The sequence below is a fragment of the Acinetobacter sp. H1(2024) genome (genome assembly GCF_046557555.1).
Classification (GTDB): Bacteria; Pseudomonadota; Gammaproteobacteria; order Pseudomonadales; family Moraxellaceae; genus Acinetobacter; species Acinetobacter seifertii.
In genome coordinates this window covers 288,357-343,172 of the sequence record NZ_JBKGFO010000002.1, presented here as the reverse complement: position 1 = coordinate 343,172, position 54,816 = coordinate 288,357, and the positions used below count along the sequence as shown (strand labels likewise).

Sequence of the window (54,816 nt, the reverse complement as noted above, 5' to 3'; positions counted from 1 at the left end):
TGGATTCCAGTATGGAAGTTCTTATCAAAACAGAAGATGCAATTGTTGCTTACAAGGGTGCAGCAAATCTCGCAAGGTCCTTAGGAGTCTCAAGATCCGCAATCAGCCAATGGGGCGAATATGTCCCTGAGGTTTCGGCCAGAGGGTTGGTGATACTTCAACCAACTATTCCTCACATTATTAAAAAACCATCGATAACTTAAAAACTTAGGAGAAAAAATGACCAAACAAAAGCTAAGCGCAAAAAAGACGGTATGCATGCCGACACATTTGTCTGAGCCTGTAGCGGAGCATGTGGCAAGGGAGGCATTTGAGCGGGGCTGGTCTAATAGCCAGTATTTAAGATGGTTAGCCATTTTGGATATGAAGCGTTGTGAGGATGATAAAAATCTTATGTCACAAGTATTGGGAATACCTAGAGAACGCTTTGATTTATATGAACAATGTAAACAATCCGTTCGGAACGAAGGCAATAAAAAAGCCTGATGTGCAAGATCAGGCTTCTTAATTCATCAATTTAGGAACCAATGAATATGCAAACTAATTTATCAAAACAAACATATAAAGGCAATCTGCAAGAACAGAGACAGCAAAGTGAAATCCAATCTTTTTATGAGCCTGCATTGCGAGTACTTGGGCACCTATTTGAGGTGAAAAAGCAAAATTTACGCAACAAAGGTTATGACGAAAATAATGCGGCAGTAACCAAAGTTGAATTTTCAGAGGTTATGGCTCGTCAATTTCGCATAACGCAGTGGTTAGCACAGCAGATTGTAACCAGCTTAACCAAGGCGTGCTTAATCGATTCTTTTGGAGGCTATGTTAAGCCAAAGGATGGTGAAAAGTGAGATATGCAGGAAGAAGAAAACAGGATATTTCCGTTTCCACCACACCATTAGAGGTGGTAATTCCATTGGAGCAACCAGTAAAGATCTATTCGGCTAAAGAGTTAGCAGCCATGCCACTTTCAGTTATGAATGTAGCAATTGAGGCTCAGGAAAGATTTTATCAACTTGAAGAATTAACTCATATGGGGGGGCAAGCTATAGCAGTTCGCCGCCTTATGGAGGTTGGGCACAAGCTAATTCAGGTGAAAGAAAAGTCTCGTATTCGCTACAAAATCAACAACGAATTTATTCCTCCAAGAATTATTCGTCAGTTGGAAATGCGCGGATTAGTGAAGCTTGGAAGGGGTAAGTAATGATTATTATCACCCCTTCAAAGCCCCTTCGAACCCCCTTCAAAGGAGATAAATAACCATGCGTGACTATGGGAAAGTCTCACCACATTTCTGGACGGGAACTACGGGAAAAAAACTTCGTCAAACACCTGAAGGCTTAATTGTCGCTATGTATTTAATGACAAGCCCTCACGCGAACATGCTTGGCTTGTATTACATACCCCTTCTATATATTGCTCATGAAACTGGCTTGGGCTTTGAAGGGGCTTCTAAGGGGCTTCAAAGAGCCTGTGAAGCGGGGTTTTGTAGCTATGACGAAGCCACGGAGACAGTCTGGGTGCACGAGATGGCACGTTTTCAAGTAGCTGAGTCATTAAAGCCAGCCGATAACCGCTGTAAGAACGTGCAAAAAGAGTATGACTCATTGCCGTCAAGCCCTTATTTATCAAGCTTTTTCGATAAATATGCACAAGCATTTTGTATGACTCAAAAGCGTGGCGAAAACGCCAAAATAGATAGCCCCTTACAAGCCCCTTCAAAGCCCCTTCGAAGCCAGGAACAGGAACAGGAGCAGGAACAGGAGCAAGAACAAGAAAATACTCACACACAAAACGCGGCTGAAAATTTTTCAGCGAAAGAAGAATCTTGGAAACCAAATCGTGAACTTTTGCTGAATGTGCTTAGGACTTCACAAGTGGGTGCACAAGCAGAGCAGGTTTTAGAAATGCCAAATTATGAATTTCATCTTGGCAACTTCAATGCTCACTGGGAAAACAAAATTGATCTCACGGAAAACCAACGAACTCGAAAGTTTGCAACTTGGTTAATTCAGGAATTCACAAAGTCGATAAGACCTAAAAAACAAAACTCACCAATGAAAACTGCACCAGCAAGAGACGTAAACAGTGCTTGGGGTGATTCAAAACAGTATGCACCAGCCACAGATGATATCGATGTAGGGGAGATGCTATGAATGCATTGAGCAAACAATTCAAAACTGAGCTGGTACAAACTAATCAGTTTTGCCCTAAACACAATGAGTTAATGGTTTTACTAATTGGTCGTCCAGTTTGCCAAACATGTGCAAATGAAGCGTATGTGAAATCACAAATTGTACACGCACACCAAGTCAACCTTATGGTACGCGAGAAACATTTTGCCGGAGCAAAACTTCCTGAGCGCCACAAGGAAAGCGGATTTAAAAATTATGTGGTGAGTATTGATCCGCAGAAAGAAGCTAAAGCTGCTTGCCATAAATTTGTTCAAGATTTTAATTCAGGGAAGAAGCGCAATCTGATTATGGTTGGGCGTACAGGAACAGGCAAAACCCATCTTGCATGTGCTATTGCTCGTAACGTTTTAGACAAGCGTAGTTATGTTCGTTACGTCACCTCAGAAGACATGGCAAATGAAATTGCGACTGCATGGACAAAGCCAGATGACAATGAAGCAAATGCAATTTTTCGCTTCACGGACTGTGATTTATTGATATTGGATGAATATGGTTTGCACGACCAACACGAGAGTCGATTGCAGCTCGTTCATAAAGTTTTATATGCACGTTATGACGAAAAAAAGCCGACAGTTTTAATTTCAAACATGACGCTTGAATCTACAGAAAAGGCGCAAGGTTTGAAGGAAAACTTAGGGGACCGTTTATGGTCTCGGTTTCAACATGATGGTTTGACAGTAGTTGAGTGTGACTGGGATGACTTGCGTTTTGGTGGGGCAGGATCATGACTAAATTCGAGATTTTAAGCTGTGGCTTACTCATTTCGTGTGTAACAGCAGTACTTTGCGGTGCGGTGGTTTTGTGGTGGTTGGCGCGTAAAGAGCTAGATGAAAAAGGATATCGCCATGAGTAAATGCCAACACTGTGCAGTTGAAGAGTTAATAAATTCTTACTGCGGTTTTGCAGAAGTTAAGACTCTTTGTGAAAAATTACGAGGCCGATATAACCGTAGTGGCTTATCTAATACTGATTACAACGAGTTACTTCAATTAGAGAAGGCACTTGACCAAGCGAAGAAGTTTAATGCGGAGGGCGCAAAAAATGGACAGTAGATGGATTGAAGCGCAACGCCGTGAAATGGAAAAGCTTATTTCACCAGAGCTAATCAAGTCGAGAGATTTAGCACGTCAAAGTTACTTCGATCAGATGGAAAAAGAAATGGCTGACCACGTATCACGCTCAATTGAACCACTCAGCGGTAAAAAGCAAAGCACTCTGGTTGAACTAAGTGAGTCAATTGAAAAACTGGCTCAGAAGTATAAACAAGATGCTCATTCATCCAGCCTTTTAGGTGATCAGGATAAAGCGCGAGTTTATAACTGCTTTGCTAATCAATTGGACCATTTGCTGAAAGGTGGTGCTTGATGTCATCAGTCAGCATTGCTGAATACCGTAAGTTATTTCCTATTAAGAAAAATAAAAAGCGGCGTTCAGCAAAGCAAATTGCCAGACAACCAAGTGTGGGTGAAATGGTTCTGGCAACACATTTAAAAGCATGCAAGATCAGTTTTGAACAGGAATATAAATTCCATCCTGAACGTAAATGGAGAGCAGATTTTTTAATAACGGGTACAAAGATTTTGATTGAGGTAGAAGGCGGGATCTGGAGCGGAGGCCGTCACACAAGAGGCAAGGGCTATTTAGGGGATATGGAGAAATACAACTCCGCAGCAATGATGGGTTTTACAGTTTTACGGTTCAGCACAGCGCAAGTTAAGTCCGGTATGGCATTAAAGCAAATTGAATTATTAATTAAGGGTAAATAGGAAGGCGATTATGTTGGTTGAAAAGTTTGATTTTATTGAGTTACTTCGCCTTGCTATTGCTCAAGGCAAAGCTGAAGGAAAGAAAATTTCGAAAGATGTTGTTTTAGGTGAATTAGCACTTTTATCACCAGCTGCAAAGCTTTGGGCCACTGTCTTGATTGAAAAGGTTGATTTTGAGCGAATCGCAATAATTACCCCAGCACAAAAACAGACTGAAACTTTTTACAGTAAGTATGACTTTAATTTTCAAACCGAACGCCGTATTGAAGATATTCCGGGTAAGGTTGAGTTTGTTCGTGGTGAGATTAAATCAGGTAATTTTTTCCGAGCGCGAAATAAATTAGCGGTAGAGATTCATAAAGAAATGGTAAAGAAAAAATTTACCCCTACTAATGCCCAAGGTGATCTTACTAATCTGGCAAAAGGTATGGCTGAGATTATTTTGCGTGGCCATGTTTTTGTTAAGGCTATGTGTGGAGTCTGCCAAGGGTTGGGTAAAATTGAGACATTTGGTTTAAATGGCTTTCCAAATGGGGCCATGTTTTGTGGGAAGTGTAATGGAACTGGAAAACGACCATATACGTTGAAAGAGAAAATGAATATTGCTGGCATTGATGCAACCAAAACAGCTTATATAAAGAGTTATCAGAAATTTGAGCTGTTTGGAGAATCAATCGTTGCTGAATGGGAAAATGAAATTAGAACGCGTATTTCTCGATCATTCCGTTTTGAACTTCCTGATAGTCAAGAAACTTACGCTTGACAGTTGGGTATACACTTGAGTATAAAGATTTCTAAAATGGGCGAAATGTAAAGTAATCGCCAGAATGAATTTAAGAGCTCGCCAATCGGTGGGCTTTTTTATTTTGTGCTATAGTCCAGTCTAATTAAAATCTGGTACTTAAAATGAATATCTGTGTTGGTGGTGAACTTGACGGGCAAAAGATTGAAAAAGAAGGGCGATTGTTAAAAGCTTCAGATATCGACCCATCTTTTAAAACTGAGTACTACAAGCAAGTTTTTAACCGCGACAATACGGTGTTCCATTTCTGGTTGCCAATTGGATCTGACTTACATGATATGTCTGAGAAAGTTCTAAATATCCTTAGAGCACCTAAAAACTAGTTTTATCGTTTGCCGGACGTATTACGGCGCAAATGGCCCCGCTAAATATCGATTATTGGCGGGGCTTTTTCTTTTTTGGAGCATTTATGACTGAATTTCAAAAAATCACTTTTGAGATTGGACAGCTCCAAAGAGAGCTAAATCACACAGGCAGTTGCACCACGCAAGGCTTAACCCAAGAAGAGATCGCTCAATTAGATGAGCGATTTTTTTTGGCCATAGCAAAGCAAAACAAATTAATTGCACGGCTTAGCAATAAACCTGAGGGGTTCTTATAAATATAGGTGGTGCGATGGATCCTAAAAAGTATTTTATTCTCACCAGGAAAAAAGAAAGAAAACCCAAGCCAAAGAGCACACCATTACCAAAAGCCAAGCAAAACTATTTAGAAGCTGAAGCAACTCTAAAAGAAGAATTAACGGATTTGGCCATTGGCTTTGAAAGTAAGTTTCAACCCATCCATACAAAACATTGGCGCTTTGATTTCCATATTGTGAAATTACGCTTGTTGATTGAGATTGAGGGTGGTCCTTGGTCTGGTGGACGTGGCGGCAAGTTGGCTAATAAAGCTTGGAGCCTTGATAGATACGATCAAGCTGAAGAGATGGGATATAAGATTGAGCGCTTCCATCCCGATGCTGTTTTATCTGGCTATGTAATTAACTTGATCAAAAATAAATTAAAGGTAATCGAAAATGGAACAAATAAGACCATTTCCACCGACTGATTTTATTGATCAGGCAGAAGATGAAGAAGCTACACGCTTAACACCGGCACCAGATTTAATGGATTGGGTGATTAAAAATTATTTAACTATAGGCGGTGAACTATATAACCCCGACCATGACCATATCGCTGAATTGATTCATGAGAACGAGGGTTTTATCGCATTTGCATGGGCATCGCAGGCTTGCACTGTAAAAAAACAAATGGTTTCTGGCCAGTGTGAAAAAGTCATGTTCAATGTTGGTGGCTGGCGCAAGGCTCGCCAGGAACAACAAATGCGTGATTGGTTTGGTTATGTGCCGGTTTATCTCATCACTATTGATGCTAGTTTTTGCGAACAAGCAACGGACCGAGATTTTTGCGCTTTAATCGAACATGAGCTTTATCACATTGGGGTGGAGCGCGATGAGGACGGCGAAGCTCTTTACAGTGAAATGACTGGATTACCAAAACACTATTTGGCTGGCCATGATGTTGAAGAGTTTGTGGGCGTAGTAAAACGCTGGGGAGCAGACGAGAACGTGAAGCGACTTATTGAAGTGGCGAAGCAAGCGCCGTTTGTATCTGATGTAAATATTTCCAAGTGCTGTGGAACTTGTCTAATTAGTTGAGCCGATTGGCTCATTTTTTTTGGCCTGTTTCCTTGATGGGCCTTGATGGATTTTGAATTATGGCAAAGCTTAAAAAAGCCGAGCAACTCTTTATAGTTCGGTCTCTTGCGCAATTCATGACACCCACAGAAGTTGTTAAGGCTATCAAGGAAACTTTCAAAGTTGATGTGTCACCGCAGCAAGTAGAAGCCTATGACCCGACCAAGGTTGCAGGGCGTGACTTAAGAAAAGAATACAAGGAAGTTTTTGAGGTTGCGCGAGAGGAATATCTCAAACAGCCAATACACAACATTAGTGGGGCTAATGACATTGTTCAGTTGAAAATTCTAAGTGATTTGCTTTGGGCCAAAAAAAACAACGTGACCATGACAATTAAGATCGTGGACCAGATGCAAAAGATTGTGAAAGGTTTTTACGAGAAACGCCTAGAAATTACCGGCGCTGGTGGCGGGGCGATTAAAACAGAAAATACTCAATTGCCTACGACTCCAGTATTTACACCAGATGAGCTTGAAAAACTCAGTCCGGCTGAGCTTTCGCGCTTAGTGATTAATGGAAAGCTATGACATACGCATTAGATGAAATAGCGCCGTTAATTAAAGAATGGACGGTGAATACTCGCTTGCCTGAAGTAATTGCTGAAATGTCACGGCGTTACTACTACAAGGCAGTAATTGAGCAAAACGAACTTAGCATTCAAGCGGAAATATACAAATGTAGCAAGGATCCAGTTCATTGGTTTAACCATTGGATCTGGACATACGATCCGCGTGGTATGGCATTTGGTCTGCCTGCCAATATCCCATTTGTATTGCGTCCTAAACAGGTTGAGCTTGTGGCGTGGCTAGTGGAACGTGAAAGCACTCAAACACACGGCCTAATTGAAAAATCCCGTGATGAGGGGATGAGTTACGTTGTGTTGGGTTTTTTCTTACATCGTTGGTTATTTGTTGAAGGTTTTGCGGGTGGTGTCGGGAGCCGTAAAGAGGAACTTGTAGATAAGAAGGGCGACCCTAAAACCCTATTTCATAAATTCCGCGATATGTTCAGCAAAATGCCTGACTGGTTAAAACCTAAGGGCTTTGTTGAGAAAGTTCATGATAACTACATGCGCATCATTAACCCGGATAACGGCGCAACCATTACTGGTGAAGCTGGCGACAATATCGGCCGTGGTGGTCGTACCACGATGTACTTTTTGGATGAATGGGCATTCGTTGAACGACAAGAAGCTGTAGATGCTGCTATCTCTCAAAACACGAACGTTCATATCAAAGGATCCACACCTAACGGCATTGGTGATCGATTTCACCAGGATAGATTTAGCGGCCGTTATTCAGTTTTTACAATGCCTTGGCGGGATAACCCGGATAAGAACTGGACTGTTACATATAACGGCAAAGTCATTTACCCATGGTATGAAAAGCAGTTGGCCACACTAGACGATGTTGTACTAGCTCAAGAAGTAGATATTAACTACGCCGCTTCAGTTGAGGGTGTCTTGATTCCTTCAGCTTGGGTTCAGGCTTCGCTTGATGCACATAAGAAACTTCATATTGAGCCTACAGGTGACCGTATCGGCGGCTTAGATGTGGCCGATGGTGGCAAGGATAAAAACTCACTTGCTGCACGCCACGGCGTAGTTATGAATTACTTGGCCACTTGGTCTGGTAAAGGTGATGACATATTCGGTACCACTCAGAAGGCTATGGATTATTGTGCGGAAAAATCTATAGACACGCTTTTCTATGATGCTGACGGACTTGGTGCGGGTGTTAAAGGTGATGCTCGTGTTATCAATGAAAAACGCCGTGAACTTGGTTTATTTGAAGTTAATGTCGAGTCGTTCCGTGGATCTGGTTCCGTTCATGACCCAGATGGTGAAATGGTAGAAGATCGTCACAACAAAGACTTTTTTGCCAATCTTAAAGCTCAATCTTGGTGGTCGCTTCGTTTGCGCTTCCAAGAGACCTTTAGAGCACTCGAAGGCCGTGACTATGATCCGGACATGATCATTTCACTATCTACTGAAGAAATCGATGCTAAGGAATTGGCATTACTTACAACTGAGTTATCTCAACCGACTTATACAAAAAATGGTGTCGGAAAAATCTTAGTTAATAAACAGCCTGATGGCACAGCATCACCTAACCGTGGTGATGCCGTCATGATCTGTTTTAACCCGAAAATTGCTGAACTCAATGTCTGGGGCAAGCTGTAAAAGAGAAAGGTTATGGGCTTAATTAAATTTACTAAAGACTCATTCCAGAATTTCGCCGCTCGCGTTGGCTTAGGTTCTGGAAATCAGCATGACCAGTCTGGTTATGGCTTTAACTTCTTAAGTCGGAATCGCGTAAAGCTTGAAGCTATGTACCGCTCAAGTTGGGTGGTTGGCCAAGCGGTTGATGTGGTTGCGGATGATATGACCCGCGAGGGTATCAATATTCGTGGTATGGAAGACCCTGAAGATGTAGAAGCAATTAATCAGGAGCTAGACCGCTTACAAGCTTGGGACAAAATCAATGAAACAATTCGTTGGTCCCGACTTTACGGCGGGGCTATCGCAGTAATGTTGATTGATGGCCAAAATGTTTCTACACCTCTTAATGTAAATACTATTGGTAAAGATCAATTCAAAGGTTTGCTTGTTTTAGATCGCTGGATGGTTCAACCGACTTTACAAGATTTAGTCACTGAGTATGGTCCAGATTATGGGATGCCTAAATACTATGATGTCAGAACAGACTCAGCGGGGCTTTGTAATCAAAGAGTCCATTACTCACGTGTCTTTAGAATGGATGGCATTAAGCTCCCATACTGGCAGGCAATTGCAGAAAACCTATGGGGCCAATCTGTTATTGAGCGCTTAGAGGATCGGCTAACAATTTTTGATAGTGCAACCTTAGGTGCTGGACAGCTCATCTATAAAGCGCATTTACGCACTTACAAGGTTAAGGGATTACGTAATCTTATCGCCGCAGGCGGTCGGATGTACGATGCTTTAGTTGAGCAAATCAATCAGATCCGTCTATGGCAATCTAACGAAGGCCTAACATTGATGGATGCTGACGATACCTATGAGGCCCATCAATATAGTTTTTCTGGTCTTGATAATATTCTGATGCAGTTTGGCCAACAAATTGCTGGAGCCTTAGGTATTCCATTAGTTCGATTATTTGGGCAATCACCGGCTGGTTTTAATGCTACTGGTGAGTCTGATTTATCCAACTATTACGACAATATCAACCAGCAACAAGAAGGTCGTATGCGTACGCCGTTGCATAAGTTGATTGAAATTGTTTCTCGATCAAAGTTGGGTAAACCACTGCCAAGCTCATTTAAATTTGATTTCGCTTCATTGTGGCAAATTGACGATGAGAAAAAGGCTGAGATTGCTGCAAAGGTTGCCGAGGCAGTTACTAAGGTCGAAGAGGCTGGAATTCTTTCACGTCAAACGGCGTTAAAAGAATTACGCCAATCAAGCGAATCTACCGGTATTTTCTCTCATATTTCTGATGAGGAAATTAATCAGGCTGAAGATGATCCACCGCCGCCAAGAGAAGGTTATGACGATGAAGAGCCAAATAAGTCGGATCTCTCCGAACCTGGCGAGAAAGACCGAGATTCGATACAGTCAGCAGCTTAGAAAGATTGCGGGATATGTTGATACGATCGTAAAGGGCTTTGATGTCAACGATCCAAGAACATACCCGCTAATGATTGCATCATTAAATGAGTATGCAAATACACTTCAGTTTTGGGCACAAAACGCGGCAGGTCGAATCATTACAGATGTAGCACTACGTGACGAGAAAACTTGGCTTATTTACGCTAAGGATCTTTCGCGCGGTGTGCGTGAACAAATCCGTAATACCGATACTGGAGCCGTATATCAGCAGCTTTTAAATGACCAGGTGAGGTTAATCACATCATTGCCATTAGGAGCAGCTCAGCGCATACAGGACTTATCCACTCGATCACTTATTGAGGGTGCTCGATCAAGTGAAATAGCTGGCTTAATTATGGCAACTGGACATGTCACAAAGTCCAGAGCAAATACAATTGCGCGTACTGAGGTTAGCCGAGCATCATGCGTATTTACTCAAGCTAGAGCCGAGAATCTTGGATCCGAGGGTTATATCTGGCGTACCAGCGAAGACGGCGATGTTAGGCAGAGTCACAAGGAAATGAATGGAAAATTTGTTGCTTGGGAAAATCCACCAACCTTAGATGGAATGGAAGGTCATGCGGGGTGCTTACCTAACTGCCGATGTTATCCTGAGCCAGTGATTCCTGAGGATTAATACATGATTAATTGGATTGAGATAAATAAAGACCAGCTTCCAATGAGTGATGATGCTGTTTTGGTTAAGACAAGCAAGAACAATATCTATTCTGCATATTTAGATTTAGAACATGTGCCAGAGGATGAGACGGTTTGGAAGCGTACGTGGCTTAGCAATTTAAACTCAGCAGAAATTGAAGATTACTTAGATGTTGATGAAGTTTTAACACACTGGTCTGTTATGCCGATTTAACTAATTAAAGATTACTTAACCACCTTCGGGTGGTTTTTTATTGCCGAGAAAAAACTATGAACATCCAAGACATTCGACTAGAGCTAGTTAAGCAAGCAATGGATATAGGTGTGCATCCTGAAGAAATTCCGGGGTTGGTAGATCCATTAGCTGAGTTTGTAGAAAGTGGTTTAAAAAGACAAAAACCGTGTGATTTCAAGGATTATGAGCAGATATATATCAATGAATTGCTAAAAAAACTTCATCAACATTTTGGAGAGAAAAATATAACCGCCGTTGAAATTGCAAGGAATGGCTCTTTAAGGATTTATGTTTCATGCCAACATATCACAATTGGCATTCAACATTTTTTTGCAGACTCAGAAAATTACCCGGATTTCTTTCGAGGGCGTGAGTTAGTTTTCTTTCATGCGCCACCTAAAAAACCATAGGTGAACCATGTTTAAAAAGAAAACTAAATCAAAGGCCACGGTAGATAGATCTAATTTCTACACTACTGGCCAAATTGGGCGGACACGGGAAATCACTCCTGAAGGTTATTTACTTTGTCGAGAGGTGCCATTAGCTCGGATTGGTAAATTGCTTTATAGCGATGGTGAGGTGCCAGTTACCGCTGATAACTCTGGCCTAATAATTATTGAACGTGGTGAGGATGTTTTATTCGATCCACGTACGATCGCTAGTTTCGAAGGAAAATCTGTCACTGATGATCATCCTGAGGATTGGGTAACACCAGAGAATTGGAAGCAACTTACAAATGGAACTGCACACGATGTTCGCCGTGGAGAGGCTGAAAATTCTGATTGTTTGGTGGCGGATCTGCTCATTACAGACAAAGACATGATTGATGCTGTGATGAAAGGAAAGGTTGAGATCTCTTTAGGATATGACGCTGATTACACAGAAATCAGCGTAGGAAAAGGGCTTCAAACAAATATTTTTGGTAATCACATTGCTCTGGTTGATAAGGGGCGTTGTGGGTCGCGTTGTAAAATTGGAGATAGCTTTATGGCTAAAAAGAAAATTAGTTTTGCTGATCGTATCCGCAATCTAGTTAAAACTAAGGATGCAGATGAGGCTGAGAAATTAGCCAAAGCGGTGGAAGATGAAGCGCCAGATATCAAAACCGAAGATGAAGGTGATGATGATGGTGATGAAGGTGGCCAGACAACTGACGCCGCTATCAATCTTCAAATTCTAAAAACCCTCAAAACTATGGATGCTCGATTGGTGGCTTTGGAGAAGAAGAAAAAAACCAAAGATTCGGATGATTCTGAAAAGAAAACTGAAGATGAAGATGGTGATGAAGACGGCGAAGGTAAGAAAACCGAAGACGATATTTTGGAAGCTGAACAAGCTCAAAAGTTATCTGAACAAGGTATTCAAAACCATACTGGTGACTCCCTTCAGGAAGTTTTATCACGTGCAGAAGTGTTAGTACCTGGCTTTAAATTGCCAACTTTCGACAGTGCTAATAATGGACAAGCCGTCTTAAACACTAAGCGTAATGTACTTAAACAGGCCTATGCTACAGAAGATGGACAAAAAGTTTTAGCGCCATTTGTTGGTGCAAATCCAAACTTTGACACTATGCCAATTCATACGGTCGATGCTGCATTTATTGGGGCATCCGAGCTAATCAAGCAAAAAAACAACTCCGCGGGCATTCGTTCAGGCATTTCAACTCGTGATTTTGGTCGAGCACCAATTACACCGGCTGAAATTAACAAACGAAACCGTGAACATTGGGCAAACAAAGGAAATTAATAAATGGGTAATGCATATCTATATCGTATGCCTTCAGGCATTCCAGGTGATATTTCACGTAAAGCACACTCCACAGTTGAAGCGCACATTCTTAAGGGCAGTTTTGGGGCCTTCGGTATTTTTGGAAAGCGCACATCTGATGGTGTTGTTCCGTTGGAACCAACTGATACAGCAGCCGATATTTACGGGTTGATTGTTCGTTCATATCCAACTCAATCGGCAGTTAATGGAATGGGTGCAGCAACTCCTCAGGCCGGCATCATTAATGATGTTATGCGCCGTGGTTATATGACTGTTAAATGCACCGCTGGTACCGCAAAAACAGCCGGTAAAGTTTATGTGCGTGTGGCCTCTGGATCTGAGCTTAAGCCTATTGGTGGTATTGAAGCAGTAGCTGATGGTGTAAACACTATCGAACTAAAAAATGCCATGTTTATGCATGATGCTGATGCACAAAACAACGTGGAAATTTCCTACAACATTTAAATTTAATTTGACGTAAATCATGGCGCTATATGCGTCTTTTTTTACGCCTGGAGATTATAAGAATATGCGTAAACTTCTCTTAGCTATGACCATGACTCAAGCAGTAGCAATGGGGCGACCAATTCGAGCACGTACCCGTGACACTGGCACAATGCATACTTTCGATACACGTACGATCGATAGTACTGGTGCATTTCTCTTGGGTGAATTGGAACGTTTAGACCAAACGTTGCATGAACCATTAGCAAATATTACCTGGGGCCGTGACATTGACTTGCGCTCTGATGTGTCAATTGCTGATGAAATGTCATCATTCACAAACTCACAGTTTGCTGCTGCTGGTGGTCCTTCACCTACAGGTAAGTCTTGGATCGGTAAAAATACTGATGCCATCGCCGGTATTGCTTTAGATATTGGTAAGACTGCTCAGCCTCTTAGCTTATGGGGTATGGAAGTTAGCTACACCATCCCAGAGTTAGAGTCTGCACGTGCCGTAGGTCGTTCTGTAGATGATCAAAAATTCAAAGGTATGAACCTGAAATATCAAATGGATATTGATGAACAGGTATATATCGGTGATGACACTCTTGGCGTTGAAGGTCTATTAAACTCTTCAAAAGTTGGTGCAACCAACGTAAATAAAAACTGGAAAACTGCTACACCTCAAGAAATTCTAGATGACGTAAACCTTATCTTGAATAACGCATGGGTAGCTTCTGGTTTTGCTGTTTGCCCTGACAAGCTTTTATTGCCACCTGTTCAATTTAGCTTCTTAACCTCACGTGTTGTAAGTGATGCGGGGAACATCTCTATTCTTGAGTTCTTAAAGCTCAATAGCTTGAGTAATTCAGTGAATGGACGCCCGTTAAACATCCAGCCATCAAAGTGGTGTGTTAAGCGTGGTGTTGGTGGTACAGACCGTATGTTGACGTATACACAATCAGAAGATCGTGTACGTTTCCCTCTGGTACCGTTGCAACGTACTCCAATTGAATTCCGCGGCATCCGTCAAATTACAACCTACTTCGGTCGTTTAGGTGTTGTTGAATGGGTTTATCCAGAAACAGCTTATTACGCTGATGGCCTATAAGGGGGCAGCATGTCAAAGTTAGTAAAAATTCTTTTAGGTAAGCAACTAACAGTAAACCTTGGTCGAGATGAACAAGGTGAAGCTAAAACAGTAGTTTTGCAAGAAGGTCTTCAGGAAGTGGAAGAAGAGATCGCCAAACACTGGTTTGTAGCTGCTCATGCTCAAGAGATCCCAGAAAGTTCAGCTTATTCAAGTGAACTAGAAAACTTGATCCAGCAAAAGGATGAAGAGATTGCAGCGATGCAAATTCAAATTGATGAAGCTGGAAAGCAAATCCTTAAGCATGACGAGGAAATGAAAGCTAAGAACAAAGAGCTTAGTGATCTTAAAATCCAATCTGCTAAGGATCTTCAAGCTCAAGCGGCCGAATCAAAAGATGCCCTTGATCAAGCTCAAAAGGTGATTAAAGAGCGTGATGCTGAAATCACTAAGTTAAAAGCTGACTTGGCCAAAGTAACACCGGCAAAAGAGCCAGCAAAAGATAAAGACGCGCCAAAGGAAACCTAACGAATGATCAGTGAATCCTCTTTTCGGGAAGAAATGCCGGCTTTTGCTGATACAACGCAATATCCGTCATTTCAGTTTAATTTCTATTTAAACCTTGGGAAAAAATTGCTTCGTGAGGAACGTTGGGAGGATATGCTTGATTATGGATTAACACTGTTCATAGCTCATTATCTTACGCTTTACAGACGCACCATGAATGCTGCAAGCATTGGTGGTGATGCTGGAAAGATCGTAGGTAATGAGACTTCTAAAGCAGTGGATAGCGTTTCTAAATCCATGGATGTTTCAGGCGTACTTATTGCTGAAGCTGGACACTGGAACCAAACAACTTTCGGTGTTCAGTTTTATCAGTTAATGATGATGGCAGGGGCGGGAGGCATCCAGCTATGAGCAGCGGTGTTAAATCTAGTGGCATAGGCCTAGCTGACATTTTCCAAACGATAGCTGAGTTATCGCAAATGGATGTATTAGTAGGCATCCCCCATGGTGAGGCTAGAACCGATGGCGATGGCCTAACCAATGCGCAAATTGGCTACCTTCAGGAAACTGGTTCACCATCTCAAAACATTCCTGAGCGACCTTTTCTCGTGCCTGGTGTTGAAGAAGTTCAAGAGCCGGTCGGCGATAAACTTGTTCAAGCAGTTGATGCTGGCATGACTGGTAACCGTCAAAAAATGATGAAGTTACTCGAATCCGCTGGAATGATTGCTATGAATTCGGTTCGGGCATATTTCGTCAATGGTGAGTTTGCACCATTATCTTTGGCCACAATCCGAGCACGTGCACGCCGTGGGCGTAAAGGTGCTAAGAAGTATCTTAAGCAGCTTGAATCGGGACCAGCCGAATCTGGTCTAGTTCGGCCGTTAATCGATACAGGTGAGCTTAGAAAGTCGGTTACTTATGTAATCATGAAAAAGGATCAGGAGATTAAACGTGCCTCAACTTGATGTCTCAGATGTTCTCTTAGATCCTGACTTTATGTACACAGGCATTATTTGCAAGCGTACAGAAGTCATCGTGGGGAATAACGGCCGATCGCAAGAGACGACTACCACAACACCTTTTAACGGTGTCGTAACTACAAATAACGGCCTCAACATGGACCGCCGACCAGATGGCACCTTAATCAAAGGTGCTATCAATATTCACACACAGTTCGCTTTAACTTCAGGCGATGCAAAAAACAAAGCCGATGAGATTACTTGGAAGGGTAAAACCTACATTGTGTCTCAAGTGCTGGACAATTTGCATTATGGCCAAGGTTTCATAAAAGCAATTTGCGAACTCAAGCCGCTGGGGTAATTCATGGGTGACTCTGCTTCAGGGGGATATATTACCCCTAGTGGCGGATCTGCTTATGACCAAGACCTTGAAGACATTTTCCAAGCTTTCATTGTTGGGGTTACTTCTTTACCCGGTGATATGGTTCGGCCTCGCTTTCAAAGAGATCCGCCACCATTTCCCGAAATTGGTGAGGATTGGTGCGCCTTCGCCGTAAAGAATATTAAACCTGATGATGGGCCTTACTTCGATCAGAAAGACGAAACAATGGATTCAATTCGACATGAAGAATTGACGCTATTTTTATCGTTCTATGGCGACCATGGCCAATCGATCGCAAATACCCTCAAAGATGGTCTAAGCATTCCGCAAAACATCGCGCAACTCAAAGCGCAAAAAATCAAATTTATCAAGGTGGGTGAGATCATCACCGCGCCTGACTTTCTCAATAATCAGTATGTACATCGATATGACCTAACCGCTGTCTTTAAGCGGAAAACATCACGCACGTTTGCTGTTAAGTCGTTTGTAGATGCTGGAACAATTAAACATTCTCAGGAGTAATCCATGACATTGCCCATTTCTAATGTCGTAAATGTCAGCATTAGCCTTGCTGCATTGGCGGCGGGACCGCGCTCATTTGGTTCTCTTTTAATTCTCGGAACAACCAGCGGTGTTATTGATGTTATTGAGCGCATGCGCCCATATTCAAGCATTACTGAAGTTGGTGAGGATTACGGCGTAGATGATCCAGAGTATAAAGCTGCATTAGTTTATTTCAGTCAATCACCTAAGCCACGTACGTTGTATATCGGTTACTGGCATAAAGAAGGCGCAGATGCGGAAACAATTCAGCAAGTCGTTCAAACATGCCTTAAATCGCTTAAATGGTACGGTCTTGCAATTGCTGCAAACTTAACAGAACAAGAAGTTTTGGACGTTTCAGCCTTGATCGAAGCGGCTGATCCTTCACGCTTATTCGGTTATACATCGCAAGATGAAAATTGCTTAAGCGCAACGAGCACTACCGATATTCCATATAAGCTTAAAGCTAAGAAATATCGCCGTACGTTCACCGTATTCTCAAGTGACAACCCTTATGCTGCGGTGTCGGTATTTGGCCGCGCCTTCACTGTGAATTTCTTGGGTACTAACACCACGATTACTTTGAAGTTTAAACAGCTTCCGGGTATTGCTGCAGAAGATCTCGATACAGGTGAAGCTAAAGCATTAGCGGCTAAAAATTGCAATGTATTCGCTGGATACAACAATGACACAGCCATTTTTCAAGAAGGCGTCATGGCAGATGGTACCTTCTTTGATGAGATCCACGGTCTGGATTGGTACCAAAACCATTTAGAGACAGCACTTTTTAATCTCTACTACACCAATACAACCAAGATCCCGCAAACAGGTGCAGGCGTTAATCGTCAATGTGCAGTACTTGAAAGAGCATGTCAGCAAGGTGTTACCAATGGCTTGCTTGGCCCTGGTCGATGGAATGGTGACAGTTTTGGCGTGCTTTCAACAGGTGACTACTTAAGCAAGGCCTTTTATGTCTTTGCCAATAGTCTTGATGATCAGCCTCAATCAGAGCGTGAGGCTCGAAAGTCGCCAGTCTTCCAAATCGCAAGCAAATTAGCAGGTGCAACACACTTTGCTGATGTTCTTGTAGCTGTAAATCGTTAAGGAGTAATACGTGAGTACATATTCTTTTATGGACATCCATTGCACTTTAACGAGTGATGATGCGGTGATCGACCTGGGTTATGGTGCGGCTATTGCAGATGAAGGCATTACCATTTCCATGGCTGGTGATAAAAACTCAATGCTTGTCGGGGCAGATGGCAAAGGCATGCATTCTTTACATGCTGACAACTCTGGACAGGTGACAATTAGCCTTCTTAAAACTTCCCCAACAAATGCCAAGTTAATGAACCTTTATAACTTGCAGAAATCAAACACTAAAAAATGGGGTAAAAACACCATCACTTTGAACAATGAAGGGTCTGGTGACAACGCTACTGCTGAATTATGTGCATTTAAAAAGATTCCAGATCTTAAAAATGCAAAAGATGGCGGCACGGTAGAGTGGGTCTTTGATTCAATCCAGATTGAAGAGCAACTAGGTACATACGAATAAGGTTTTTGATAATGGAAATTAATGGAATTGAATACACAATCGGCCGCTTAAATGCGGTCGATCAGTTTCACGTATCCCGAAAAATTGCACCCATCGTACCTAAGCTAATGCCGATCATTGCTGAGGTTGCGAAAGGTGATTTAACAAAAGCTATTGCAGCCATTGAGGCAAATGAAGAAAAGATCAAAAAGGCTGAGGAATCGAGTGAAGTTGAGAAGATTACTCAAGAACCTGAAGCTATTCCAGATCTTGACGACCTTACTCCTCTGGCAGATGCATTCTCTCCTTTAATGGAAGTGTTTGCTTCAATGCCTGAAGAAGATGTCAATTTCATAATTTATAAGTGTTTAAGCGTCGTTAAACGTGGTGGTGCCGTGGTTTGCCGCAATAACTCAATTATGTTCGATAACCTTGGTATGACGGAGCTATTGCCTTTAGTCATTGCAACGATTCGGATTAATCTCGGAAATTTTATTCTAGGGTTGCTTACTCAGGCATCGAGCATGCAGAAGCAACCTCAATAAACTTTAAAAGCTTGCCAGATGAGTCTGATTGGCTCATGCGGCCAGTCATTAAAGGCATGTGCAAATACGAATCTTTAATTAATGGGAAGCTAGATCTAGCTGATATAGCACTCATGAATGACGCACTCGACGTAGTAGCAGATAATGAATATCTGCTTAACCAGGAGCGCGAAAGAAAAAATAAATAATGGTGGTCCCATGGCTAAAAATGGTGTTATTCGAGACTTTTTGGTTTCACTTGGATTTGATACAGATAATTCAGGTCTAGCGAATATGAAAAGTGCCATGGATGGCATTGAGTGGAAAGCTAAGGCGTTAAACGGTGCTTTGATGGCTTTGGCTACTGGTGCAGTAGTTGCGGTGCGTCAAACGGCGAGTGAGCTTGATAAGTTATATTTTTCGTCTCAGCGTATTGGTGCCAGTGTCACTAACATAAATGCCTATGGGAATGCCATTGCTCAGCTTGGCGGTAGTGCAGATGGAGCTATAGGGTCTTTAGAGTCCCTTGCAGAGAAGATCCGAAATTCACCAGGCTATGAAGGCCAACTTAAGAGCCTTGGTGTAAGTACTCGTGATGCAAACGGCGCTATGCGTGACCGTGTAGAAGTAATGAAGGATCTAAGCGGCGTACTAGCTAAAATGCCAGCTTACCAAGCTAATGCTTATGCAAACTCTCTTGGTATCGATCAAAAAACTATGTTGGCCATGCGGGATGGTAAATTCATCTCGAACATGGAGAAATACCAGAAGATCCAAAAAGAACTCGGTATGAATGATGACCTGGCTAAGTCAGGTAATGAGTTCATGACTGAATACCGTGATCTAACAATGATGACGAAAACAGGTTTTCAAGTCATTGTTATGCAAGCTGGTAAAGCGCTTATTCCGATCTTGAGATTGCTTAATCAGTTAATTCAAGCGGGCATTCATGCTTTTTCACAGTTGAACCCGCAAATTAAAGAAGGTCTAGCAATCGGCCTACGCTTTGCAATGTTGGCCTTAATGTTTAGCGCTATGGCCAAGTCTTTAGGTCTGGTGCTCAAATTTATTCCAGCACTGAAAACCTTTATTGGATTGCTGAAGTTATTCAGACTAGCTTTTCTCGCTTCACCGATAGGTATCATTCTGGCCTTAGGTGCGGCACTAGCCTTGCTCTATGATGACTATAAAACTTGGCGTGAAGGCGGTAAATCCTTATTTGACTGGTCTAAGTGGACTAATGGCATTGATACGATTATCAACAAGATCAAAGATTTTCTAGATATTCTCAACAAGGTTAAAGATAAAACGGTTGAGTTTGTTCAGAAGATTATTAAGGATCCAGCCGGAGCACTTAAGGAAGTCGCAACGGAAGTACAGCAAGGCGTACAAAATGCTAAGCAGGCTGTACAGAATTATGTGAATCCTTCTGATCCAAATAAAACTACACCAACGCAAGAAAAAGTAGCTAGCACTACACAGGCTGTTAAGAGTGCAATTGAGCAGAGTGTTGCAGTTGCTGCGGGAGTCGCAAGGGCTACAGTTGAGGCGGTGAAAGGGACTGTGTCTGAATCATTTGGTAGTTCGGTTAGTGGTATGAATGGTTCCATATTACACCTATCAAAACAAGATATTGAGGATCTTGTAAAGGTTACTTCTACTGAAGTTGTTGGATCTTTGAAGGGTGAAGCTTTTACCAAACAAACTCAGGGCGTTGTAGATACAATCCTTAATCGTGTAGCTTCAGGTAAGTGGGGGAATTCAGTTCGGGATGTAGCAAATGCTCGACGCCAATTTAGCAAAATAACGGGTCCGAAATCTTATAAAACAAAAGACGGTAAGACTATTAAACTTAATCCTTATGGGAGTGTGCAAAATATGCCAAATAAGGATGTTAACCCAAGAGTGAGAGCCGAAGTTCTAGCATATCTGGAGGAAAGATCCAAAGGGAAATCTTCAATTGTTGGTGAGCACTTAAATTATGCAAATCCATATTCTTCAGACAAAAAAAATAGAAAGGCTTGGGTAGATGCTTTTTATGCGAAGGCACAAAAAGAAAATATGGTATTTGGATCCGGTAAGGCGGTACATGGACATGGTACAACCAATGATTTAATTAAATTCAAACCTAAACCCTTTAAGCTCTCAATTCGGGATAATAAGTTGCCAAGTAATATTGGTATATCATCAAATGATAATATCTCAACGTTTGCTCCCCCTTCAGGCAATCCCCATAAATCACAGATAAATAACTCAAATGCTATGACAGCAAGTAGTGTAGTTATTAATCAAACTTATCAAACTGATATGACGATTAATGGAGCATCAAGCCCAATAGATTCAGCTAATGCAGTTAAACGTCAACAAGAGAATGCGCTGACGTTTATGGCGAGAGGAGCAAAAGGTGTTTTGGTTGGTTAGTTGAGCTGATTTTTTAAAAAGCTAATTCTCTGCTCTATTAATTCAGCTTGGCATGCTAAATCATAGGCAACTTGACCAGAACTATAACCAGCATCTGCTACGGTAAAGTCACCACATTGCAAATCTTTATACTTTAACCAAGCTTTCTGAGCATTATCTAACTCTTGCTTAGCATCGGTTTGTTTGTAGAGTTTTGCATATGTCGTATTCAAATCTTTTTTGAGTTGTGTAATTTCACTAGATAAACATTGCTGAATGTCGTGTGAGGTCTTTGGGTTGTTACAATCAGCAAAAACTTCAACACTAAAAAAAGATATTGCAGCAAAAAGGAGTATTTTCTTCATTGGACATCCTTAAGGGATAAGTTGATTTCTATTTGCTTTAGGTTATCAAGGTTTAGATTTGGACACCATTCACAGCCATTCTTGATGGCTTGAGCAAAAATTTGCTCCTTCATCGTAAGCTCTTGGTTAGGAATGATTTTGTAGTAAGTCTGCTGTGTTAGCACAATCCTACATGGATGTATCCAATAAGAATTATCATTTTTAATGAAGTTATTGGAAATGCTGCAGCAGTACTTTTGGGGTTCCTTTGCAAGTTGGCTTTCTAAAATACAAGTTAAGGTGTTGTTTAAATCAAATGGGTTTTTTTCTACGCCGTTTATTAAGGCATAAACTCCCTTCCAACTACTTATATATTTTGAAAGTGCTAAAGCTGTTTTGATTTGTTCTGGTACAAATTCAAATCCTGCAAAGTAGTGATCTTTATTAAATAAATTACTTTCACAATAGAATTTAGCTGATTGAGCGATCCTTAAAGCGAATGGGAAAAACTCGGATTTCGATTTTGGGAAAACAAATATAAGTATGTTTTTATAGCTCTCATCAAAAGGTTGAACTGTCTGATTAGGCGAAATATGTAGTGGTAATAACATGATTATATTTTTCGGATCTTTGACTTAATTATAACTAGTTTTTTTCAAGGTGAAATATGGCAATAGGAACATTACTTAATGGTGCCCTAGGGTCAGGCGTGGCCATATCAAATTCTGAAATTGTAGGTTCGCTTTTATTATCTGGCCGTGGTCGTACGATTATGGGGCTTTTTGCAGATGTAACTATCGAAGAAAAGCATAAGGATGAACACAAGATTACTGAACATCCCACGGAAGTAGGCGCATCTATTTCAGACCATGCATATAGCGAACCACCAGAACTAACGATGAAAGTGGGTTGGTCGGAAAGTGCCGGAACTTTAAATGGGTTTTTAGGTAATACAATTCTTGGGGGTAATACTAGCTTAAGCATTGTTTATCAAACGCTACTACAGTTAAAGGATAGAAGCGTTCCGCTAATTATCTCAACTGGAAAGCGGTTACATACAAACATGCTTATTAAGTCGCTTGGATGCACTACCGATCTTCAAACTGAAAATGTTTTGATGATTGATATTTCATTCAAAAAAGTACTGATTGTCAGTACAGAAACTGCGTTAGTCGCTATTGAAAATCAAGCAAGTCCTGAAGCAACAGCCGCGGTCAGCAACGGCGGTACAGTTCAATTAAAACCAACCAATCAATCTCTTTTAAGCTCAGGTACAGATTTCTTTAAGTCGGTTTTATTGGGTAATTGATTATGATTTACGAAATACCGCTCAATAATGGCAATCAAAAATTTAGTATTCGTCTAGGCGGAACACAATATAAGTTGCAACTTATTTACCGCGTGGATACTTGGTTCTTAGATATTTTTGATAATGCCGAGAATCCTTTAATTGCTGGCTTACCTTTACTAATGGGGGATAATTTGCTTATCCAACACCAGCATATTATTAGTGGTTCATTGTATGTACTAAATACTAATGAAGATGAAATCCAGCGATTCACCGATTTAGGTACGATGATTAAACTGTTTTGGAGTGACTCATGACAATGCAGTGGATGCGTAATTGTAGGCTAACCATTCAGGTTGATAAAAACGCCCCTGAAGCTCTGGATTTCTCAGATTTTAAAATTACTTTCGTTGTAAGTCAGGGAACGACCGAGCAGCCTAAGGCGGCCGAAATTTATATCTATAATTTATCTCATCAAACTATGAACCTTTTGGCTGGGGTCGATGACTCAAAAAAAGATACGCAAGTGATTTTGGCGTGTAGTTATGGAGATGATGAGCCTGAGGTTATTTTTAAAGGTAGTGTTTTTCAGTTTAGACGAGGCCGCAGTAGTCCAGTAGATACATATCTTTGTATCTTGGCCATATCGGGCGACCAGATAAAAAGCGCCGTAATAAATCAGTCGGTACCCGCTGGTACTTCAATTCAAGGATTAAGTGAGCTGGTTGAGGGAGAGTGTAAAAAGTACGGTATCGATATTGGTGAAATTGCAGCTTTAAGCGAACAAAAATACCCACGTGGCCGTGTTCTTTTCGGAAGTTTACATGGGTATATCGAAAAGATTGGCAAAGAGAATAACGTCACTTATGACTATTCAGACGGTGTTTTAAGTTCTACGGAGTTGGATAAGTGGACGCTTCAGCCAATGTTTGTTTTGAAAGCAGATACTGGCATGGTTGGAATGCCACAGCTAACCAGCGAAGGGCTAGTAGTTAAATGCTTGCTTAATCCAAAGCTAAAACGTAGAGATCGTATTCAAATAGATCTATCTAATTTGCAGACAGAGAATTTTGATATTGCTTACGGTGGTCAGCAAGTGGACCAGCCACAAAAGACTCGAAAGCTTGCTACAAATTCAGAAGGTATTTTTGTTATCCAAGCCATTGAGCATAGTGGTGATACGCGTGGGGATGAGTGGTATACAAACATGGTTTGTACAGCACTTGGGGCTGTGGTGCCGAAAAGTGGAATCACCATTACCGCCCGTGATGATAGCTGGACTCCAGAGCAGGAGGACACCTAATGGTATTATCAAATAATGAGCGCTCACCGGATCTGCTAAATATTATTAAAGATGCAGTTAGTGAGGAGATTTTAGCAATTTGGACTAATTTGCCCTGTGAAGTGGTTAGTTATGATCCGGATGCTGTAACAGTAGAAGTAAAGCCATTAATTCGTGTGCCAGTACGGACTCCTGAAGGTAGTATCAAGATGATTGAAATTCCGATACTGCAAGACGTTCCTGTAATGTTTCCGTGCGCTGGCGGTTTTACAATTACTCATCCTATCAATGTAAAGGATGAATGTGTGGTTAGCTTCTCATCGCGCAATATCGACTTGTGGTGGCAATCTGGAGGGGTTCAAAATCCTTTTGATACTAGACACCATGATTTATCCGATGGCTTTGCTTTCTTTAAACCTCAATCACAAGCCAAAAAGATTAAAAATATTTCTGCAGAAAATCTGGAAATTAGATCCGATGACAATACGACTAAGATCCAAATTACACGAGATGGAATTATTAACTTTTTTGGACAGAAAGCGGTCTTCGATTGTGATGTAGAAATTAAAAAGACACTGAAAGTAACAGGTTTGATAGAGTCACTTGAAGATGTTCTTGCTAAGACTGTGAGCTTAATTAAACACATTACTACCGGCGTTAAATCTGGTACTGATACTTCAGGTCCACCACAATCATAGAAACCAAATTGAAATCAATATGAGGGGCGCGAAAGCGTCTTTTTTTATGCGCTATAGAAAACTTTCAAATGATGGCGACTATGTCTTTGGATCTAGCAAGAATGATTTTCTTGTTAATTCTCCAGAGGCCGTGGCCCAAGCCATTCTCACGCGCTTAAAACTTTGGCTTGGCGAGTGGTTTGCAGATACATCGGACGGTACCGGATGGAATCAATCCATTGTCGGTAAACAATCTAAAAACCTTTATGAGCTCACGCTCCATCAACGTGTACTTGAAACGCCAGGCGTAAAAAGCATCGTAGATTTCCAAAGCGCTTTAGATCCTGACACGCGCCGTCTAACTGTCTCAATGACAGTGAATACGATATTTGGCGAAGCATCTCTTAACGGGGACTTAACAACATGACTTTAACAACTGTAGCGCCAGTTATTACTGATGCTGGTGTCAGTGCACCAACTTTTTATGAGATCGATGACTATTTTAAAACTAAGTTCAAGGGCATTTACGGTGAAGATGCGTATTTAGAAAACGATAGCCAAGACGGTCAAATGATTGGTGTTTTTTCGCGTGCAATAGCTGATGTAAATGGTGCTTTTATTAAGCTTTACTCTACTTTTTCGCCAAAAACAGCAACAGGTGACGCTCTATCAAGGAATGTGGCCATTAATGGTATTTCGCGTCAGCTACCTACATTTTCTACTGTAGATCTAGAAATCACAGGTACACCCGGTACCGAAATAAAAAAAGGGTATGCACTGGATCGGAATAGTAATCAATGGATGTTTCCTGATCTGGTAACTATTCCCGCGTCTGGAAATATTGTTGTTACTGCTAAAGCGAAAAAGCCAGGTGCAATATTAGCGCTAAGCAATACCATCACAACTATTGGTAAGCCTACGCGAGGTTGGAAGGGGGTAAATAACCCCGCAACCTCATCTCTGGGTATGCCGGTTGAAGTGGATGCAAAGTTACGACAACGTCAGGCGCTTTCGGTAGCAATTCCATCTCAGTCAAAGACAGATAGCATCAAAGGCGGGCTTTTTAGTTTGGCTGGTGTTTCACGTTGTAAAACCTATGAAAATGACAGCAATAAAGCCAACGATTTAGGCATGCCACCTCACAGCTTATGTGTGGTTGTTTCTGGTGGCGATGCAAATGAAATTGCTGATCTTATGCGGGTTAAAAAGAGTCTAGGGTGCGGATGGTTTGGCAATGTTAATGTGCCTGTCATTAATGTATTTGGTGATCCGGTAACTGTATCGATTTACCGACCAAATATTAGAAATATCAGTTTCAAGCTAAATATCGTGGGCTCGTCTGAATACACAAAAGAGATTGAAAACACCATTAAGCAAAACCTAGCAGATTATGTGAACCAACTTGATATTGGTGATCGGATCATGCTCAACAAGCTTTATATTCCGGCTGGTTTGTTTGGAAATTTAGACTCAGAAACTTATCAAATTGATTCCATAGAAATCATTGTTGATGGTGTTGTTATCGAAGGAAATTACAGCCTCGCATTTAATGAAGTCGCTTATTGTGATTCGGATAATATCGAGATTAACACCTCAGGGGGATTCTAGTGGATGCAAGCAAATATGTAGCCCTCTTAACTAGTCAGCATCGGGATAAGCCAAATTTTAGAAAAACAGTTGAGGCATTAATAAATCCTTTAATTGATTGCCTTGAATTTCTAAATAGTCTTAACGATAAGTTTGATCTTGAGACTGCTACCGGCGACCAATTGCAAATTATCGCTGACTGGGTGGGAGCACCTAACTCTATACCTAATGCGGTACCAGTTCCTTACTTCGGTTTCCAAGGGCAACCCGGTTCCTTAACCTGGCGTGATATTGAGGACCTGAGTATAAAATCAGGCTATTGGCGTGAATCTGGAATGAGTGGTTATACAGCTTTGGCGATGTCACCGCAGCTTTTCAAAAAAGTAATTAAAGCCAAAATTTTGCTTAATAAAAGTGATTGTTCCGAGCAGTCAGCAAAAGAAATTATTTCTCTCGTAATCGATAAACAATTCAAGTTTAAAGACAACTTAAACATGACGATAACTTTCACATTTTTAGAAAGTTACGAGGTTTTTGAGCGAGAGTTAGTAAAATTAATGTTCCCTGTGCCTTCTGGTGTAAGGTTGATTTTCGAGGGTGAAGATGAGTATTGATAAATTAACAGAGTTTGCAAAACTTGCCGACGATAAAAGTAGTAATACTGCAGGTTTGGAGCTAGAAAAAGGCTTTCCTTCAGTAATACAGCCGGCACGACAGTGGTTTAACTGGCTTTTTAATGTAATTACGAAAAAAGTAAATGAGTCAATTGATGAGATTAATGCTCTTGGTGATGACAAAGTTGGCTATACAGATGTTATAGACGATCTAACATCTGAGGAAGAAGACAAACCCCTTTCAGCAAACATGGGTAGAGAGCTAAATCAGAAAAAGTTAAGCAAATCTGATTTGGGCACAGGTTCTGCACCAATTTATTCTATACGCGCGTGGGCTAATTTTTCAGGAATTAATGCTGCAATTAGAGGAAAAGGAAACATTGCTCGTATTACTAGAACTGGAGTTGGAACGTACAGTATTGTCTTTGAAGTACCAATGACAGACGCAAACTACAGCGTTACTACAGCGCAAGCTGGGCGCGGAGATGCTACTTCGTTAGCTGTTAGTGACTTAACTACTAATGGTTTTTTGTTGAGAGCAAATTACGGTGGAGATAACACACAAGGTGGTTATGATCCAAGTGACTGCTTTTTTCAAGTCGTTCGTTAAGCTTTTAAATTATTCAAAATATACCGCTGCAAGGCGGTTTTTTGTTGCGTGGAGAAACTGTTATGGCAAAAAATTGGAATACAGTTTTAGCAAGTATCAATAATTCAAATGATATTTTGGCTATCTTAAGAAAGATTCTGCCTTTGTTAGATGGGAAAGTTGATTCTACTACTATTGATGAAGTTATTGCTCAACTTAATAAAATTGCGGAAGATGGCAAGATTACTATAGATGAAGCATTAGAAACAATTAACTTCCTTGAACAAAAGATTGATGAAAAAACTAGTGCTTTTAACGATGCTATTGAAGCCGCAGCAGCAGCTGGAGCAGGGGCGAATGGGTGGGATGAACTTTTAGTTAAGGTGGGTGAATCTAACCAAAAGAAATTTAATGATTCTACAGTTATTAACTTTGAAAGCCTTGATGATCTTTTAGCGTATACCGCTAGAACAAGCGGTCAAACTGTTTACTTAAAATCAATACATAAGGGATTAAATAAGGGTGGTGATAATTTCGTTTATGAACCGACGAATCAACTAATTAATGATGGCGGTAATATCTTTAACGGATGGACTAGGCAAGTTCCTCCAAGTTATTTCAATGCTCACAATTTCGGAGCAATTGGCGATGGCTCAGACAATGAATATGACCATGAAGCATTTGTAAAAATTTCAAATGCAGTAATGGCTTCAGAACTTGAGGCAATAAGTATTCATATACCAGATGGTGACTACATTGTAGGTAAACAGAGTTTTGTTGCGGGACAAGGTTTCATATTTGAGCATGTGCTAAGCATTGGATTTTCTCAGATGGTTAATAAAACTATTCTGCTTAAATCTGATGGTGCAAAACTTAAGTTAAAAGATTGGTTATATTTTGGTGTCTTCGATAAAAATACAAAAGAGCCTTTTCAGACTACAATGCCATTTTATCCAGGGACACCGTCTTGGGCTGTTGATGGGGCAAAAGTAACAAGAGCGGATACAGGGTATATTGTAAATTTTGAAAATATTAAAAGTGTTGTTTTTTCAGGTAAAATTGATATTGACGGTAATCAGGCAAATCAAGTCATTGGTGGGAAATATGGAGATTCTGGTTGGCAATTGATGGCTTATGGCTTTCGTGTTGCAAATATTAAGCAATTGGATTTAGAGAATATTTATACGCATGATCATTTGCTTGATGGTTTTTATATCGCAGGTTATAACTCTTTAACCGAACCAGACAAAGTACTTTCAGATGTGTTTGGATCTGTTCGAAATGTGGTTTCATATCATAATTCAAGACAGGCTTGCAGCTTCTGTGGCGGCCAGAATATTTCATTTTATGACTGCTCATTTAGTGACACTGCAGCGTCTGATATGAAAGTACAGTCTATGCCTATGTCTGGTCTGGATATTGAAGCTGAAATTTCCCCAATTCGTAATGCTCGATTTTATAATTTAAAAAGCTTTAATAATGCGGTGACTCAGGTCGTGGCAGATAGTGCTAATACAAAGAATGTTCATTTTTACTCAAGTCGTTTTTTAAGTCCAGCAGGTGGTGTAACTGCTTGGGTACGTAAGCCGCAATTCAAATTCTTTAACTGCTATTTTAATGGTTATATGGAAGGGCAGTATGGAACAAGTATTGAAGAAGATAGAACATTGTATCAGGGGTGTACATTCACAGATGACCCAAACGAAAATGCGAATGTCGGTACGACAACTTATTTAATAAACGCATCAGGGGCAAATCCTAAATTTGATGATTGTAAGTTTAATATTTTCAAAGCAGGTTGGATCTATGATTACGGATATTCTGGATCTATTGACCGTTTAACAGTTAAGAATAGCGAATTCAATATTTATACTGATTCCGCGGCAGCGGCGATGAATGGTATTTATGAAAATATAGTGATCAATGATTTAAGAGCAGATCCATCGAAAATTATTTATCCAACTTTTGATGGTGGGAGATATAACAATTTAGTTGTTAAGTCACCAACAGGTGCTAGTGGCATCTCCCTTTATGGTTCTACAAACTTGGTTAATGCTCGAAATGCTGTCTCTACGCGAAGTAGTAATCCCTACGATGTACTTGAAATTACACCTTTTGAACTCAAAGGGTTTCACGTGGCAGGTAATCAGGGAGTCTCGAGTTTAGTTAAAATTGGCTATTCACCATTTCTTAATCTCATGAATATTCAATACAACATTGGTGACATTATTCATTGCACAATGCCGAGTTCTGGTGTTGATAAATGGATTTGCGTAACTGGTGGACTAGGCACTGCTTCGGTGTGGAAAAAAGTTCCTTTAACTTTGCAAGACATTTAACACAACAAACCACCACAAGCCCTAGCTTTAAATAAGTTAGGGCTTTTTTATTGCCAAAATTTTGGAGAATGAAAATGTCTGAAACCCAGACTGCGCTTGAAGCGAGCGCAGCAACATTAACATCAAAAGTAACAGCAACCAGCGGTGTGGGGTCATTTATCGGATTTGCAGCAAAGATCGATGTTATTGCATGGGGCGGTTTGCTAATTGCTGCACTTGGCTTGGCAATTCAAATTTATTTTGCGGTTCAGAAAAATCGCCGTGAAAAGGTGGAGCATGAAATGCGAAAGGCAGAGTACGAGCTACGTATTAAAAAGTTAAAAGGTGACTGTAATGTCAAACAAGACTAAATATGTCGCCGCATTCTTAGCAGCTTCGGCTGCTTTTTTTGTGGGCGTGAAAAACGATGAAGGGTTTACATCAAAGCCAGTAATTCCCGTTAAAGGGGATCGGCCAACACAGGGCCATGGTTCAACATTCAAACCAGATGGCTCACCCGTAAAAATGACAGATCCACCAATTACACGTGCGACCGCAGATAAGTGGTTGCGAAATGATGTGGCTAAGCGTGAAGTCGCGTTTAAAGATTCATTGAAGGGCGTGAAATTATCACAAACTGAATATGACCTTTACTTGGATTTTTCATATCAGTACGGGGTACCAACATTCGCAAAATCATCAATGCTTAAACACTTGAAAGCTGGTCAATATAAAGCGGCTTGCGACTCATTACTTAAATATAAGTACGTTGCAAAGCGCGATTGCTCTATTCGTAAAAATGGATGCTATGGCGTCTGGACTAGACAGCTTGAAAGACATGCTAAATGTATAGGAGCGCAGTGATGTGGATTGTATTTGCTGCTAAATATTGGCGAGAAATCATTATTGTGTTTCTCGCTTTTTTATTGGCCATATCTTTGGCCGTACTCAATTACAAAACTGGTCAGCTAAAAGAAGCTGAACAAAAGTGTCAATCTCAGATCCAAGAGATTGAGCGCAAGAATTTGAAAGCTCTTGCAGAAAAGCAAAATCAGATCAATAAAGTGAGCGCAGACTATGAACAAGTCAAAGCAGAGCAAAGCACCAAAGTCGAATATATTGAGCGTGAAGTGCAAAAGATCGTGGAGCGTCCTGTTTATAAGTCTAGCTGTATTGATGATGACGGGGTGCAGCAACTCAATGAACTCATTAAAGCCGGTAATACCAGCTAATCTTATTCAACCATGCCCAAATCTAAATGAATTGGCGGGAACAACGGGCAAAGATTTAATGATCTGGTCAGTTGATACAGTTGCAAAATATAATGACTGCAAAGCAAGACATGGTGCGCTTGTGAAGGCTCTTGAGTAAGAGCCTTTATTAATGTGCAATTATTTGCTCAATAATCTGGATAATTGCACATTTTGAGCAAAGTTTTTCTCATTTCATATTCTCTCGAGGTTTTATCATGCAGCAATTAATGATCATGGTTTCGGAAGCGGGGAGAATGGAGAATACTTGCAATCTACCCGCTGATTTAGATAAGAACGGGAATGTTCTTAAAATCTATGACTACTCATTAAAAGAGTTGCCAATTAATTTGGATGGAACTGTCACTTACAACGGTAAAAGATGGACCTTTGATAAGAAGCAAAATTACCTCTAGACCTGTGGATAAATAGCGCATTACGCCAAATATACGCCAAAATATATATAAGTTATTGATTTTATAAAATAGATTGGTGCGCCCGGCGGGGATCGAACCCACGACCCCAGGCTTCGGAAACCTGTACTCTATCCAACTGAGCTACGAGCGCACATGTGTGGGGCACATCATAGGAAAAAAACACCGGTAGGTAAAGCACGAAATACATACCAAGTGAGTTTAATGCTTATTTAAACAGCAGCTTGTTCTATTTTTAGATGCGTTGTTGAATAAGCTGAATTGAATAGTTAATAGATTGAAGTGTCTTTGCTAGCTCATGAGGGGGAATACGTGACTCTTGTAAGTGAGTAATCCATTGCATTTGACACATTTTAAGTTCTTGAAGTGTTTTGATTTGCTCTATTTTTTGAATAAGGGGTTTTGCCATAAGGCCACAGAACTGACCTAAGCTTTGTTTCATTAGTAATTGTATTTCTTCAAAAGACAGTTGCTGAACTGGAATAGATGGTTGGTCATTTTCTATATTTGAAGAAGTTACAGACGTTGATTGAGGAACCTGAATCTCTCCAACTAAATCGTTACTTTTATTCTCATCAATATTTTTCGGATGTACTTCATTTGATGGTATAGATGACTCTTGAATAGATATTTGCTCGGTCAACTCTGAGTAACTTTCGTTAGAAGTAGCAATGAGTTTTAAATCAATCAGTTGTTGAATCAGCTCTGGAGGAGCAATACGCTTTTTAAACTCATTATTAAGGCTTTGAAAATCTTCATGATCAATGAGTAGAAGTAAACGTCTTTGTTTTGCATTTAACGTAATATTACGTTGTTGAAGCGCAACTCTTCCCAAATTGGTTCGATAAAAACCAGACATTGTATTTCCCCAATATAAAAATGAAGCAGACTGTTTAATTTTTATCAAACAGTACTGTTCTTAATAAAATATAAATGGGGTTAAAGATAAAACTCAAAAATGACAATATGATGAAGAATTTATGAATATCATCTATTTAAGTTAAGTCTTTAAAATGCACTTTCTAATGCCTTACGTAAATAGGTATCAAGTTCGTCTTGACGTAGAAGCCATTGAATATAATCTTTTGGCAGTTCAGCAATTGCTGTACCTTTATGCTTACCAAAGTTAATAGTCGTGGGGATACGGGCTTCTTCAGAAACTTGGTAAAGTTCTTCAATATCTTGAATATTTAAATGATAGATAATATGCATCAAAATATTGGCAGTTAAAATAATATCGGCATCGGCACGGTGTGCACCTTTGAGTAATTCTCGTGCTTTACTGCTGCCTTGAGAAATCATATAAATGAGTGCAGAAATATTATGAGCTTCTGCATCTGGCCAAGCTTTGCGTGCTAAAGCTAAAGTACAAATTGGTTTTATATGAGATACATCAACGCCACAACGAGCAATAGCTGCAATATCATAATCAATGTTGTGACCAATAATATAAGTTGTGCTAGCAGGTAATTTAAATGTTTTATAGTGAGGCTGGTTTTCTAGGTCAGACTCCAAGATGTGATGCACCGCCATCGCAGCATAAGAGATCGGCGTTCCAACCTGATAGAGCTGATCAAATAATTTGCTTTTATCTAAAGTTAGTTTACCTGCATTAAGTTCAATGGGAGCGTATGCAATTTCAATAGGCAAACCATTTAGTGTATGAGTTTCTGTATCTAAAATAATGGCTTGCATCTTTTGAACCTTTAAACAATTACAAGTAACCGTCAATGTTAACAGTTGACTAGCGACTTTAAAACATAGAATAAGGTTAGATATAGCTATGAAATTTAATTTATGGTGAAAAGTATAAAATCTCGCTACTTATTTTGATTAAATATCACTTGCGAAAAATGAAGATTAGGCGTAATTGTTTGTAAGACATTTAAAATGTTCATTAAAAACTAAAGCACAACAAAAATCGAATTTAAGGGAAGATATACCAATGAAAATGAAATTGTTCATGGCTAGTGTTCTTAGCACGAGTTTATTGTTGACGGCATGTGGTGGTGGAAGTAGTGATGACAGTCCAGCAAATACTGATCCATCTGGTACACCAGCCAATAATATTCAAAATCCAGTGGTTAAAGTCGATGCTTACACAAGTACTAACTTAGGAGCGGTTGCCGCTGAAAGTAGTATTTTGACTTATAAAATGTTAGGCCAAAGTGGACAAGAAGTTCAGGCAACAAGTTTAGTATTTACACCGACAACACCACCACCAGCAGGCGGTTGGCCAATTGTGGTTTGGGCTCATGGTACGACAGGGGTTGCAGATGCATGTGCACCAAGTAAATCGGCATTAACAGATAGTACTAAAGATTTAATTAGTAAACTTCTTGCGGCGGGTTATGTCGTTGTCGCTCCTGATTATGAGGGTTTAGGAACCCCAGGCATACATCCATTCTTAAATGTTAAAAGTGAAGCTTATTCAATTACTGACGCCGTGGTTGCAACAAGAAATTATTTATCGCAACGTAATTTATTAACTTCGAACAAATGGGTCACTGTAGGTCACTCTCAGGGTGGGCATGCTGCATTGGGTGCTGCACAATATGCAAGTCGTGCACAACTAAACTATAAAGGTACAGTAGCGGTAGCACCAGCTTCCAATTTAGGCAGTATTTTATTAATGGGTGAACTAGATGTTGTGAATGCGCCAATAAATATTAAAATTGGAACATATGCGCAGCTTGAGACATATACAGCTTTAGTTACGGCGGGTCTTCGAAATACACAGCCAAGCTTTGATTATTCACAGGTATTTACTTCACAAACAGCAAGTATTGCCGCACAAGCTGAAACAATTTGTGCTGGTCCGTTAGAGGGTGCTTTTGAAGCAGATATGGAAAGTTATGCTGGAAATCATAGTGGAACACTGGATGGATATACGCGTACTCAACCTAATTTTATGGCAGTACCTTTGGTTAAAGCATTTTTAGATAAAGATTCTCAACCGCTACAAGTAAAAGTTTCTACACCAATTATTATTTATCAAGGAATAAACGATAACACTGTACCTAAAGATGCAACTGATTTATTGATATCTAATGCCACTGTGGTAGGTACAAAAATTAATAGCTATGTAACGGGTAACTGGGACCATAATACGGCGATGAGTAGTAATGTAGATAACATTGTTGGAAATGTACAAAACCTATTGTCAGCTCAATAAGGGTAATGATATTTAAAGTTTTTTTGTTGTTATGAAAAGCTAAATTTAACTTTAGAAAATTATTAAATAAATGCTTTTTAAGTGTTTATAAATTATTTTAGATTTGATGGCTCATTTTTTATAAAAATTGAGCCATTTTTATTTAAAACTGAGCTAACTTGATTCTGTTTAATTATAAAGTTCATGCTACAATATGCCGCAATCTTAGCACGGCTTAAAAGCCCTAATTTATAGGACCCCCGCTAATGTTTGCCAATATTTCCATTTCTGAATTTGATCCAGAATTAGCTCAAGCTATTGCTTCTGAAGATGAGCGTCAAGAAGCACATATCGAGTTAATTGCATCTGAAAACTATTGCTCTCCTGCTGTGATGGAAGCGCAAGGATCAAAACTTACGAACAAATACGCAGAAGGTTATCCAGGCAAACGCTATTATGGCGGTTGCGAGTATGTAGATGTTATTGAGCAAATGGCGATCGACCGTGCTAAAGAACTTTTTGGTGCCGATTACGCAAACGTTCAACCACATGCTGGTTCACAAGCTAACTCTGCTGTTTATTTAGCACTTCTTAACCCAGGCGATACAGTTTTGGGTATGAGCTTGGCTCACGGTGGTCACTTGACTCACGGTGCAAAAGTAAGCTTCTCTGGTAAAACTTATAACGCTGTTCAGTATGGTTTAAACTCTGAAACTGGCGAGATCGATTACGAAGAAGTTGAACGTTTAGCGTTAGAGCACAAGCCACGTATGATCGTTGCTGGTTTCTCTGCTTATAGCCGTGTTGTAGATTGGCAACGTTTCCGTGACATCGCGGACAAAGTTGGCGCTTACCTTTTTGTTGATATGGCTCACGTTGCAGGTCTTGTTGCTGCTGGTGTATATCCAAACCCAGTTCAAATTGCTGACGTAACTACAACTACGACTCACAAAACACTTCGTGGTCCACGTTCTGGTTTAATCCTTGCGAAAGCGAATGAAGAAATCGAGAAAAAACTTCAATCAGCTGTATTCCCTGGTAACCAAGGTGGCCCATTAATGCATGCGATTGCTGCTAAAGCAATCTGCTTCAAAGAAGCAATGTCTGATGACTTTAAAGCTTACCAACAACAAGTTGTGAAAAATGCTCAAGCAATGGCTGAAGTATTAATCGCACGTGGTTATGATGTTGTTTCTGGTGGTACAGACAACCACTTATTCTTGTTATCTTTAATTAAACAAGACGTAACTGGTAAAGATGCTGACGCTTGGTTAGGTGCTGCTCACATTACTGTGAACAAAAACTCAGTTCCAAATGACCCACGTTCTCCATTTGTGACTTCTGGTATCCGTATCGGTACTCCAGCGGTAACAACTCGTGGTTTTGGTGAAGCTGAAGTTCGTGAACTTGCTGGCTGGATCGCTGACGTGATTGACAGCAAAGGTGACGAAAAAGTTATTGCTGATGTAAAAGCGAAAGTTGAAGCTGTTTGTGCAAAATTCCCTGTATATGCAAAATAATTTGTATGTATAGAAAAAAGCGCCGTAAGGCGCTTTTTTTATATTAATTATTCCAACCCCCACCTAAAGCACGTATTAAATTTACACTTGCAATGATTTGGCCACCTTTCAGCTGTGCTGCCAATTGTTCTTGTTGCAAAATAGTCCGGTCGGAGTCAATCACATCAAGATAGCTAATCGCACCTTCTCGATAGCGTAGATGAGACAGTTGATTTGCATGGCGAGATGATGAGAGTGCTTGGTTTTGAGCTTGAATTTGCTGATCAAGAATACGTTGATCGGATAAACCATTTTCAACTTCACGAAATGCGTTTAGTACAGTTTGTCTATAGTTAGCGACACTTTCTTCATAAGCTGCTCGTGCTTGAGCAACGCCTGCTTTACGTTGTCCGCCATCAAATAATGGTAAAGACAAAATAGTACCAGCGACTGGACCAAGCAAGAATGTACGGCTCGACCATTTACCCAATTCGCTTAAACTTGCAGATTCATAACCTAAGGCACCCGTTAGATTAACTTTCGGAAAAAAAGCTGCACGGGCAATTCCAATACGGGCATTATCCGCTGCCATAGCACGTTCAGCAGCAGCAATGTCAGGTCGTCTTTCAAGTAAACTTGAAGGTAAACCAGCTGGAAGACGAAGACTATTTGTAGTTAAAGGTTGGACAGCCAAGTTAAATTCAGCTGGTGTTTTGCCTAACAATACTGCAAGTGCATGCTCTGCATTGGCTCTGTTACGAGCAATGCTCAGTGCATTGGTTTGAGCTGTAGCCAGTTCAGTCTGTGCACGAGAAACATCTAATTCACTGACTAAACCATTTTTAAATCGGGTTTGAACGAGATCTTGTGTCTCACCAAGTAATTTAATAGTACGAGTATAAATTGCTTGTTCAGCATCAAGCTGGCGAATGAGAAAATAACCTTGCGCAACATCTGCTTGTAAGGCTAAAAGTGCCGACTGATATAAAGCTTCTTGCTGTTGTAGATCCGCTGTTGCTGCATTAACACTACTGGCGATACGACCAAATAAATCGAGCTCATATGAAACATTCGCTTGAGCACGCCATAAAGTTTGTGCAGACGTATGGGCATTGTCATCTAACCCCAATGAAGCAGGAGAGGGTTTTTGACGGGTTGGGCCAAAGCCAGCACCAATACTTGGTAGGCGTTCGGCTTGTGCTGCCGAACGTATTGCACGTGAAGCCTGAATATTGGCTGCCACCGCTTTAAGATTTTGGTTGCCGGCAATCCCTTGTTGTTCTAGCTCATTCAATTGAGCATCATTAAAAACACGCCACCATTCACCTCGAACTTGCTGATCGGCAGGCTGGGCAATTTTCCAATTATTGTCTTCAAGTTTAGGGTCTGACTCCTTGAATTTGACAGGAACTATAACTTTTGCAGGTTGATATTCCGGAGCCAAAGAGCAGCCTGCAAGAAGCAGGCTCCCTATCAGTGAGGACAATAACAAGCTTTGTTTTGCTGTAGTCATTAAATGTCCTCCTTAATGATCGTGTGGGTTGGCTAATGGTGCTTCATGAACTGCTGCCGAATGCAATTTATGTTTGCTATTCAATGTACGAATCAGGACGTAAAAGGCAGGGGTCAGGAATAAACCAAAGAAAGTTACCCCGATCATTCCGAAGAACACTGCAACACCCATAGCATGACGCATTTCAGAACCTGCACCAGTTGAAGTAACCAGTGGGACGACACCCATAATGAATGCAATAGAGGTCATTAAAATTGGACGTAAACGTAGACGACTTGCTTCAACTGCTGCTTTAAAAGCAGTTGCACCTTGCATCTCGAGTTCCCGAGCAAATTCAACAATCAAGATGGCATTTTTACAGGCCAGCCCGACCAGTACCATCAAACCGATTTGAGTAAAGATGTTGTTATCTCCACTGGTGAGCCAAACACCTGTCAGAGCCGCCAAAATTCCCATCGGTACAATTAATATGACTGCTAATGGTAAGGTTAGACTTTCATATTGAGCGGCTAAAACTAAGAACACGAGCAATACGCTAATTGGGAATACCCAAAGTCCTGCATTACCAGCCAAGATTTTTTGGTAAGTTAAATCTGTCCATTCAAACTTGATACCACGCGGCAAAGTTTGGGCAGCAATACGTTCAACAGCAGCTTCTGCTTGGCTAGATGAATAACCTGGTGCAGGACCGCCATTAATATCTGCTGCGGTATAACCGTTATAACGTACCACCATTTCAGGGCCATAGGTTTGAGTTACATTTACCAATGAAGATAATGGCACCATTTGTCCGGCACTATTACGGGTTTTAAGCTGCAAAATATCTTCAGGATTTGCACGGAAAGGCGCATCGGCTTGTGCACGAACCTGATAAACACGTCCAAAGCGGTTAAAGTCGTTAACATACTGCGAACCTAAATAAATCTGCATAGTGTTGAAAACATCTGTCACAGCAACACCTTGCTGTTTGGCTTTTACACGATCCAAATCTACGTTGAGTTGAGGTACGTTAATTTGATAACTTGAGAACATTGGACCAAGCTCAGGAGCTGATTGAGCTGCTTTCATAAAGTTTTGTGCAGCATCATTCAAGGCTGAATAGCCTAAGGCACCTCGGTCTTCAAGTTGAAGTTTAAAGCCGCCCATAGTCCCTAAGCCCATCACAGGTGGTGGTGGGAAAACCGCAATATAAGCATCTTGAATAGCTGAGTATTTCTGGTTTAAGGCACCTGCAATAGCATTTGCAGATAAGTCTTTGGCCTTACGTTCATCGAATGGTTTTAAGGTTACAAAGACAATACCGGCACTTGAGCTATTGGTGAAACCGTTAATTGAGAGACCAGGGAAGGCAACCGCGCTTTCTACACCGGGCTGTTTAAGTGCGGTGTCACTCATTTTACGAATGACAGCTTCGGTACGATCTAATGATGCGCCGTTTGATAGCTGCGCAAAACTAATCAAATATTGTTTGTCTTGAGCGGGAACAAAGCCGCCCGGAACAATATAAGAAATACCAACGGTTAAACCTAAAAGTGCTGCATAGACACCCATTGCCGATGCTTTATGGGAGATAACACGACTTACGCCTTTACCATAGTTGTCTGATGCACGGGTAAATACGCGGTTAAACAGCGCAAAGAAACGTCCAAATACACGGTTCATAAGGCGTGTTAATGCATCAGGTTTCGCATCATGACCTTTTAGTAACATGGCTGCTAAGGCAGGAGATAGCGTAAGTGAGTTAAATGCCGAAATAACCGTTGAAATGGCAATAGTCATGGCAAATTGTTTATAAAATTGCCCTGTTAAGCCTGTCATAAAGGCAAGAGGTACGAATACAGCAACCAGCGTTAAAGCAATCGCAATAATCGGTCCGCTTACTTCTCGCATGGCACGGTACGTCGCTTCCCTTGGGTTTAGGCCAGCTTCAATATTCCTCTCGACGTTTTCGACGACCACAATCGCGTCATCGACGACAATCCCGATGGCAAGCACCATCCCGAATAGCGAAAGTGCATTGATCGAGTAACCAAAAGCAAGCATGAGAGCGAATGTACCAATAATTGAAACTGGTACAGCAAGTAATGGAATGATTGATGCACGCCATGTTTGTAAAAATAAAATAACAACCACAACAACCAGTGCAATTGCTTCAAGTAAGGTATGAACGACTGCTTTAATACTGGCACGTACGAATTGAGTCGGATCGTACACAATGTCGTATTTAATTGAAGATGGGAAATCTTTTGAAAGTTCTTTCATCGTGCTACGCACTTGATCCGAAACTTGCAAAGCATTCGCACCCGGTGCTTGGAAAATTGGAATGGCGACCGCTTGTTTGTTATCAAGTAATGAACGCAAGCCATATTGTGAAGCTGCAAGTTCAATGCGTGCAACATCACCCAATCGAGTAACCGCGCCATCAGGAGCCGTTTTTAAAATGATATCTGCGAATTCTTGCTCAGTGGTTAAACGACCTTGAGCGTTTACCGAAAGTTGTAAAGGGGAATTACTTGGTGATGCACCAATGGTTCCTGCTGCAACTTGAATGTTTTGTTCGCGGATTGCACTGACAATTTCAGTGGCTGTGAGATTACGTTGCGCTACTTTCTGTGGATCGAGCCACACACGCATCGCATAGTCACCAGAACCAAATAAACCGACTTCACCTACACCTTGTAAGCGTGCCAAACGGTCTTTTACGTTGAGCACTGCGTAGTTACGCAAGTAAGTCATGTCATAGCGATTATCTGGTGAGGTCAGATGCACAACCATGGTTAAAGTCGGTGAGCTTTTTAAAGTAGTAACGCCTAAACGCTGTACGTCTTCAGGTAAACGAGGCAGGGCTTGAGATACACGGTTTTGAACCAATTGCTGTGCTTTATCTGGGTCGATACCGAGCTTAAAGTTCACCGTAATGGTTAAATTACCGTCACTGTTTGCCTGAGATTGCATATACAGCATATCTTCTACACCGTTGATAGATTCTTCAAGCGGAGAAGCAACAGTTTCAGCAATCACTTTTGGGTTTGCACCCGGATATTGAGCACGTACTACCACGGAGGGTGGAACAACTTCCGGATATTCTGAAATCGGTAATTTAAATACCGAAAGAAGACCGGCAAGTAAAATCAGTACTGATAACACACCAGCAAAGATCGGCCGATCAATAAAAAATTTAGAGATATTCATATGTGATTAACCTTTTGCCGGAGTTGAAGTTTTTTCTGTTGGCTGAGGTTGAGGAGTAGTGCTGCTCGCAGTGATTTGTGCGTTTGGCATAGGTACAAGATGAGGTGTAACAGGGTCACCCGGACGAATCCGCTGTAAACCATTCACCACAATACGATCACCCGCTTGTAATCCGCTATTTACGATTTGCAAGCCATCTTGTTGTGCACCGAGTTTTACCTCACGGTAAGCAGTTTGATTTTTAGCGTCGACGACCACAACAAAACGTTTATCTTGATCGACACTAATTGCAGTTGGGCTAATCAGAATTGCTGAACGAGGTTGACCTCCACCTAAACGGATTCGTGCATATAAGCCTGGTAATAAAACGCCGTTAGGATTATCAAAAGTTGCGCGAACGCGAATCGTACCTGAAGTCGTATTCAGGTTGTTATCGATGGAGTTGATGGTTCCTTCACGAGAGAAACCTGTTTCATTGGCAAGCCCCATATAGACGGGAACTTGTGCTGAATTACGCTGATTACTGATGTATTTGAGATAAGTTTGTTCATCAACGTCGAAAGATGCGTAAAGGCGAGATACAGACACCAAGCTTGTTAAGACCTGTGCGCCATTACCTGCAGACACCACATTACCAACGGTGACTTCAGCACGGGAAATTCGGCCGCTGACTGGTGCAGTAATACGAGTGTACTCAAGATTTAAGCGGGCAGATTGAACAGCGGCTCTAGCAGCTTGTAGGTTGGCATTCGCTGAACGTGCATCATTTTCAGCTAGATCCAGCTCTTGGCGTGATACAGCATTACTCTGAATTAAACGTTGAATACGAGAAAGGTTAGATCCCGTATAAGTGACTTGTGCCTCAGCCGAAGCAAGTTGAGCTTGAGCACGATTCAGTTCTGCTTGGAAAGGACGTGGGTCGATTGTAAAAAGTAAATCGCCTTTTTTAACAAGACTGCCATCTTTGAAGTGTACGGAAATGAGTTTACCTGAAACCTGTGGCCGAATATCGACTTGATCAATCGCTTCTAAACGACCGGAATATTCTTGCCAATCGGTAATCGTTTTGCTGATGACATTAGAAATATCTACTGTTGCAGCTTGTTGGGCACTGGTCGGTGCAGCTTTTGCATCGGCATTTTCATGTAAAAACATAAAACTACCCCCTGTAGCCAAAATGGCGACAAAGATGGCAGACAGTGCGAACTGTTTGCGGGAAAATGACATGAGGTGCTCCTAGTTATTTGGATACCTGTTTTCAGACTTTTAGTTGTGGTCCATATGGGAGAAACAGGGTTTATGGGATGGACGGAGCATAAAAGTTTGTCAATCACGAATAAATATATTAAATTCGATAACACTATTCGTATTTTTATAACAATTGATGTGTTTGATTAAATAAATGCATTGATAGGAGCGTGCGTGTGGATCTATTTCATGCGATGAAAGTATTTAATAAAGTTGTCGAAACAAATAGTTTCAGTTTAGCGGCTGACAGTTTAGGACTACCGCGTGCTTCTGTGACGACAACCATTCAAGGTTTAGAAAAACATTTACAAGTTCGTTTATTGAACCGAACCACTCGTAAACTGAGTTTGACACCAGATGGCGCAGTTTATTATGAAAGAACTGCACGAATTTTAGCCGACGTAGAAGATGTAGAATCGAATTTCCATGATTCTGAACGTGGACCACGAGGTCGACTGCGCATTGATGTTAAAGCGTCAATTGGACGACTCATCCTTATTCCAATGCTTTGTGATTTTCATGCCAAGTACCCCGATATTGATTTGGTGATTGGCATGAGTGATCGTCCAGTCGATTTGGTTCAAGATGCAGTGGACTGTGTTATTCGTATTGGTCAATTGAAAGATTCAAGTTTAGTTGCACGTCGTATCGGAACAATTCAGTGTGTCACTGTTGCTGCGCCTCGTTATTTGATGGAACATGGCGAACCAAAAACCATTGAAGATTTACAAAAACATCAAGTGGTGCATTATTTTAATAGTCGTACTGGACGCAATATTGACTGGGATTTTATGGTGGATGGCGAGATTCATAGCGTTGGTGTGAAAGGGCGTGTTTCTGTCAATGATAGCGATTCATATATTGATTTGGCAGTGCAAGGTTTCGGCTTAATTCAATGTCCATATTATATGGCGGCAAAACATTTAGAATCTGGTGCGCTTAGAGAGGTATTGACTGAATGGTTACCTGCACCGATGCCAATATCAGTCGTTTATCTACAAAACCGTCATTTATCGCCTAAAGTTCGTGTATTTGTAGACTGGGTAGCTGAATTATTTGCAAGTTGTCCATTGTTGAGTGGTTGTTCAATGTCATGGGATTCGAAATGTGAATTTGCCAGCGCCAAAGAAAATAACCATGAATATACCATTCGGACATTGGTTGAAAATGAAAATATGGCAGAAGCCTATACACTCAAAAACTAATTTAAAATTTGAGTGATTTTTCAACATTTAGATAGTTAATCCAATCCATTGTTTAGACATATTCATAAATCCTTAATTTACTGGTATAGAAATTGCAATTATTTCGGCAGAAGAGTAATTTAGAAATTGCTCAAGTTTTTATCACCTTATTTGGATTTTAAGGAGAAGCTTCAAGATGGCAAGCTTTATGAAAAAAATGTTCGTTTCAACAACCTTAGTTTTGGCTGCTGTTGCAACGAATGTTCAAGCAAAGGATTGGAAGGTGATTCGTTTTGGTACTGAGTCGTCTTATGCTCCATTTGAATATAAAACACCAGATGGCAAGTTAACTGGTTTTGATGTTGATTTAGGTAATGCCATTTGTGCAAAGCTTAAAGCCAAATGTGTTTGGGTTGAAAACTCTTTTGACGGGATGATTCCCGCACTTAAAGCGAAAAAATTTGATGGCATTCTTTCATCAATGACTGTTACTGATGAACGTGCGAAACAAATTTTATTTAGTAGCAAAATCTACAATACGCCAACGCGTATGGTTGCAAAAAAAGGCTCACCGTTATTGCCAACGCCTACTTCATTGAAAGGTAAGCGTGTGGGGGTACAACAGGGCACAATTCAAGAAACATATGCTAAAACCTATTGGGCTCCAAAAGGTGTGAGTGTTGTTCCTTATCCAACTCAAGACTTGATTTACCAAGATATGATGTCTGGTCGTTTGGATGCAACGTTACAAGATGCAATCATGGTTGATGGCGCTTTCTTAAAACAACCGAAAGGCAAAAACTTCGCTTTTGCTGGTGGCAATGTGGTTGATGTGAAAACATTGGGCGTAGGTGCGGCTATTGGTTTACGCAAAGAAGATGCAGATTTGAAAGCAAATATTGACAAAGCTTTGGCTGCAATCATTGCTGATGGAACATACAAGAAACTCGAGAAAAAATACTTCTCTTTTAGCATTTACTAATGATGTGAAAAATGTCGGCTAAGTGCCGACATTTTTAAATATATTCTCATCTCATCAATATTAGATATTGTTTTTAAGGAGAAGATGAGTCATGTCTTTTTCTGGCTATGGGCCACTCCTTCTCAGCGGAACATGGATGACCATACAGCTTGCGCTGTTGTCACTCTTGCTTTCTGTCATTATTGGCTTAATTGGTGCGAGTTCAAAACTCTCTAATATTAAAGCTTTACGTTATATTGCGACCGGCTATACCACGCTCATCCGTAGTGTGCCTGACTTAGTGATTATGCTGCTGTTATTTTATAGTTTGCAGTTAGGTTTAAACCAAATTACTGAAGCACTGCAAATGGATCAGATTGATATCAACCCATTCGTGGCTGGTGTGATTACCTTGGCGTTCATTTATGGTGCATATTTTACAGAGACCTTTCGTGGTGCATTTCAATCGGTTCCAACGGGACAAATTGAAGCAGCAATGGCCTATGGGATGACGCCGTGGCAGGTTTTTCGACGTGTTTTATTCCCTCAAATGATGCGTTTTGCATTGCCTGGTATTGGTAACAACTGGCAAGTTTTGATTAAAGCGACCGCTCTGGTTTCCATTATTGGCCTAACTGACATTGTAAAAATTACGCAAGATGCGGGTAGAAGTACCATGCAATTGTTCTTTTTCAGCATCGTCGCTGCTGCGATTTATTTGGCAATTACCACCGTGTCAAATCTGATTTTAATGTGGCTTGAACGTCGTTATTCTGCTGGTGTAAGGAAGGGACAATTATGATTGAAATCCTTCAACAATATTGGAAGGCATACCTTTGGACCGATGGCCTACAAATGACCGGTGTCGCGATGACTGCTTGGTTATTGGTGCTTTCAATCGGTATTGGGTTTGTGCTTGCCGTGCCTTTATCACTTGCACGAGTATCAGAAAATATCTGGTTGCGTGGCCCAGTTTGGCTGTTTACTTATGTGTTTCGTGGAACACCACTGTACATCCAATTGTTAATTATTTACTCGGGCATTTATAGCTTTGATTATGTCCATGAACATCAAGCACTCGATGCATTCTTTCGAGAGGGCATAAATTGCACCATTTTGGCATTTGCGCTCAATACTGGTGCATATACGACTGAAATCTTTGCTGGAGCGATTCGTTCTATTCCACATGGTGAGATTGAAGCTGCTCAAGCGTTCGGTATGTCAAAATGGAAACTCTACACACGTATTATCATTCCGTCGATGTTGCGCCGTGCTCTGCCATTTTATGGCAATGAAGTCATTTTAATGTTGCACGCGACAACCATTGCATTTACTGCAACAGTTCCCGACATTTTAAAAATTGCGCGTGATGTAAATGCCGCAACTTATGACACTTTCAATGCTTTTGGAATTGCTGCGGTGTTATATGCAGTGTTGGCATTTATTTTGATTTGGATATTTCGTAAGTTGGAAAAACGTTGGTTGGCATTTTTAAAGCCATCGAATCATTAGGAGACATAAATGGAACACGTTGCAAAACTAGTGATTCGTGATTTACACAAAACATTTGGTGATCATGAAGTACTTAAGGGGATATCACTTGATGCAAATGCTGGCGATGTAATTAGTATTATTGGTTCATCCGGTTCAGGTAAAAGTACCTTGCTGCGTTGTATCAATTTTTTAGAACAACCGAGCAATGGCACCATTAAACTTAATGGTGAAAAATTGCGCACAGTCTTTGATAAAAAAGGCAATTTAAAAGTGGTTGATCCAAAGCAACTACAAAAAATGCGTACTCAGCTCATGATGGTGTTCCAGCACTTTAATTTATGGTCTCACATGACAGTGCTTGAAAATGTCATTGAAGGGCCAATTCATGTGCTGGGGGTGAAGCGTGCTGAAGCAGAAGAGTGTGCGCGGAAATATTTACGCAAAGTTGGATTGCCTGAAAGTGTTGAGAATAAATATCCAGCATTTTTATCTGGTGGGCAACAACAACGTGTAGCGATTGCTCGTGCTTTGGCAATGGAACCGGAAGTGATGCTATTTGATGAACCAACCAGTGCACTTGATCCGGAGTTGGTGGGTGAAGTGCTCAAGGTTATGCAGAGTTTAGCTGAAGAAGGCCGTACCATGATTGTAGTGACACATGAAATGGGCTTTGCACGTCATGTGTCTAATCAAGTGATCTTCTTGCATCAAGGGAAAATTGAGGAGCAGGGCCATCCTGATGAAGTACTTAACAACCCGAAAAGTGAACGTTTAAAGCAATTTCTAACGGGCAGTTTAAAATAAGCTGTTCATACCGAGTAAGGTGAAATTTTCAAAAAAGGACTTTCACCATACTCGGTTACTTTCTTGTTATATTTTATAGATGGGTATTTTTAGAAAACACATTAATAATCACTATACCTGCAATCATTAAAGTAAGACCAATACAGGCCGCCAAATCTAAATGCTGTTTGTAAAATATCCAGCCAATTGCAGAAATTAAAATAATACCCGCGCCTGACCAAATGGCATATGCAATTCCAATTGGGATCGTTTTTAGCGTCAGGGACAATAAATAAAAAGCGATCGCATAGCCCACAACTGTAACGATGGATGGAATGGGAACAGTAAAACCTTGAGATGCTTTTAAAGCTGAAGTTGCGATAACTTCACAAGCAATCGCAATTGCTAAATAAAAATAAGACATGGGGAACTGCGCCAGAATGAGTTTTAATCAATCTATATGAAATGTTGAAATGGTTTGCCAGTTTTAACGATTGTGCAATTTTTTGGGTACAAAATTACCAGTAAACCAAACTGAACTGATAAATTGATTTTATCACTAGCCAATTGTTCTCAGCTATTTATTCGTTTATTTAATTATTGATCTGTATAGTCACTCAAGAGGATCAGCAATTTTAGCCTGATCCTCCATAGACTTTTTAATGAGATAAATTAGTTGAGTATATTTAGACCCTTAAATTTCTCTAAAAGTTGCTCTTTATTTTCAATATGCGCAGGGTCTGGTTTTATGCAATCGATAGGGCAAACCGCCTTACACGTAGGCGCATCGTAAAAGCCTACACACTCGGTACAACGAAGTGGATCAATTTCATAAACTTTGCTCCCTTCAAAAATAGCTGTATTGGGGCATTCCGGTAAGCACATATCACAGTTAATGCAGTCACTCGTAATCAAAAGTGCCATGTTTAACTCGCTGAATAATCCAATGTAGATGCAGTAATACTTTCTTTCGCATGCGGCAAATTGCGTACGAGTAGGGCATAACTGATATCAACATTTTGTAAGAGTGGAATTTCAACAAAATGCCCCGAACCTTTAGCATCTGTAATTGGGTTACCTTTTAAATCGCGCATTTCGGTTAAGGTAAAGGTGATATTGCCTTGAGGTGTCATGAGTTCTAGTGAGTCGCTAACCATAAAACGGTTTTTAACTTCAATGCGAATATAATCACCGTGACGTTCTAAAACTTCACCACAAAATTGTTGATAGTCAAAGTGTGATGAACCATCGGCATAGTTTTGATATTCGCTATGCACATGTCGTCTTAAAAAACCTTCGGTATAACCGCGATTTGCCAACCCTTCGAGCTGAGTCATTAAGCTTGGGTCAAATGGTTTACCTGCTAATGCATCATCAATGGCTTTTCGATAAATTTGAGCAGTACGCGCACAGTAAAAATAGGATTTAGTACGACCTTCAATTTTCAGAGAGGCGATGCCCATTTTGGTTAAACGATCTACATGCTGTACCGCACGTAAATCTTTGGAGTTCATAAAATAGGTGCCGTGTTCATCTTCTTCAGCAGCAAACATTTCTTCATCATTACGTTGTACAAGCAAAGTTTGAGCTGAAGTTGTCTCTGATTGTGCAGATGAGCAGCAAGACTTTTCTAAGGTGTTGAGCTGAGTGAGTGGAATCACATCGCCGTTTGCATCTTCTTGGGCTTCATGCAACTTATAGTCCCAACGACAAGCATTAGTACAAGCACCTTGGTTGGCATCACGTTTGTTCATGTATCCAGAAAGTAGGCAACGACCTGAGTAGGCCATGCATAGTGCGCCATGTACAAAAACTTCGAGTTCAATATCTGGTACGTGTTGCTGGATTTCTTCGATTTCTTCTAATGACAACTCACGAGATAAAATGACTCGGCTTAAACCGTAATCTTTCCAAAACTTAACAGTGGCCCAATTAATAGCGTTGGCTTGAACAGATAGATGAATTTGCACATCTGGAAAGTGTTCACGCACCATCATAATTAAGCCCGGATCAGACATAATGAGCGCATCTGGCTGCATCGCTACAATCGGTTCAAGATCACGAATAAAGTTTTTTAATTTGCTGTTATGTGGCTGAATATTTACCACAACATAAAACTTTTTACCCAAAGCATGTGCTTCATCAATCCCAATTTTTAAATTGTCATGATCAAAAGCATTATTACGCACACGTAAACTGTAACGTGGTTGACCTGCATATACGGCATCTGCACCATAGGCAAATGCATAGCGCATGTTTTTAAGTGAACCTGCGGGAGAGAGGAGTTCAGTTTTCATAAAATAAAAGGCATAAAATATATATGGTTTTATTTTATTAACTCTGTATTTTTGATTCAACCTACTGAATTAGTAGGGATTTGATCTAAATCTCTTTGTGCGGGTAGCATATTTTTTGCTAACTCTCCTAAGCGCATCAAAGCATTTAACATTTTAGGATTTAGCTCGAAACACGCAGCTATACGTAAACAATGACTAAATCGTTTATCAGCCGAACACAAAATTCCCGGCATACATAAGATCTTTTCATCGATTGCCTGATGAAACAGTTCTAATGTATCTATTGATTCGGGTAGTTCTAACCATAAAATAAATCCTGCTTGCGGTCGACTGACACGAGTACCGAGTGGAAAATAACGGCAAATATAAGATTTGATGGTATCGATTTGCTGTTGATAGCGTTTTTTGAGCTGACGTAAATGCAGGTCATAACCGCCATTCTCTAAGAAAAGTCCTAAAGTTTCCGTGAGCAAAGCCGGTTCAGCAACAGTGGTCGTAAATTTAAGTTGCTGCACAATATTACGAAAGCGCCCAGCTTCTAGCCAACCAATTCGATAGTCGGGTGCTACGGTTTTTGTATAGCTACCACACACCAAAACCCATCCATTTTGATCAAACGCCTTAATGTTGGGTAAAAGCGGTTCTGTCAGTTGTAATTCGGCGTACATCGCATCTTCAATGACAGGAACTTGAAACTGATTAGCTAACTCTGCCAAGCGACGACGGTTAGTTTCAGGCATGCTAAAACCGAGAGGATTGTGACCTGTTGGAATGGTCAATATAGCTTGTACACTTTTAGATTTTAACAGTTCTTCAAGAGCATCAAGGCACATACCTGTATGCGGCGAAGTCGGCACTTCTACGATTTTTCGGCCTAAATTATGAAGAAGCGGGTACAGGTTATGAAAAGTAGGAATCTCAAGAGCAATGCTGTCACCTGCTTGTGTGGTTGCCATAATCGCAAGACTCAAAGCCTCCATTGTGCCGTGAGTCAGCACAATATCATCTGCTGAAAGAAACATACCAAGTTGTAAACTTCGCCTCGCAATTTGTGTACGTAAACGCATAGAGCCGGGTGGCAAAGTATAGTTTTTAAAAATGTCTGGCTGCGTTCGTAAAACCTGAGCAGTTAAGCGTTTTAAGCGTTCAATTGGATAGAAGTTTTCACCTGTAGGGCAAGCTAAGGCTAAATTGATATAGTCAGGGTCCATCTGTTTTTTAACAATTTGTGCGAGAAAACAGCTAATTCCTGAAAGTGATACTTTTTCTTCACTGACATAACGCTCTTCGAGTTCGAGTAAGTTTGAAGGCGCATGACAAACATAGTAGCCAGACTGCGGGCGAACTGAAATTAAACCTTGGTCTTCAAGCTGACGATAAGCTTCTTTTACGGTGTTAATACTGACCTGATAATGATTTGCACAGTCTCGGATTGATGGTAAACGGGAGCCGATAGGCTGTCTGCCATTCTGAATTTGCAGAGTGAGGTCATCACTCACTTTTTTATATTTGTACATGTCAATTCATTAAAAAGCCAAAGCAATGGATACACTTTATAGTGATCTTTTATGTAACTCAAATATTGTGATTACTTTAGATTTGTCGGTTTATTCATAATTTGAAATTAGAAACTGTGTCTATTATTTTTCATATTAACTGATACTGTGACCATTAAAAATAAAACAGTAAGATCAAAAAATTGTAAGGACTTAAAAACCATATTTTTTAATTTTAAAAATCAGTAGGAGTGGTCTATGTCTGTTGTTGCATTTAAACAAGTTGATGTTTTTACTTCACAAGCATTTAAAGGTAATCCTGTTGCAGTCATTATGGACGCCAGTACCTTAGCATCTGAACAGATGCAGGAAATTGCGAATTGGACGAATCTTTCTGAAACGACATTTGTGCTCCCTGCGACCGATTCGCAAGCTGATTATCAGGTTCGAATTTTTACTCCGCAAAGTGAGTTGCCATTTGCTGGACATCCTACAATTGGTACTGCCTATGCTTTGCTTGAAGCAGGCCTCGTGACACCTAAAGATGGTAAACTGGTACAGCAATGTGCTGCGGGTTTGGTGGCTCTGACCGTAAGTGACTCAAAGCATATTTCATTTGAACTACCTAAGCCTAAAATTACTCCACTTGACACAATGCATACTGAAAAACTGGCTGAAATTTTAAAATGTCAGATTGATACTCAATGGAATGCAGCATTGGTTGATGTGGGTGCGCGCTGGATTGTATTACAAGCTGTAAACGCTAAGGCTGTTTTAGATAGCCAACCCGACTTTGCTGCTTTAAAAGAACATGATTTAGAAATGAAAGTTGGTGGAGCGACGGTTTATGGTTTTTATGAAAATAATGATGAGCAAAAACATATAGAAGTCCGCTCATTTGCCCCTTCAATTGGAATAAATGAGGACCCAGTCTGTGGGAGTGGGAATGGTAGCGTAGCTTCATTTATTCGTTACCACGGAATTTTGCCAGCACAAAATGATGTGGTGCTTTCTTCACAAGGTTGGGCTTTAGGCCGAGATGGACAGCTTCAACTTGAATTGCACCAAGATAAAATTTTAGTGGGTGGAACCGCTGTTACCTGTATTGATGGCAGCATCACCTTATAAAAGACATATTAAAAAACCGAGGACTTAGCCTCGGTTTTTTATTTAGAAAAAGCTTATTTTTCTACGAACGCACGTTCAATTACGTAGTCGCCCATTTCACCCATACGAGGTGATTCAACTAAACCATGTTGGTCAAGTAATGCAGCAACATCTTTTAAGAAAGCAGGGCTACCGCAAAGCATTGCACGGTCAGTTTCGCGGTTAAAACGTGGTAAACCAATTTTTTCAAATAAAGCGCCAGTTTCAATTGCAGTTGTTACACGGCCTTGAGTGTGGAAAGGTTCACGAGTAACAGTAGGGTAGTAAACAAGTTTGTCTTTAATACCTAATTCTTCAAAGAATTCATGGTTTGGTAATTCGTTCAAAATCAGGTCTTGATAAGCTAATTCAGAAATATAGCGTGTACCATGAACAACGATTACTTTTTCAAAGCGTTCGTAAGTTTCTGGGTCACGAATAATTGATAAGAATGGAGCAAGACCAGTACCAGAAGATAAAAGGTACAAGTTTTTACCCGGTAAAAGGTCATCATGAACCAATGTACCTGTTGGTTTTTTAGAAACTAAAATTTCGTCACCAACTTGTACTTTTTGCAAAATCGAAGTTAAAGGACCGTCTTGTACTTTAATTGAGAAGAATTCTAACTCTTCTTCGTAGTTCGCACTTGCAATCGAATATGCACGCATTAACGGTTTGCCATTCACTTCAAGTCCGATCATCACGAACTGACCATTTTTAAAACGTAAGCTAGTGTCGCGTGTAGTTTTAAAACTGAAAAGGGTGTCATTCCAGTGGTGCACATGAGTAATGCGTTCAACGTTAAAAGCAGCCATTAAAGGTCTCGATCACGATTAAAAGAAAACAGATTGCTATTCTAATCTAATTTCATTCCCGATAAACTGAATATATTTAATTGTGTTTATAAGAAAAAGTGATGATGAACTCTGTCACCCTCTCAATAGTCGGGCACATGTGCTCACCTTTTCGAGAAAAATTTGGTATTCCACGTCAGCCTAACTTGGTCAATATCGAGTCTTATATCGAAATGGTAGAACCTTATAATGACTTATTGGCTTTTGAGGGAATTGAGCAATTTACTCATCTCTGGCTCATATGGCAGTTTCATGACAATAAAAATCAGGAGACTGCAAATAAGTTTCGACCTCAGGTTCGCCCACCACGTTTAGGGGGTAATGAAAAAATTGGTGTATTTGCAACACGCAGTATGTATCGTCCAGCGCCTGTAGGTTTATCTGTAGTACGTTTAAAAAAGGTTGAAAAAGTCGGTAAGTCTTTAAGAGTGTATGTTACGGGCAGTGATTTACTAAATGGCACGCCAATTTTAGATATTAAACCTTATATTCAATATTCAGATGCCATTGCTGATGCTCAAAGTGGCTATGCACAAGCTGAACCAGAACGAAAGCAAGTCATCTGGTCGGAAAGTGCAGTGAATATCCAGCAAAATCTTCTAAAAAATAAAAAAATTAACGGGCAATATCTGGATGAATTAGAGCAAGTTCTAGCTTTAGACCCAAGGCCTGCCTATCAAGAAGACCCTGAACGAGTCTATAAAATGAAATTTTCGAATTTTGATATTCATTTTAAAGTGAATGATAATGTAATTACAGTAGTTGATATGGTAGAAGATGTTTTACTCGCTTAAACATCTCATTTCAAAACCAATGTATGTTCATCCAGAGCAGACAAATTAATATCGCCATGTGAGTGAGTTGTGCGGGAATAAAAGCAAGGGCATAGCGCATTCCACCTGAAATAGCCGAATTAATGCTTTTGGCAATTGCATGTACTGCAAAACCACTCATAAAAGCGATTAGTAGCGATGTGTGAGCGTTATTCGGTTCTCCTTGTACAATTACTGCTGCAATAGCTGCATGTATTTCGAATAAAGAGGCAAGTAAGGTCCCTGCGATTAAGCCTGCATCTCCTAAATATAGACTTAGGCCATAAACACCAATCTGAATAAGTGTGAGTGTTCCCGCAATAATCACGGCTTCTTTTAAGCTGAACATTCTGGAGTCTAATTCGGCTGAAGTCGTACTTGGTTCCGCCTTACGCAATAAAATAAAAGCCCACACCGCTAAAAAAACCAATGCAATCAGCATTGGAAATATAATGACTTTGAACCATGCTAAGCTAATTCCAATCACAATAATTAAGGTCTGAATGAGTGTAGAAACACACGACATCAATGCAGCACCAGCATTTGTGGTGGCGTTCGCACGACCAGAACGAACTTCTAAACCTAGAGTTGCAATAGTCGCTGTACTCGATACAAAACCAGATGCTAAAGAAGAAAGTAATAGAGCATTTTTCGATGACAAAAGCCGTTTTGCAATATGTGCGAGCGCTTGCACAAATAAAATCAAAGTCAGTAATTTTAAAATCACATGTGGGTTTAAAACAGGTCCCCAAAATGGTTTATTGGGAACTAAGGGTAAGGCAATTAAAAGTAATGCCAGTAAAAAAATCCCATCACGTAATTCTGATTCGGTAATCCACTGACTGGCAATACCATGCATGGATTGTTTTGCTAATAAAATAATCGTCATGATGACTGCGAGACCCGCAGCTAACGAAATATTCCAGATACAAAGCGCTCCTATAAAATAAGTCATAATAAAAGCGAGTTCTGTAGTAACACCTGGGTCATTCGGCTGGTTTTTAAGGGAGACTATGCTGATTGCGCCAATAAGTAGAGCGCCTACAATTCCAATTTCAGTACCAAATAAAAAGCAGATTGCACCAAGTAGGGAGCTAATTGCAAAAGATCGAAAACCTGCAAACGTTTTGTATTCATGTTTGAGCTTGCTTCTTTCACGTTCCAAACCAATTAATAACCCGCAGCCCAATGCCGCTGCAATAATGGTGATAAATTCTTCAAAAGATGCAGTTTGTAATGACATTGTCATTGGAAGATTCATAATACTTCCTCTTTGGTTTATTGTTATATACAGGTGTTAATCATATTTAAATCATGTATTCATATGCAGTGTATGCTTTTTATTGTATTGAGCCTAGTCTCTTTTTTAATCAAACTATCACAATAAATATCTTTATAAATATGATCTATGCCACAAAACAATAATAAGTTGAGAATTGGTTTAATTAATTGAAGTTAAAAGGTATTTAAAAGCTGAATTTGGAAATTTTCATACCAGTTAAATCTAAAACATCTCTGCTATATTATAAAAATATATTGGGGATAACACATGAATGCACATGTAGAAATAGACGCACATTGGTGCCTAGAACAACTATTACAAGAAGGCCGTATTACTGAGCGTGATAAATTACTGGTACAAACGACAAATAGACAAAAAGATCA

70 protein-coding genes, 1 tRNA gene and 1 pseudogene (1 of these 72 cut by a window edge) are annotated in these 54,816 nt (G+C 40.4%); 57 read left to right on the top strand and 15 right to left on the bottom strand.

Features of this window, described 5'->3' with window-relative positions:
* Positions 1–11 precede the first annotated feature (11 nt).
* The 34 genes from ACLCEG_RS07365 (at position 12) to ACLCEG_RS07200 (ending at position 21,156) form a co-directional block, all read left to right on the top strand.
* Positions 12–203, top strand: a complete 192-nt coding sequence (locus ACLCEG_RS07365; protein WP_144677601.1) for a Cro/CI family transcriptional regulator — start codon at positions 12–14, stop codon at positions 201–203.
* Positions 204–219: 16 nt separating this feature from the next.
* Complete coding sequence (locus ACLCEG_RS07360; RefSeq protein ID WP_144677599.1) at positions 220–486, top strand: hypothetical protein; 267 nt, start codon at positions 220–222, stop codon at positions 484–486.
* A gap of 47 nt (positions 487–533) precedes the next feature.
* Positions 534–848, top strand: coding sequence for a hypothetical protein (locus ACLCEG_RS07355; RefSeq protein ID WP_410566896.1), 315 nt, complete (start codon positions 534–536; stop codon positions 846–848).
* Complete coding sequence (locus ACLCEG_RS07350) at positions 845–1,201, top strand: hypothetical protein (RefSeq protein WP_410566894.1); 357 nt, start codon at positions 845–847, stop codon at positions 1,199–1,201. Before ACLCEG_RS07355 ends, ACLCEG_RS07350 begins: the two co-directional genes overlap by 4 nt.
* 58 nt (positions 1,202–1,259) lie before the next feature.
* Positions 1,260–2,153, top strand: a complete 894-nt coding sequence (locus ACLCEG_RS07345; RefSeq protein WP_049590677.1) for a hypothetical protein — start codon at positions 1,260–1,262, stop codon at positions 2,151–2,153.
* Positions 2,150–2,920 (top strand): ATP-binding protein, encoded by a 771-nt coding sequence (locus ACLCEG_RS07340; protein ID WP_057061367.1) that lies wholly within the window; start codon positions 2,150–2,152, stop codon positions 2,918–2,920. The genes ACLCEG_RS07345 and ACLCEG_RS07340 overlap by 4 nt, the downstream gene beginning before the upstream one ends.
* Positions 2,917–3,045, top strand: coding sequence for a putative phage replication protein (locus tag ACLCEG_RS07335; protein WP_000159939.1), 129 nt, complete (start codon positions 2,917–2,919; stop codon positions 3,043–3,045). Before ACLCEG_RS07340 ends, ACLCEG_RS07335 begins: the two co-directional genes overlap by 4 nt.
* Positions 3,038–3,244, top strand: a complete 207-nt coding sequence (locus ACLCEG_RS07330) for a hypothetical protein (protein WP_002124180.1) — start codon at positions 3,038–3,040, stop codon at positions 3,242–3,244. Before ACLCEG_RS07335 ends, ACLCEG_RS07330 begins: the two co-directional genes overlap by 8 nt.
* Positions 3,234–3,557, top strand: a complete 324-nt coding sequence (locus tag ACLCEG_RS07325; protein ID WP_000378367.1) for a hypothetical protein — start codon at positions 3,234–3,236, stop codon at positions 3,555–3,557. The genes ACLCEG_RS07330 and ACLCEG_RS07325 overlap by 11 nt, the downstream gene beginning before the upstream one ends.
* Positions 3,557–3,958, top strand: coding sequence for a DUF559 domain-containing protein (locus ACLCEG_RS07320; protein WP_410566891.1), 402 nt, complete (start codon positions 3,557–3,559; stop codon positions 3,956–3,958). The genes ACLCEG_RS07325 and ACLCEG_RS07320 overlap by 1 nt, the downstream gene beginning before the upstream one ends.
* A gap of 10 nt (positions 3,959–3,968) precedes the next feature.
* The gene (locus ACLCEG_RS07315) at positions 3,969–4,721 is read left to right on the top strand and encodes a hypothetical protein (protein ID WP_000959661.1); all 753 of its coding nucleotides are present in this window, start codon (positions 3,969–3,971) and stop codon (positions 4,719–4,721) included.
* 143 nt (positions 4,722–4,864) lie between these two features.
* Positions 4,865–5,083, top strand: coding sequence for a hypothetical protein (locus tag ACLCEG_RS07310; RefSeq protein WP_001017703.1), 219 nt, complete (start codon positions 4,865–4,867; stop codon positions 5,081–5,083).
* A gap of 86 nt (positions 5,084–5,169) precedes the next feature.
* Positions 5,170–5,361: a hypothetical protein gene (locus tag ACLCEG_RS07305; protein ID WP_410566889.1), complete on the top strand. Its 192-nt coding sequence runs from the start codon at positions 5,170–5,172 to the stop codon at positions 5,359–5,361.
* 14 nt (positions 5,362–5,375) lie between these two features.
* Positions 5,376–5,810, top strand: coding sequence for a hypothetical protein (locus ACLCEG_RS07300; RefSeq protein ID WP_410566887.1), 435 nt, complete (start codon positions 5,376–5,378; stop codon positions 5,808–5,810).
* Positions 5,779–6,420: a putative metallopeptidase gene (locus ACLCEG_RS07295; RefSeq protein WP_410566885.1), complete on the top strand. Its 642-nt coding sequence runs from the start codon at positions 5,779–5,781 to the stop codon at positions 6,418–6,420. Before ACLCEG_RS07300 ends, ACLCEG_RS07295 begins: the two co-directional genes overlap by 32 nt.
* 59 nt (positions 6,421–6,479) lie before the next feature.
* Positions 6,480–6,986 (top strand): DUF2280 domain-containing protein, encoded by a 507-nt coding sequence (locus ACLCEG_RS07290; RefSeq protein ID WP_410566883.1) that lies wholly within the window; start codon positions 6,480–6,482, stop codon positions 6,984–6,986.
* Positions 6,983–8,641, top strand: coding sequence for a terminase (locus tag ACLCEG_RS07285; RefSeq protein WP_410566881.1), 1,659 nt, complete (start codon positions 6,983–6,985; stop codon positions 8,639–8,641). Before ACLCEG_RS07290 ends, ACLCEG_RS07285 begins: the two co-directional genes overlap by 4 nt.
* Positions 8,642–8,653: 12 nt before the next feature.
* On the top strand, positions 8,654–10,066 hold the full coding sequence (locus ACLCEG_RS07280) for a DUF1073 domain-containing protein (protein ID WP_410566879.1): 1,413 nt from the start codon (positions 8,654–8,656) through the stop codon (positions 10,064–10,066).
* A gap of 70 nt (positions 10,067–10,136) precedes the next feature.
* Positions 10,137–10,724 (top strand): phage minor head protein, encoded by a 588-nt coding sequence (locus ACLCEG_RS07275; RefSeq protein WP_410566877.1) that lies wholly within the window; start codon positions 10,137–10,139, stop codon positions 10,722–10,724.
* Positions 10,725–10,727: 3 nt separating this feature from the next.
* Positions 10,728–10,958 carry a hypothetical protein gene (locus tag ACLCEG_RS07270; RefSeq protein ID WP_077164640.1) on the top strand — a complete coding sequence of 77 codons (231 nt, stop codon included), beginning with the start codon at positions 10,728–10,730 and terminating at the stop codon, positions 10,956–10,958.
* 56 nt (positions 10,959–11,014) lie between these two features.
* Positions 11,015–11,389 carry a hypothetical protein gene (locus ACLCEG_RS07265; protein ID WP_077164641.1) on the top strand — a complete coding sequence of 125 codons (375 nt, stop codon included), beginning with the start codon at positions 11,015–11,017 and terminating at the stop codon, positions 11,387–11,389.
* Between the two features lie 7 nt (positions 11,390–11,396).
* Entirely contained in the window at positions 11,397–12,725 is a 1,329-nt protein-coding gene (locus tag ACLCEG_RS07260; RefSeq protein ID WP_410566875.1) for a DUF2213 domain-containing protein, read from the top strand.
* A 3-nt stretch (positions 12,726–12,728) separates the two neighbouring features.
* Positions 12,729–13,211, top strand: a complete 483-nt coding sequence (locus ACLCEG_RS07255; protein WP_410566873.1) for a hypothetical protein — start codon at positions 12,729–12,731, stop codon at positions 13,209–13,211.
* Positions 13,212–13,275: 64 nt separating this feature from the next.
* A complete protein-coding gene (locus ACLCEG_RS07250) occupies positions 13,276–14,301 on the top strand; it encodes a DUF2184 domain-containing protein (RefSeq protein WP_410566871.1) in 1,026 nt (341 codons plus the stop codon).
* Positions 14,302–14,310: 9 nt separating this feature from the next.
* On the top strand, positions 14,311–14,808 hold the full coding sequence (locus tag ACLCEG_RS07245; protein WP_410566869.1) for a hypothetical protein: 498 nt from the start codon (positions 14,311–14,313) through the stop codon (positions 14,806–14,808).
* 3 nt (positions 14,809–14,811) lie between these two features.
* Positions 14,812–15,198 carry a DUF4054 domain-containing protein gene (locus ACLCEG_RS07240; protein WP_410566867.1) on the top strand — a complete coding sequence of 129 codons (387 nt, stop codon included), beginning with the start codon at positions 14,812–14,814 and terminating at the stop codon, positions 15,196–15,198.
* A complete protein-coding gene (locus tag ACLCEG_RS07235) occupies positions 15,195–15,755 on the top strand; it encodes a hypothetical protein (RefSeq protein ID WP_410566865.1) in 561 nt (186 codons plus the stop codon). The genes ACLCEG_RS07240 and ACLCEG_RS07235 overlap by 4 nt, the downstream gene beginning before the upstream one ends.
* Positions 15,742–16,110 carry a hypothetical protein gene (locus ACLCEG_RS07230; RefSeq protein WP_410566863.1) on the top strand — a complete coding sequence of 123 codons (369 nt, stop codon included), beginning with the start codon at positions 15,742–15,744 and terminating at the stop codon, positions 16,108–16,110. Before ACLCEG_RS07235 ends, ACLCEG_RS07230 begins: the two co-directional genes overlap by 14 nt.
* 3 nt (positions 16,111–16,113) lie before the next feature.
* Positions 16,114–16,653 (top strand): LIC_12616 family protein, encoded by a 540-nt coding sequence (locus tag ACLCEG_RS07225; RefSeq protein WP_410566861.1) that lies wholly within the window; start codon positions 16,114–16,116, stop codon positions 16,651–16,653.
* Positions 16,654–16,656: 3 nt separating this feature from the next.
* A complete protein-coding gene (locus tag ACLCEG_RS07220; RefSeq protein WP_410566859.1) occupies positions 16,657–17,778 on the top strand; it encodes a DUF3383 family protein in 1,122 nt (373 codons plus the stop codon).
* Positions 17,779–17,788: 10 nt separating this feature from the next.
* Complete coding sequence (locus ACLCEG_RS07215) at positions 17,789–18,232, top strand: phage structural protein (RefSeq protein WP_410566857.1); 444 nt, start codon at positions 17,789–17,791, stop codon at positions 18,230–18,232.
* An 11-nt stretch (positions 18,233–18,243) separates the two neighbouring features.
* Complete coding sequence (locus ACLCEG_RS07210; RefSeq protein WP_044422983.1) at positions 18,244–18,756, top strand: phage tail assembly chaperone; 513 nt, start codon at positions 18,244–18,246, stop codon at positions 18,754–18,756.
* Between the two features lie 35 nt (positions 18,757–18,791).
* Entirely contained in the window at positions 18,792–18,944 is a 153-nt protein-coding gene (locus ACLCEG_RS07205) for a DUF6889 family protein (RefSeq protein WP_373456841.1), read from the top strand.
* A gap of 10 nt (positions 18,945–18,954) precedes the next feature.
* Positions 18,955–21,156: a phage tail tape measure protein gene (locus ACLCEG_RS07200; RefSeq protein ID WP_410566854.1), complete on the top strand. Its 2,202-nt coding sequence runs from the start codon at positions 18,955–18,957 to the stop codon at positions 21,154–21,156.
* On the opposite strand, the gene ACLCEG_RS07195 is transcribed toward ACLCEG_RS07200, so the two are convergent.
* Positions 21,153–21,500, bottom strand: coding sequence for a lysozyme inhibitor LprI family protein (locus ACLCEG_RS07195; RefSeq protein WP_410566852.1), 348 nt, complete (start codon positions 21,498–21,500; stop codon positions 21,153–21,155). The genes ACLCEG_RS07200 and ACLCEG_RS07195 overlap by 4 nt on opposite strands.
* Positions 21,497–22,090 (bottom strand): hypothetical protein, encoded by a 594-nt coding sequence (locus ACLCEG_RS07190; protein ID WP_410566850.1) that lies wholly within the window; start codon positions 22,088–22,090, stop codon positions 21,497–21,499. Before ACLCEG_RS07190 ends, ACLCEG_RS07195 begins: the two co-directional genes overlap by 4 nt.
* 56 nt (positions 22,091–22,146) lie before the next feature.
* On the opposite strand from ACLCEG_RS07190, the gene ACLCEG_RS07185 reads away from it, so the two are divergent.
* The 13 genes from ACLCEG_RS07185 (at position 22,147) to ACLCEG_RS07125 (ending at position 31,500) form a co-directional block, all read left to right on the top strand.
* A complete protein-coding gene (locus ACLCEG_RS07185) occupies positions 22,147–22,788 on the top strand; it encodes a phage baseplate protein (RefSeq protein WP_410566848.1) in 642 nt (213 codons plus the stop codon).
* A gap of 2 nt (positions 22,789–22,790) precedes the next feature.
* Entirely contained in the window at positions 22,791–23,084 is a 294-nt protein-coding gene (locus ACLCEG_RS07180; RefSeq protein ID WP_410566846.1) for a phage baseplate plug protein, read from the top strand.
* Positions 23,081–24,070, top strand: coding sequence for a phage protein (locus ACLCEG_RS07175; RefSeq protein ID WP_410566844.1), 990 nt, complete (start codon positions 23,081–23,083; stop codon positions 24,068–24,070). Before ACLCEG_RS07180 ends, ACLCEG_RS07175 begins: the two co-directional genes overlap by 4 nt.
* Positions 24,070–24,747, top strand: a complete 678-nt coding sequence (locus ACLCEG_RS07170; protein ID WP_410566842.1) for a Gp138 family membrane-puncturing spike protein — start codon at positions 24,070–24,072, stop codon at positions 24,745–24,747. Before ACLCEG_RS07175 ends, ACLCEG_RS07170 begins: the two co-directional genes overlap by 1 nt.
* 19 nt (positions 24,748–24,766) lie before the next feature.
* Positions 24,767–25,153 carry a hypothetical protein gene (locus tag ACLCEG_RS07165; RefSeq protein ID WP_348838401.1) on the top strand — a complete coding sequence of 129 codons (387 nt, stop codon included), beginning with the start codon at positions 24,767–24,769 and terminating at the stop codon, positions 25,151–25,153.
* The gene (locus ACLCEG_RS07160; protein WP_410566840.1) at positions 25,150–26,334 is read left to right on the top strand and encodes a baseplate J/gp47 family protein; all 1,185 of its coding nucleotides are present in this window, start codon (positions 25,150–25,152) and stop codon (positions 26,332–26,334) included. Before ACLCEG_RS07165 ends, ACLCEG_RS07160 begins: the two co-directional genes overlap by 4 nt.
* Positions 26,334–26,927, top strand: a complete 594-nt coding sequence (locus tag ACLCEG_RS07155; RefSeq protein WP_410566838.1) for a DUF2612 domain-containing protein — start codon at positions 26,334–26,336, stop codon at positions 26,925–26,927. The genes ACLCEG_RS07160 and ACLCEG_RS07155 overlap by 1 nt, the downstream gene beginning before the upstream one ends.
* On the top strand, positions 26,917–27,537 hold the full coding sequence (locus tag ACLCEG_RS07150) for a hypothetical protein (RefSeq protein WP_410566836.1): 621 nt from the start codon (positions 26,917–26,919) through the stop codon (positions 27,535–27,537). Before ACLCEG_RS07155 ends, ACLCEG_RS07150 begins: the two co-directional genes overlap by 11 nt.
* A 62-nt stretch (positions 27,538–27,599) precedes the next feature.
* A complete protein-coding gene (locus ACLCEG_RS07145; RefSeq protein ID WP_410566834.1) occupies positions 27,600–29,855 on the top strand; it encodes a hypothetical protein in 2,256 nt (751 codons plus the stop codon).
* A 74-nt stretch (positions 29,856–29,929) separates the two neighbouring features.
* A complete protein-coding gene (locus ACLCEG_RS07140; RefSeq protein WP_410566832.1) occupies positions 29,930–30,205 on the top strand; it encodes a holin in 276 nt (91 codons plus the stop codon).
* Positions 30,189–30,698, top strand: coding sequence for a lysozyme (locus tag ACLCEG_RS07135; RefSeq protein ID WP_109428865.1), 510 nt, complete (start codon positions 30,189–30,191; stop codon positions 30,696–30,698). Before ACLCEG_RS07140 ends, ACLCEG_RS07135 begins: the two co-directional genes overlap by 17 nt.
* Positions 30,698–31,066, top strand: coding sequence for a hypothetical protein (locus ACLCEG_RS07130; protein WP_031998072.1), 369 nt, complete (start codon positions 30,698–30,700; stop codon positions 31,064–31,066). Before ACLCEG_RS07135 ends, ACLCEG_RS07130 begins: the two co-directional genes overlap by 1 nt.
* 236 nt (positions 31,067–31,302) lie before the next feature.
* Complete coding sequence (locus ACLCEG_RS07125) at positions 31,303–31,500, top strand: hypothetical protein (RefSeq protein ID WP_057047710.1); 198 nt, start codon at positions 31,303–31,305, stop codon at positions 31,498–31,500.
* Between the two features lie 74 nt (positions 31,501–31,574).
* Here the strand turns inward: ACLCEG_RS07125 and ACLCEG_RS07120 are convergent.
* The 3 genes from ACLCEG_RS07120 to ACLCEG_RS07110 all read right to left on the bottom strand — a co-directional run bounded on the left by ACLCEG_RS07120 (position 31,575) and on the right by ACLCEG_RS07110 (position 33,213).
* Positions 31,575–31,651 (bottom strand) — tRNA-Arg (locus tag ACLCEG_RS07120).
* A 102-nt stretch (positions 31,652–31,753) separates the two neighbouring features.
* Positions 31,754–32,377, bottom strand: coding sequence for a hypothetical protein (locus ACLCEG_RS07115; protein ID WP_191106098.1), 624 nt, complete (start codon positions 32,375–32,377; stop codon positions 31,754–31,756).
* 149 nt (positions 32,378–32,526) lie between these two features.
* Positions 32,527–33,213 (bottom strand): putative quorum-sensing-regulated virulence factor, encoded by a 687-nt coding sequence (locus ACLCEG_RS07110; protein ID WP_410566828.1) that lies wholly within the window; start codon positions 33,211–33,213, stop codon positions 32,527–32,529.
* Positions 33,214–33,463: 250 nt separating this feature from the next.
* Between ACLCEG_RS07110 and ACLCEG_RS07105 the strand changes: the two genes are divergently transcribed.
* Entirely contained in the window at positions 33,464–34,693 is a 1,230-nt protein-coding gene (locus ACLCEG_RS07105) for an alpha/beta hydrolase family protein (protein WP_151761648.1), read from the top strand.
* Positions 34,694–34,800: 107 nt separating this feature from the next.
* On the opposite strand, the pseudogene ACLCEG_RS07100 reads toward ACLCEG_RS07105, so the two are convergent.
* Positions 34,801–34,878 (bottom strand): annotated as a pseudogene (locus ACLCEG_RS07100) (hypothetical protein); the annotation flags it as partial.
* Between the two features lie 60 nt (positions 34,879–34,938).
* On the opposite strand from ACLCEG_RS07100, the gene glyA reads away from it, so the two are divergent.
* On the top strand, positions 34,939–36,192 hold the full coding sequence (gene glyA, locus ACLCEG_RS07095; RefSeq protein WP_004700476.1) for a serine hydroxymethyltransferase: 1,254 nt from the start codon (positions 34,939–34,941) through the stop codon (positions 36,190–36,192).
* Positions 36,193–36,235: 43 nt separating this feature from the next.
* On the opposite strand, the gene ACLCEG_RS07090 is transcribed toward glyA, so the two are convergent.
* The 3 genes from ACLCEG_RS07090 to adeF are packed head-to-tail and all read right to left on the bottom strand — an operon-like array spanning position 36,236 to position 42,103.
* The gene (locus ACLCEG_RS07090; protein ID WP_410566826.1) at positions 36,236–37,684 is read right to left on the bottom strand and encodes an efflux transporter outer membrane subunit; all 1,449 of its coding nucleotides are present in this window, start codon (positions 37,682–37,684) and stop codon (positions 36,236–36,238) included.
* Between the two features lie 12 nt (positions 37,685–37,696).
* Positions 37,697–40,876 carry a multidrug efflux RND transporter permease subunit AdeG gene (gene adeG, locus ACLCEG_RS07085; protein WP_410566824.1) on the bottom strand — a complete coding sequence of 1,060 codons (3,180 nt, stop codon included), beginning with the start codon at positions 40,874–40,876 and terminating at the stop codon, positions 37,697–37,699.
* Between the two features lie 6 nt (positions 40,877–40,882).
* The gene (adeF, locus tag ACLCEG_RS07080; RefSeq protein ID WP_410566822.1) at positions 40,883–42,103 is read right to left on the bottom strand and encodes a multidrug efflux RND transporter periplasmic adaptor subunit AdeF; all 1,221 of its coding nucleotides are present in this window, start codon (positions 42,101–42,103) and stop codon (positions 40,883–40,885) included.
* Between the two features lie 197 nt (positions 42,104–42,300).
* On the opposite strand from adeF, the gene ACLCEG_RS07075 reads away from it, so the two are divergent.
* From ACLCEG_RS07075 to ACLCEG_RS07055, 5 genes are all read left to right on the top strand, one after another.
* A complete protein-coding gene (locus tag ACLCEG_RS07075; protein ID WP_019457145.1) occupies positions 42,301–43,329 on the top strand; it encodes a LysR family transcriptional regulator in 1,029 nt (342 codons plus the stop codon).
* A 175-nt stretch (positions 43,330–43,504) separates the two neighbouring features.
* Positions 43,505–44,290: an ABC transporter substrate-binding protein gene (locus ACLCEG_RS07070; RefSeq protein ID WP_019457144.1), complete on the top strand. Its 786-nt coding sequence runs from the start codon at positions 43,505–43,507 to the stop codon at positions 44,288–44,290.
* 91 nt (positions 44,291–44,381) lie between these two features.
* Complete coding sequence (locus ACLCEG_RS07065; protein ID WP_004700487.1) at positions 44,382–45,071, top strand: ABC transporter permease; 690 nt, start codon at positions 44,382–44,384, stop codon at positions 45,069–45,071.
* Positions 45,068–45,781 (top strand): ABC transporter permease, encoded by a 714-nt coding sequence (locus ACLCEG_RS07060; RefSeq protein WP_039250900.1) that lies wholly within the window; start codon positions 45,068–45,070, stop codon positions 45,779–45,781. Before ACLCEG_RS07065 ends, ACLCEG_RS07060 begins: the two co-directional genes overlap by 4 nt.
* 9 nt (positions 45,782–45,790) lie before the next feature.
* Positions 45,791–46,567 (top strand): ABC transporter ATP-binding protein, encoded by a 777-nt coding sequence (locus tag ACLCEG_RS07055; RefSeq protein ID WP_013197223.1) that lies wholly within the window; start codon positions 45,791–45,793, stop codon positions 46,565–46,567.
* A gap of 73 nt (positions 46,568–46,640) precedes the next feature.
* On the opposite strand, the gene abeS is transcribed toward ACLCEG_RS07055, so the two are convergent.
* From abeS to ACLCEG_RS07035, 4 genes are all read right to left on the bottom strand, one after another.
* Positions 46,641–46,970 (bottom strand): multidrug efflux SMR transporter AbeS, encoded by a 330-nt coding sequence (gene abeS / locus ACLCEG_RS07050; protein ID WP_410566819.1) that lies wholly within the window; start codon positions 46,968–46,970, stop codon positions 46,641–46,643.
* Positions 46,971–47,218: 248 nt separating this feature from the next.
* The gene (locus ACLCEG_RS07045) at positions 47,219–47,470 is read right to left on the bottom strand and encodes a YfhL family 4Fe-4S dicluster ferredoxin (protein ID WP_068933474.1); all 252 of its coding nucleotides are present in this window, start codon (positions 47,468–47,470) and stop codon (positions 47,219–47,221) included.
* 2 nt (positions 47,471–47,472) lie between these two features.
* Positions 47,473–48,843, bottom strand: a complete 1,371-nt coding sequence (yegQ, locus tag ACLCEG_RS07040) for a tRNA 5-hydroxyuridine modification protein YegQ (RefSeq protein WP_410566817.1) — start codon at positions 48,841–48,843, stop codon at positions 47,473–47,475.
* 56 nt (positions 48,844–48,899) lie between these two features.
* A complete protein-coding gene (locus ACLCEG_RS07035; RefSeq protein ID WP_410567287.1) occupies positions 48,900–50,366 on the bottom strand; it encodes a PLP-dependent aminotransferase family protein in 1,467 nt (488 codons plus the stop codon).
* Between the two features lie 231 nt (positions 50,367–50,597).
* Here ACLCEG_RS07035 and ACLCEG_RS07030 point away from each other — a divergent pair, with 231 nt between their 5' ends.
* Positions 50,598–51,467 carry a PhzF family phenazine biosynthesis protein gene (locus ACLCEG_RS07030; RefSeq protein WP_410566815.1) on the top strand — a complete coding sequence of 290 codons (870 nt, stop codon included), beginning with the start codon at positions 50,598–50,600 and terminating at the stop codon, positions 51,465–51,467.
* Between the two features lie 53 nt (positions 51,468–51,520).
* Here ACLCEG_RS07030 and ACLCEG_RS07025 read toward each other — a convergent pair whose 3' ends face one another.
* Positions 51,521–52,300, bottom strand: a complete 780-nt coding sequence (locus ACLCEG_RS07025; protein WP_002118187.1) for a ferredoxin--NADP reductase — start codon at positions 52,298–52,300, stop codon at positions 51,521–51,523.
* A gap of 104 nt (positions 52,301–52,404) precedes the next feature.
* On the opposite strand from ACLCEG_RS07025, the gene tsaA reads away from it, so the two are divergent.
* On the top strand, positions 52,405–53,133 hold the full coding sequence (gene tsaA / locus ACLCEG_RS07020; RefSeq protein ID WP_410567285.1) for a tRNA (N6-threonylcarbamoyladenosine(37)-N6)-methyltransferase TrmO: 729 nt from the start codon (positions 52,405–52,407) through the stop codon (positions 53,131–53,133).
* A 10-nt stretch (positions 53,134–53,143) separates the two neighbouring features.
* Here tsaA and ACLCEG_RS07015 read toward each other — a convergent pair whose 3' ends face one another.
* Complete coding sequence (locus tag ACLCEG_RS07015; protein WP_191028972.1) at positions 53,144–54,412, bottom strand: MgtC/SapB family protein; 1,269 nt, start codon at positions 54,410–54,412, stop codon at positions 53,144–53,146.
* A gap of 288 nt (positions 54,413–54,700) precedes the next feature.
* Here ACLCEG_RS07015 and ACLCEG_RS07010 point away from each other — a divergent pair, with 288 nt between their 5' ends.
* Positions 54,701–54,816 carry the 5' portion of a GspE/PulE family protein gene (locus tag ACLCEG_RS07010; RefSeq protein WP_019457134.1) on the top strand. Its footprint extends 1,642 nt past the window's final position, so the window shows 116 of its 1,758 coding nt (coding positions 1–116); it begins with the start codon at positions 54,701–54,703; its stop codon lies beyond the right edge, outside the window.

Coding starts and splice junctions, on each gene's coding strand:
- ACLCEG_RS07060 (WP_039250900.1), top strand. CDS start 45,068: ATGATTGAAATCCTTCAACAATATTGGAAGGCATACCTTTGGACCGAT.
- ACLCEG_RS07340 (WP_057061367.1), top strand. CDS start 2,150: ATGAATGCATTGAGCAAACAATTCAAAACTGAGCTGGTACAAACTAAT.
- ACLCEG_RS07195 (WP_410566852.1), bottom strand. CDS start 21,500: ATGAAGAAAATACTCCTTTTTGCTGCAATATCTTTTTTTAGTGTTGAA.
- glyA (WP_004700476.1), top strand. CDS start 34,939: ATGTTTGCCAATATTTCCATTTCTGAATTTGATCCAGAATTAGCTCAA.
- ACLCEG_RS07315 (WP_000959661.1), top strand. CDS start 3,969: ATGTTGGTTGAAAAGTTTGATTTTATTGAGTTACTTCGCCTTGCTATT.
- ACLCEG_RS07055 (WP_013197223.1), top strand. CDS start 45,791: ATGGAACACGTTGCAAAACTAGTGATTCGTGATTTACACAAAACATTT.
- ACLCEG_RS07220 (WP_410566859.1), top strand. CDS start 16,657: ATGACATTGCCCATTTCTAATGTCGTAAATGTCAGCATTAGCCTTGCT.
- ACLCEG_RS07295 (WP_410566885.1), top strand. CDS start 5,779: ATGGAACAAATAAGACCATTTCCACCGACTGATTTTATTGATCAGGCA.
- tsaA (WP_410567285.1), top strand. CDS start 52,405: ATGAACTCTGTCACCCTCTCAATAGTCGGGCACATGTGCTCACCTTTT.
- ACLCEG_RS07235 (WP_410566865.1), top strand. CDS start 15,195: ATGAGCAGCGGTGTTAAATCTAGTGGCATAGGCCTAGCTGACATTTTC.
- ACLCEG_RS07275 (WP_410566877.1), top strand. CDS start 10,137: ATGATTGCATCATTAAATGAGTATGCAAATACACTTCAGTTTTGGGCA.
- ACLCEG_RS07260 (WP_410566875.1), top strand. CDS start 11,397: ATGTTTAAAAAGAAAACTAAATCAAAGGCCACGGTAGATAGATCTAAT.
- ACLCEG_RS07180 (WP_410566846.1), top strand. CDS start 22,791: ATGATTTACGAAATACCGCTCAATAATGGCAATCAAAAATTTAGTATT.
- ACLCEG_RS07135 (WP_109428865.1), top strand. CDS start 30,189: ATGTCAAACAAGACTAAATATGTCGCCGCATTCTTAGCAGCTTCGGCT.
- ACLCEG_RS07150 (WP_410566836.1), top strand. CDS start 26,917: ATGAGTATTGATAAATTAACAGAGTTTGCAAAACTTGCCGACGATAAA.
- ACLCEG_RS07330 (WP_002124180.1), top strand. CDS start 3,038: ATGAGTAAATGCCAACACTGTGCAGTTGAAGAGTTAATAAATTCTTAC.
- ACLCEG_RS07255 (WP_410566873.1), top strand. CDS start 12,729: ATGGGTAATGCATATCTATATCGTATGCCTTCAGGCATTCCAGGTGAT.
- ACLCEG_RS07175 (WP_410566844.1), top strand. CDS start 23,081: ATGACAATGCAGTGGATGCGTAATTGTAGGCTAACCATTCAGGTTGAT.
- ACLCEG_RS07245 (WP_410566869.1), top strand. CDS start 14,311: ATGTCAAAGTTAGTAAAAATTCTTTTAGGTAAGCAACTAACAGTAAAC.
- ACLCEG_RS07225 (WP_410566861.1), top strand. CDS start 16,114: ATGGGTGACTCTGCTTCAGGGGGATATATTACCCCTAGTGGCGGATCT.
- ACLCEG_RS07030 (WP_410566815.1), top strand. CDS start 50,598: ATGTCTGTTGTTGCATTTAAACAAGTTGATGTTTTTACTTCACAAGCA.
- ACLCEG_RS07200 (WP_410566854.1), top strand. CDS start 18,955: ATGGCTAAAAATGGTGTTATTCGAGACTTTTTGGTTTCACTTGGATTT.
- adeG (WP_410566824.1), bottom strand. CDS start 40,876: ATGAATATCTCTAAATTTTTTATTGATCGGCCGATCTTTGCTGGTGTG.
- ACLCEG_RS07130 (WP_031998072.1), top strand. CDS start 30,698: ATGTGGATTGTATTTGCTGCTAAATATTGGCGAGAAATCATTATTGTG.
- ACLCEG_RS07365 (WP_144677601.1), top strand. CDS start 12: ATGGAAGTTCTTATCAAAACAGAAGATGCAATTGTTGCTTACAAGGGT.
- ACLCEG_RS07265 (WP_077164641.1), top strand. CDS start 11,015: ATGAACATCCAAGACATTCGACTAGAGCTAGTTAAGCAAGCAATGGAT.
- ACLCEG_RS07300 (WP_410566887.1), top strand. CDS start 5,376: ATGGATCCTAAAAAGTATTTTATTCTCACCAGGAAAAAAGAAAGAAAA.
- ACLCEG_RS07190 (WP_410566850.1), bottom strand. CDS start 22,090: ATGTTATTACCACTACATATTTCGCCTAATCAGACAGTTCAACCTTTT.
- ACLCEG_RS07125 (WP_057047710.1), top strand. CDS start 31,303: ATGCAGCAATTAATGATCATGGTTTCGGAAGCGGGGAGAATGGAGAAT.
- ACLCEG_RS07205 (WP_373456841.1), top strand. CDS start 18,792: ATGCGGCCAGTCATTAAAGGCATGTGCAAATACGAATCTTTAATTAAT.
- ACLCEG_RS07185 (WP_410566848.1), top strand. CDS start 22,147: ATGGCAATAGGAACATTACTTAATGGTGCCCTAGGGTCAGGCGTGGCC.
- ACLCEG_RS07270 (WP_077164640.1), top strand. CDS start 10,728: ATGATTAATTGGATTGAGATAAATAAAGACCAGCTTCCAATGAGTGAT.
- ACLCEG_RS07360 (WP_144677599.1), top strand. CDS start 220: ATGACCAAACAAAAGCTAAGCGCAAAAAAGACGGTATGCATGCCGACA.
- ACLCEG_RS07355 (WP_410566896.1), top strand. CDS start 534: ATGCAAACTAATTTATCAAAACAAACATATAAAGGCAATCTGCAAGAA.
- ACLCEG_RS07305 (WP_410566889.1), top strand. CDS start 5,170: ATGACTGAATTTCAAAAAATCACTTTTGAGATTGGACAGCTCCAAAGA.
- abeS (WP_410566819.1), bottom strand. CDS start 46,970: ATGTCTTATTTTTATTTAGCAATTGCGATTGCTTGTGAAGTTATCGCA.
- adeF (WP_410566822.1), bottom strand. CDS start 42,103: ATGTCATTTTCCCGCAAACAGTTCGCACTGTCTGCCATCTTTGTCGCC.
- ACLCEG_RS07165 (WP_348838401.1), top strand. CDS start 24,767: ATGAGGGGCGCGAAAGCGTCTTTTTTTATGCGCTATAGAAAACTTTCA.
- ACLCEG_RS07325 (WP_000378367.1), top strand. CDS start 3,234: ATGGACAGTAGATGGATTGAAGCGCAACGCCGTGAAATGGAAAAGCTT.
- ACLCEG_RS07285 (WP_410566881.1), top strand. CDS start 6,983: ATGACATACGCATTAGATGAAATAGCGCCGTTAATTAAAGAATGGACG.
- ACLCEG_RS07310 (WP_001017703.1), top strand. CDS start 4,865: ATGAATATCTGTGTTGGTGGTGAACTTGACGGGCAAAAGATTGAAAAA.
- ACLCEG_RS07140 (WP_410566832.1), top strand. CDS start 29,930: ATGTCTGAAACCCAGACTGCGCTTGAAGCGAGCGCAGCAACATTAACA.
- ACLCEG_RS07015 (WP_191028972.1), bottom strand. CDS start 54,412: ATGAATCTTCCAATGACAATGTCATTACAAACTGCATCTTTTGAAGAA.
- ACLCEG_RS07025 (WP_002118187.1), bottom strand. CDS start 52,300: ATGGCTGCTTTTAACGTTGAACGCATTACTCATGTGCACCACTGGAAT.
- yegQ (WP_410566817.1), bottom strand. CDS start 48,843: ATGAAAACTGAACTCCTCTCTCCCGCAGGTTCACTTAAAAACATGCGC.
- ACLCEG_RS07210 (WP_044422983.1), top strand. CDS start 18,244: ATGGAAATTAATGGAATTGAATACACAATCGGCCGCTTAAATGCGGTC.
- ACLCEG_RS07105 (WP_151761648.1), top strand. CDS start 33,464: ATGAAAATGAAATTGTTCATGGCTAGTGTTCTTAGCACGAGTTTATTG.
- ACLCEG_RS07065 (WP_004700487.1), top strand. CDS start 44,382: ATGTCTTTTTCTGGCTATGGGCCACTCCTTCTCAGCGGAACATGGATG.
- ACLCEG_RS07045 (WP_068933474.1), bottom strand. CDS start 47,470: ATGGCACTTTTGATTACGAGTGACTGCATTAACTGTGATATGTGCTTA.
- ACLCEG_RS07145 (WP_410566834.1), top strand. CDS start 27,600: ATGGCAAAAAATTGGAATACAGTTTTAGCAAGTATCAATAATTCAAAT.
- ACLCEG_RS07345 (WP_049590677.1), top strand. CDS start 1,260: ATGCGTGACTATGGGAAAGTCTCACCACATTTCTGGACGGGAACTACG.
- ACLCEG_RS07240 (WP_410566867.1), top strand. CDS start 14,812: ATGATCAGTGAATCCTCTTTTCGGGAAGAAATGCCGGCTTTTGCTGAT.
- ACLCEG_RS07160 (WP_410566840.1), top strand. CDS start 25,150: ATGACTTTAACAACTGTAGCGCCAGTTATTACTGATGCTGGTGTCAGT.
- ACLCEG_RS07320 (WP_410566891.1), top strand. CDS start 3,557: ATGTCATCAGTCAGCATTGCTGAATACCGTAAGTTATTTCCTATTAAG.
- ACLCEG_RS07070 (WP_019457144.1), top strand. CDS start 43,505: ATGGCAAGCTTTATGAAAAAAATGTTCGTTTCAACAACCTTAGTTTTG.
- ACLCEG_RS07280 (WP_410566879.1), top strand. CDS start 8,654: ATGGGCTTAATTAAATTTACTAAAGACTCATTCCAGAATTTCGCCGCT.
- ACLCEG_RS07335 (WP_000159939.1), top strand. CDS start 2,917: ATGACTAAATTCGAGATTTTAAGCTGTGGCTTACTCATTTCGTGTGTA.
- ACLCEG_RS07090 (WP_410566826.1), bottom strand. CDS start 37,684: ATGACTACAGCAAAACAAAGCTTGTTATTGTCCTCACTGATAGGGAGC.
- ACLCEG_RS07170 (WP_410566842.1), top strand. CDS start 24,070: ATGGTATTATCAAATAATGAGCGCTCACCGGATCTGCTAAATATTATT.
- ACLCEG_RS07115 (WP_191106098.1), bottom strand. CDS start 32,377: ATGTCTGGTTTTTATCGAACCAATTTGGGAAGAGTTGCGCTTCAACAA.
- ACLCEG_RS07250 (WP_410566871.1), top strand. CDS start 13,276: ATGCGTAAACTTCTCTTAGCTATGACCATGACTCAAGCAGTAGCAATG.
- ACLCEG_RS07290 (WP_410566883.1), top strand. CDS start 6,480: ATGGCAAAGCTTAAAAAAGCCGAGCAACTCTTTATAGTTCGGTCTCTT.
- ACLCEG_RS07110 (WP_410566828.1), bottom strand. CDS start 33,213: ATGCAAGCCATTATTTTAGATACAGAAACTCATACACTAAATGGTTTG.